The organism is Alkalihalophilus marmarensis DSM 21297 (assembly GCF_000474275.2).
GTDB classification, from domain to species: domain Bacteria; phylum Bacillota; class Bacilli; order Bacillales; family Bacillaceae_D; genus Alkalihalophilus; species Alkalihalophilus marmarensis.
Map to the genome: position 1 here is coordinate 1 of NZ_ATAE01000032.1, position 57671 is coordinate 57671.

Annotated in this window: 56 protein-coding genes and 1 pseudogene (1 of these 57 running past the window's edge); 17 read left to right on the plus strand and 40 right to left on the minus strand. The window is 39.9% G+C overall.

Translation table 11 applies throughout. The annotated features are described in order from the left end of the window. Window positions 1–97: 97 nt before the first annotated feature. From A33I_RS11490 to ctaG, 15 genes and pseudogenes are all read right to left on the minus strand, one after another. Window positions 98–304, minus strand: coding sequence for a hypothetical protein (locus tag A33I_RS11490; RefSeq protein WP_022628569.1), 207 nt, complete (start codon window positions 302–304; stop codon window positions 98–100). 5 nt (window positions 305–309) lie between these two features. Continuing rightward, window positions 310–1059: an NAD-dependent epimerase/dehydratase family protein gene (locus A33I_RS11495; RefSeq protein ID WP_022628570.1), complete on the minus strand. Its 750-nt coding sequence runs from the start codon at window positions 1057–1059 to the stop codon at window positions 310–312. 29 nt (window positions 1060–1088) lie between these two features. Continuing rightward, window positions 1089–1835 (minus strand): alpha/beta fold hydrolase, encoded by a 747-nt coding sequence (locus A33I_RS11500; protein WP_022628571.1) that lies wholly within the window; start codon window positions 1833–1835, stop codon window positions 1089–1091. A 176-nt stretch (window positions 1836–2011) separates the two neighbouring features. Further along, a complete protein-coding gene (locus A33I_RS11505) occupies window positions 2012–2191 on the minus strand; it encodes a YjzC family protein (protein ID WP_022628572.1) in 180 nt (59 codons plus the stop codon). 65 nt (window positions 2192–2256) lie between these two features. Next, entirely contained in the window at window positions 2257–3213 is a 957-nt protein-coding gene (argF, locus tag A33I_RS11510) for an ornithine carbamoyltransferase (protein WP_022628573.1), read from the minus strand. A gap of 24 nt (window positions 3214–3237) precedes the next feature. Continuing rightward, the gene (locus A33I_RS11515; protein WP_022628574.1) at window positions 3238–6384 is read right to left on the minus strand and encodes a carbamoyl phosphate synthase large subunit; all 3147 of its coding nucleotides are present in this window, start codon (window positions 6382–6384) and stop codon (window positions 3238–3240) included. Next, complete coding sequence (locus tag A33I_RS11520) at window positions 6377–7456, minus strand: carbamoyl phosphate synthase small subunit (protein ID WP_022628575.1); 1080 nt, start codon at window positions 7454–7456, stop codon at window positions 6377–6379. Before A33I_RS11520 ends, A33I_RS11515 begins: the two co-directional genes overlap by 8 nt. A gap of 91 nt (window positions 7457–7547) precedes the next feature. Further along, window positions 7548–8705: an acetylornithine transaminase gene (locus tag A33I_RS11525; RefSeq protein ID WP_022628576.1), complete on the minus strand. Its 1158-nt coding sequence runs from the start codon at window positions 8703–8705 to the stop codon at window positions 7548–7550. A 13-nt stretch (window positions 8706–8718) separates the two neighbouring features. Next, complete coding sequence (gene argB / locus A33I_RS11530) at window positions 8719–9504, minus strand: acetylglutamate kinase (RefSeq protein WP_022628577.1); 786 nt, start codon at window positions 9502–9504, stop codon at window positions 8719–8721. A gap of 13 nt (window positions 9505–9517) precedes the next feature. Further along, window positions 9518–10753, minus strand: a complete 1236-nt coding sequence (gene argJ, locus A33I_RS11535) for a bifunctional glutamate N-acetyltransferase/amino-acid acetyltransferase ArgJ (protein WP_022628578.1) — start codon at window positions 10751–10753, stop codon at window positions 9518–9520. A gap of 13 nt (window positions 10754–10766) precedes the next feature. Beyond that, complete coding sequence (gene argC / locus A33I_RS11540) at window positions 10767–11804, minus strand: N-acetyl-gamma-glutamyl-phosphate reductase (RefSeq protein WP_022628579.1); 1038 nt, start codon at window positions 11802–11804, stop codon at window positions 10767–10769. A 156-nt stretch (window positions 11805–11960) separates the two neighbouring features. Next, window positions 11961–12275: pseudogene (locus A33I_RS11545) on the minus strand (redoxin domain-containing protein); the annotation flags it as partial. Window positions 12276–12293: 18 nt separating this feature from the next. Beyond that, window positions 12294–12491, minus strand: coding sequence for a hypothetical protein (locus tag A33I_RS11550; protein WP_012959784.1), 198 nt, complete (start codon window positions 12489–12491; stop codon window positions 12294–12296). Window positions 12492–12616: 125 nt separating this feature from the next. After that, window positions 12617–13207 (minus strand): SCO family protein, encoded by a 591-nt coding sequence (locus A33I_RS11555; RefSeq protein ID WP_022628581.1) that lies wholly within the window; start codon window positions 13205–13207, stop codon window positions 12617–12619. Window positions 13208–13225: 18 nt separating this feature from the next. After that, window positions 13226–14146 (minus strand): cytochrome c oxidase assembly factor CtaG, encoded by a 921-nt coding sequence (gene ctaG, locus A33I_RS11560; RefSeq protein WP_022628582.1) that lies wholly within the window; start codon window positions 14144–14146, stop codon window positions 13226–13228. A gap of 146 nt (window positions 14147–14292) precedes the next feature. Between ctaG and A33I_RS11565 the strand changes: the two genes are divergently transcribed. The 5 genes from A33I_RS11565 to A33I_RS11580 all read left to right on the plus strand — a co-directional run bounded on the left by A33I_RS11565 (window position 14293) and on the right by A33I_RS11580 (window position 16930). Then, a complete protein-coding gene (locus tag A33I_RS11565) occupies window positions 14293–15102 on the plus strand; it encodes a Cof-type HAD-IIB family hydrolase (RefSeq protein ID WP_022628583.1) in 810 nt (269 codons plus the stop codon). 71 nt (window positions 15103–15173) lie between these two features. Further along, the gene (locus A33I_RS20890) at window positions 15174–15311 is read left to right on the plus strand and encodes a hypothetical protein (protein WP_012959788.1); all 138 of its coding nucleotides are present in this window, start codon (window positions 15174–15176) and stop codon (window positions 15309–15311) included. Further along, a complete protein-coding gene (locus A33I_RS11570; protein WP_012959789.1) occupies window positions 15311–15538 on the plus strand; it encodes a DUF3813 domain-containing protein in 228 nt (75 codons plus the stop codon). The genes A33I_RS20890 and A33I_RS11570 overlap by 1 nt, the downstream gene beginning before the upstream one ends. A gap of 178 nt (window positions 15539–15716) precedes the next feature. Continuing rightward, window positions 15717–16172, plus strand: a complete 456-nt coding sequence (locus A33I_RS11575) for a GNAT family N-acetyltransferase (RefSeq protein WP_012959790.1) — start codon at window positions 15717–15719, stop codon at window positions 16170–16172. A 158-nt stretch (window positions 16173–16330) separates the two neighbouring features. After that, complete coding sequence (locus A33I_RS11580; RefSeq protein ID WP_022628585.1) at window positions 16331–16930, plus strand: hypothetical protein; 600 nt, start codon at window positions 16331–16333, stop codon at window positions 16928–16930. 152 nt (window positions 16931–17082) lie between these two features. On the opposite strand, the gene A33I_RS11585 is transcribed toward A33I_RS11580, so the two are convergent. The 4 genes from A33I_RS11585 to A33I_RS11600 all read right to left on the minus strand — a co-directional run bounded on the left by A33I_RS11585 (window position 17083) and on the right by A33I_RS11600 (window position 21768). Beyond that, complete coding sequence (locus A33I_RS11585) at window positions 17083–18531, minus strand: carbon starvation CstA family protein (RefSeq protein ID WP_022628586.1); 1449 nt, start codon at window positions 18529–18531, stop codon at window positions 17083–17085. 158 nt (window positions 18532–18689) lie between these two features. Continuing rightward, window positions 18690–19424 carry a LytR/AlgR family response regulator transcription factor gene (locus A33I_RS11590; protein WP_022628587.1) on the minus strand — a complete coding sequence of 245 codons (735 nt, stop codon included), beginning with the start codon at window positions 19422–19424 and terminating at the stop codon, window positions 18690–18692. Continuing rightward, on the minus strand, window positions 19417–21165 hold the full coding sequence (locus A33I_RS11595; RefSeq protein WP_022628588.1) for a sensor histidine kinase: 1749 nt from the start codon (window positions 21163–21165) through the stop codon (window positions 19417–19419). Before A33I_RS11595 ends, A33I_RS11590 begins: the two co-directional genes overlap by 8 nt. A 36-nt stretch (window positions 21166–21201) precedes the next feature. Continuing rightward, window positions 21202–21768 carry a helix-turn-helix domain-containing protein gene (locus tag A33I_RS11600; protein WP_022628589.1) on the minus strand — a complete coding sequence of 189 codons (567 nt, stop codon included), beginning with the start codon at window positions 21766–21768 and terminating at the stop codon, window positions 21202–21204. A 118-nt stretch (window positions 21769–21886) separates the two neighbouring features. On the opposite strand from A33I_RS11600, the gene A33I_RS11605 reads away from it, so the two are divergent. The 5 genes from A33I_RS11605 to A33I_RS11625 all read left to right on the plus strand — a co-directional run bounded on the left by A33I_RS11605 (window position 21887) and on the right by A33I_RS11625 (window position 27484). Beyond that, window positions 21887–22591, plus strand: a complete 705-nt coding sequence (locus A33I_RS11605) for an AzlC family ABC transporter permease (RefSeq protein WP_022628590.1) — start codon at window positions 21887–21889, stop codon at window positions 22589–22591. Between the two features lies 1 nt (window position 22592). Then, the gene (locus tag A33I_RS11610) at window positions 22593–22898 is read left to right on the plus strand and encodes an AzlD domain-containing protein (protein ID WP_012959797.1); all 306 of its coding nucleotides are present in this window, start codon (window positions 22593–22595) and stop codon (window positions 22896–22898) included. 136 nt (window positions 22899–23034) lie between these two features. Next, window positions 23035–24306 carry a hypothetical protein gene (locus A33I_RS11615; protein ID WP_022628591.1) on the plus strand — a complete coding sequence of 424 codons (1272 nt, stop codon included), beginning with the start codon at window positions 23035–23037 and terminating at the stop codon, window positions 24304–24306. Further along, complete coding sequence (locus A33I_RS11620) at window positions 24299–27295, plus strand: DEAD/DEAH box helicase (RefSeq protein WP_022628592.1); 2997 nt, start codon at window positions 24299–24301, stop codon at window positions 27293–27295. The genes A33I_RS11615 and A33I_RS11620 overlap by 8 nt, the downstream gene beginning before the upstream one ends. 6 nt (window positions 27296–27301) lie before the next feature. Further along, window positions 27302–27484, plus strand: a complete 183-nt coding sequence (locus tag A33I_RS11625; RefSeq protein ID WP_012959800.1) for a hypothetical protein — start codon at window positions 27302–27304, stop codon at window positions 27482–27484. A 95-nt stretch (window positions 27485–27579) separates the two neighbouring features. On the opposite strand, the gene A33I_RS11630 is transcribed toward A33I_RS11625, so the two are convergent. The 4 genes from A33I_RS11630 to A33I_RS11645 all read right to left on the minus strand — a co-directional run bounded on the left by A33I_RS11630 (window position 27580) and on the right by A33I_RS11645 (window position 30156). Next, window positions 27580–28071: a BsuPI-related putative proteinase inhibitor gene (locus A33I_RS11630; protein ID WP_022628593.1), complete on the minus strand. Its 492-nt coding sequence runs from the start codon at window positions 28069–28071 to the stop codon at window positions 27580–27582. A 14-nt stretch (window positions 28072–28085) separates the two neighbouring features. Beyond that, a complete protein-coding gene (locus tag A33I_RS11635) occupies window positions 28086–28907 on the minus strand; it encodes a YitT family protein (RefSeq protein WP_022628594.1) in 822 nt (273 codons plus the stop codon). A 4-nt stretch (window positions 28908–28911) separates the two neighbouring features. Beyond that, window positions 28912–29703 carry an esterase gene (yjfP, locus tag A33I_RS11640; protein WP_022628595.1) on the minus strand — a complete coding sequence of 264 codons (792 nt, stop codon included), beginning with the start codon at window positions 29701–29703 and terminating at the stop codon, window positions 28912–28914. A gap of 171 nt (window positions 29704–29874) precedes the next feature. Beyond that, on the minus strand, window positions 29875–30156 hold the full coding sequence (locus A33I_RS11645; RefSeq protein ID WP_022628596.1) for a hypothetical protein: 282 nt from the start codon (window positions 30154–30156) through the stop codon (window positions 29875–29877). Window positions 30157–30281: 125 nt separating this feature from the next. Between A33I_RS11645 and A33I_RS20590 the strand changes: the two genes are divergently transcribed. Further along, a complete protein-coding gene (locus A33I_RS20590; RefSeq protein ID WP_152976473.1) occupies window positions 30282–30413 on the plus strand; it encodes a DUF3941 domain-containing protein in 132 nt (43 codons plus the stop codon). A 17-nt stretch (window positions 30414–30430) separates the two neighbouring features. Here A33I_RS20590 and A33I_RS11655 read toward each other — a convergent pair whose 3' ends face one another. The 9 genes from A33I_RS11655 to A33I_RS11690 form a co-directional block, all read right to left on the minus strand. Continuing rightward, the gene (locus tag A33I_RS11655; protein WP_022628598.1) at window positions 30431–31426 is read right to left on the minus strand and encodes a hypothetical protein; all 996 of its coding nucleotides are present in this window, start codon (window positions 31424–31426) and stop codon (window positions 30431–30433) included. A gap of 151 nt (window positions 31427–31577) precedes the next feature. Then, a complete protein-coding gene (locus A33I_RS20595) occupies window positions 31578–31718 on the minus strand; it encodes a lmo0937 family membrane protein (RefSeq protein WP_012959807.1) in 141 nt (46 codons plus the stop codon). Window positions 31719–31818: 100 nt separating this feature from the next. Then, window positions 31819–32184 carry a rhodanese-like domain-containing protein gene (locus A33I_RS11660; protein WP_022628599.1) on the minus strand — a complete coding sequence of 122 codons (366 nt, stop codon included), beginning with the start codon at window positions 32182–32184 and terminating at the stop codon, window positions 31819–31821. 61 nt (window positions 32185–32245) lie between these two features. After that, entirely contained in the window at window positions 32246–33331 is a 1086-nt protein-coding gene (locus A33I_RS11665) for an AI-2E family transporter (protein WP_201783212.1), read from the minus strand. Window positions 33332–33467: 136 nt separating this feature from the next. Further along, the gene (locus A33I_RS11670; protein WP_012959810.1) at window positions 33468–34514 is read right to left on the minus strand and encodes a LacI family DNA-binding transcriptional regulator; all 1047 of its coding nucleotides are present in this window, start codon (window positions 34512–34514) and stop codon (window positions 33468–33470) included. A 175-nt stretch (window positions 34515–34689) separates the two neighbouring features. Then, window positions 34690–35559: a sugar ABC transporter permease gene (locus tag A33I_RS11675; protein ID WP_012959811.1), complete on the minus strand. Its 870-nt coding sequence runs from the start codon at window positions 35557–35559 to the stop codon at window positions 34690–34692. Beyond that, complete coding sequence (locus A33I_RS11680) at window positions 35559–36851, minus strand: carbohydrate ABC transporter permease (protein WP_022628601.1); 1293 nt, start codon at window positions 36849–36851, stop codon at window positions 35559–35561. The genes A33I_RS11675 and A33I_RS11680 overlap by 1 nt, the downstream gene beginning before the upstream one ends. Window positions 36852–36933: 82 nt before the next feature. Beyond that, the gene (locus A33I_RS11685) at window positions 36934–38211 is read right to left on the minus strand and encodes an extracellular solute-binding protein (RefSeq protein WP_022628602.1); all 1278 of its coding nucleotides are present in this window, start codon (window positions 38209–38211) and stop codon (window positions 36934–36936) included. Window positions 38212–38344: 133 nt separating this feature from the next. Then, window positions 38345–40030: an alpha,alpha-phosphotrehalase gene (locus tag A33I_RS11690; RefSeq protein WP_022628603.1), complete on the minus strand. Its 1686-nt coding sequence runs from the start codon at window positions 40028–40030 to the stop codon at window positions 38345–38347. Between the two features lie 251 nt (window positions 40031–40281). Between A33I_RS11690 and A33I_RS11695 the strand changes: the two genes are divergently transcribed. The 5 genes from A33I_RS11695 to A33I_RS11715 all read left to right on the plus strand — a co-directional run bounded on the left by A33I_RS11695 (window position 40282) and on the right by A33I_RS11715 (window position 47937). Beyond that, entirely contained in the window at window positions 40282–42054 is a 1773-nt protein-coding gene (locus A33I_RS11695; protein WP_022628604.1) for a glycoside hydrolase family 13 protein, read from the plus strand. Between the two features lie 104 nt (window positions 42055–42158). Continuing rightward, the gene (locus A33I_RS11700) at window positions 42159–43532 is read left to right on the plus strand and encodes an MATE family efflux transporter (RefSeq protein ID WP_022628605.1); all 1374 of its coding nucleotides are present in this window, start codon (window positions 42159–42161) and stop codon (window positions 43530–43532) included. Between the two features lie 146 nt (window positions 43533–43678). Next, window positions 43679–44395 carry a GerMN domain-containing protein gene (locus tag A33I_RS11705; RefSeq protein WP_022628606.1) on the plus strand — a complete coding sequence of 239 codons (717 nt, stop codon included), beginning with the start codon at window positions 43679–43681 and terminating at the stop codon, window positions 44393–44395. Window positions 44396–44576: 181 nt separating this feature from the next. Beyond that, the gene (locus A33I_RS11710; protein WP_012959818.1) at window positions 44577–45563 is read left to right on the plus strand and encodes a TAXI family TRAP transporter solute-binding subunit; all 987 of its coding nucleotides are present in this window, start codon (window positions 44577–44579) and stop codon (window positions 45561–45563) included. A 418-nt stretch (window positions 45564–45981) separates the two neighbouring features. Further along, window positions 45982–47937 (plus strand): TRAP transporter permease, encoded by a 1956-nt coding sequence (locus tag A33I_RS11715; protein ID WP_012959819.1) that lies wholly within the window; start codon window positions 45982–45984, stop codon window positions 47935–47937. Window positions 47938–47995: 58 nt separating this feature from the next. On the opposite strand, the gene A33I_RS11720 is transcribed toward A33I_RS11715, so the two are convergent. Together A33I_RS11720 and A33I_RS11725 are read right to left on the minus strand one after the other, a co-directional pair. Continuing rightward, window positions 47996–48850: a MurR/RpiR family transcriptional regulator gene (locus A33I_RS11720; RefSeq protein ID WP_022628607.1), complete on the minus strand. Its 855-nt coding sequence runs from the start codon at window positions 48848–48850 to the stop codon at window positions 47996–47998. Window positions 48851–48864: 14 nt separating this feature from the next. Beyond that, window positions 48865–50244, minus strand: a complete 1380-nt coding sequence (locus tag A33I_RS11725; RefSeq protein WP_022628608.1) for an aspartate aminotransferase family protein — start codon at window positions 50242–50244, stop codon at window positions 48865–48867. Between the two features lie 206 nt (window positions 50245–50450). Between A33I_RS11725 and A33I_RS11730 the strand changes: the two genes are divergently transcribed. Next, window positions 50451–51218 (plus strand): hypothetical protein, encoded by a 768-nt coding sequence (locus A33I_RS11730; protein ID WP_022628609.1) that lies wholly within the window; start codon window positions 50451–50453, stop codon window positions 51216–51218. A 44-nt stretch (window positions 51219–51262) separates the two neighbouring features. Here the strand turns inward: A33I_RS11730 and A33I_RS11735 are convergent, their stop codons facing one another. The 6 genes from A33I_RS11735 to A33I_RS11760 all read right to left on the minus strand — a co-directional run. After that, window positions 51263–52051 (minus strand): SDR family oxidoreductase, encoded by a 789-nt coding sequence (locus A33I_RS11735; RefSeq protein ID WP_022628610.1) that lies wholly within the window; start codon window positions 52049–52051, stop codon window positions 51263–51265. 17 nt (window positions 52052–52068) lie between these two features. Further along, window positions 52069–54039: a TRAP transporter permease gene (locus tag A33I_RS11740; protein WP_022628611.1), complete on the minus strand. Its 1971-nt coding sequence runs from the start codon at window positions 54037–54039 to the stop codon at window positions 52069–52071. Window positions 54040–54049: 10 nt separating this feature from the next. Further along, window positions 54050–54499, minus strand: a complete 450-nt coding sequence (locus A33I_RS11745; RefSeq protein WP_022628612.1) for a DUF1850 domain-containing protein — start codon at window positions 54497–54499, stop codon at window positions 54050–54052. Window positions 54500–54579: 80 nt separating this feature from the next. After that, window positions 54580–55599 (minus strand): TAXI family TRAP transporter solute-binding subunit, encoded by a 1020-nt coding sequence (locus A33I_RS11750; RefSeq protein WP_022628613.1) that lies wholly within the window; start codon window positions 55597–55599, stop codon window positions 54580–54582. Between the two features lie 156 nt (window positions 55600–55755). Continuing rightward, window positions 55756–57117: a sigma-54-dependent transcriptional regulator gene (locus A33I_RS11755; protein ID WP_022628614.1), complete on the minus strand. Its 1362-nt coding sequence runs from the start codon at window positions 57115–57117 to the stop codon at window positions 55756–55758. Then, window positions 57095–57671, minus strand: partial view of a transporter substrate-binding domain-containing protein gene (locus A33I_RS11760; RefSeq protein WP_022628615.1) — the end only. It continues 1427 nt past the right edge of the window; only the last 577 of its 2004 coding nucleotides appear in the window; the start codon falls outside the window, past its right edge — the gene reads right to left on this strand; its stop codon occupies window positions 57095–57097. Before A33I_RS11760 ends, A33I_RS11755 begins: the two co-directional genes overlap by 23 nt.

Consider the following 57671-nt stretch of genomic DNA (forward strand, 5'->3'; position numbering starts at 1 on the left):
GGCTATGTACTTACCGCTACAGGGTCGTACTCGGGACTTTCACCCGTTAGAGTTCGCCCATGCTGGGCGAACAAAAAAAAGACCCCTATAGAGTCTTCTACGACATTCGCTTATGAGCGGTCCATTTTCGGTAAAGAAACTCTGCTGCAAAGCCTAAGACTAACCCTCCTATAACACTTATTCCATCTGAGAAGCCAACTACATTTGTTCCTATATAAAAAAACATCAAGGTGACCACACCAAAAATGATGATCCCGATTAACGATCGACTCCACTCCGATTTATTCCATTCCGATTTAGCCACTTACTTTAGTCACTTCCTTTTAAAAGATCAAGTTGTTTTTGCCATTGTTTCATATGTTCTTTGCATTTTGCAACTCCCGCCTCAATCTCCACCTCAGGCATATATCCGATCTCCTCTGCCTTTTCAATTCCAGAGGAGGATCGGTTTTCTGTTTGATAAAATGACTTTTTTTGATTGAGTTCATAATAAGTTGGCAAATAAATGACCTCATTTTTTTTAGAGCTTTTAGCAGCCAATACTAACCCTTTTACGGCGTCTTTTATATACAATGAACTCTCATCAACATCTAGAAGCCCTTCGCAATGCCAAGGTCCATATAGATTAGGCAGCTCTACGATTTTATAAGCTGATATCAGCCTCATGTATGGTTTAATTTCAGCTTCAATATTAACCAGCTTCGGTTGATCGTTAATGGCAGTATAAATCGGGTAGATGAACGTACATCGAGGTGAGAGATTGTTCATCAATAAATTTAGGATTCTCTTTTCCTCTTCAAGCGCTGTGCTTTCAAGGGGAGTCATATGAAAACAAACATCAAGATCCTTCCATTTGTCTTTTTCCAAATCCTCTATCGTAGTTTTAAACAGATGAAAAAGCGCATTCCTGCCTATTCTTAATTCCATCTCTTCTTGTTCTAACGCACGCTTCTCATCATGTTGATCTATGCCGATGACTTCAATTCCTTGTTCTAATAATTCATTGCAGAGATGAAAACCGGCAAACCCTAATGCTCCCGTTACACATACTTTTTTCATCAAACCCCTCCTTATCCAATTTATCCACGCTACAAGTTGATTTCATGCTTTTTAAAAAATCGACAAGCAGGGTCTATATAAGATGAAAAGGTCTTCCCACCCCCATGTAAGCTAAGGGTTACCTGCATTTCTTTATCTTGTGCCACAAGAGTGAAAGGCCTGCTATGTTGATCAAAAGGAAAACGCTTGTGCAGAACATCATGAATAATATGGATAGGCGGGTATTGATTAGTTCTATTAAATTCATTTTGATCTATAGATAAGGAAAGAGCTGCCGCGTCTTCTTCCATACTATGTGCTTGTGCAAATTCCCGAATAAATCGTTTATAATATAATTTATTATGTTCTTCTTGTTTAGCAAAAGCAAGAAGATCAAGACAAGGATTAATATATAATACAGACCTTATTAATTCAGGTCTTCTTTTAATAAGTAATTGTGAGACTAAGGCACCGCTTCCCTCTGCAATAAGGTGAATTTTCTTATTTAATAAAGCCCTTTTATATATAAGATGGTATAACTGTTCGCTGTAATCCACAGCGCGCTTGCTCCCCCAATGCCTTCCAAATAGCTGGGAAGTAAAGATGGTATAGCCTTCTTTTATTAAAGCCTGGATAAAAAGGAACCTCTCAGGATGTTGGTGCCATATACTTGATGATTCTTCAACGCTTTTTGGGTGATCTCCTATTATAAATACAGCAAACCCATTGGGCTGCCGAGGAAAAAAGAGGAGGTTCCACTGATTTTCAATTTTAAAGAATGTCTCATCTACTGACATTTTTCGCCTCTCCCCTCCCTAATCATATGATCTAAACACTTTTAAATAAGTGTTCATTACTTATTACCCTATGCATATGTTAGGAAAAACGGAATGAGTCAAATGAGGATATTCTTTTTCAAAAAAAGCAGCAGGCATGAATTCACATCATGCTTGCTGCTTTTTGTAACTTTTTCTTATGGTTTCCTTTTTTGAGTCCATTTGCGGTTATGGTTTGAATTTTCCGGGAATGTGTCTCCCGCTTTAAGCTTTACGGATTTAGGGTTCTGTACCATACTCCCTGTTTCACCAATTTCAACATAAATCCCGTTATTCGGTGCTTTTTGACCGTGATCAAATTGTCTATTCTGCCCCATCATGGATCCCTCCTTTAGGTTTAGAATTTCCATATTGAGAAGAATCATGAGCCAAGAACAATATTTTATGAAAGCAGGGAGGCTAAAATTGCTTTTTGAGCATGCAGTCTATTTTCTGCCTGATCATAAATAACAGAATTCCCGCCATCAATTACTTCACTAGTCACTTCTTCACCGCGATGCGCCGGCAGACAATGCAGAAATAAATAATCTGGTTTTGCATAAGCTGCTAACGCCTCGTTCACTTGAAAAGGAGTAAACACTTCCATTCTTGCCGCTTGCTCAGCTTCATACCCCATGCTCGCCCATACATCTGTGTAAATCACATCAGCATCATTAACAGCATAAGCAGGGTCATTGGTCTGCGATAAGATGGCTCCAGTTTCTTTGGCTGCTTCAACAGCTTGATTAAAAATGTCTTGATTGACCTCATACCCTTCAGGCGTTGCAATGGCTACATCCATCCCCGCTTTTGCACCGGCTGCCAAAAGAGAATGGGCCACATTATTCCCGTCTCCAACATAGGCCATCTTTATTTTCCCTTGATTTGGTTTATGCTCTTTAATGGTTAAAAGATCTGCAAGCGCCTGGCATGGATGAAACGCATCAGTCAGCGCATTGATTACCGGAACATCTGCATGAGCTGCTAGTTCTTCGACCATTTCATGGGAGTTTGTACGAATCATGATCGCATCTACATAGCGTGACAAAACTTTAGCTGTATCCATGATCGGTTCACCACGGCCAATCTGAAGATCTTTTGGGCTCAAAAACAACGCATGCCCTCCTAATTGAGTCATTCCTACTTCAAATGATACCCTTGTTCTTGTAGAAGAATTCTCAAAGATCATTCCTAACGATTTCCCGCTAAGTAATGGCTGAATTGATTTTTCTTTTGCACGAGCTTTAAGCTGCATAGCTGTTTCTAGTAACTGATTGACTTCTTCTGGAGTATAATCCAATAACGTAAGAAAATCTCTTCCTTTGATTGATGTCTTGCTCTCTATTGTTTGGTTGCTCACATCCAACACACCTTCACATGATTATTATACTAATTCTTTCGTTCTTGTTCTCCATTCTTGAATCGACAGTAAATGATCGCAACAAGGTTTATTTCCTTTTAAAAACGCTTCTAATGTCGTTAATTCTGTTATAACATTTACACGCTGCTTCAATGCTTCGATTCGTTTATCCATTCCTGTTTTAAATCCTGGCTTAGGCAGGCTGATTAGAAGAGCTGCCCCGTCAGATTGTATCCATTCACTAAATCCCTCTTCTTCGATCGTGAACCCTTCTGCTTCTAATTGTTGCTTGTAGCGATCAAGCTCACTGCTATACATCTCATCGACCTCAATAAAAACAGAACGGTTTACTGTGTTCGATACTGAAGTTCCCATATCCAATGCTTCAAATGTCTTCTTAAATGCCTCATTTAAATCTGAACTAATGCTGATTAATTCACCTGTCGATTTCATTTCGGCTTCAAGAATAGGGTCAACTCCTGAGAGCTTTTGATAAGAAAACACCGGTGCTTTTACTGTATAAAAGCCTGGAATCTCTCCATAACCATTATGTGAGGTAACCTCAGCTAAGGATTTACCTAATAAGAGATGAATTGTATATTCAATTAAATTTTCACCATTGATTTTGCTTAAAATAGGTACCGTTCTTGATGCTCTCGGATTAATCTCGATAACATAAAGACTTTCCTCAAACAAAACAAACTGAACATTAAATATGCCTCTAAGGTCCATTCCTTTTGCCATTTTACTCGTGTAAGTTAAGATTAATTCTTTGACTTCATCAGACACAGAAAAAGATGGTGTGACAGCTATGCTGTCACCTGAGTGCACTCCTGCTTTTTCGATTTGTTCAAATAAGCCTGCAATATAGATATCGTTTCCGTCTGTTAAAACGTCTACCTCTAGCTCCACTCCAGGATAATAAGCATCAATTAACAGCGGGTAAGTTAGATCATGTTGTTTTGAGTCTAGAACCTCTTCTAACTCTTGTTTTGACGTAGCAATCATCATGCCCTGACCGCCAATAACATACGACGGTCTAACTAAAACAGGGTAACCAATCTCGCTTGCTTTCTCTATCGCATCTGATTTGTGTTCTGCCGTCACACCAGGAATGTGAGGCACATCTACCTGATTCATGAACTCATAAAATTTCCCTCTGTCTTCAAGTTGATCAATCGTTTCTGTTTTCGTGCCATAAATGTGAATACCTGCGTCCTCCAAGCCTTCAACTAATGAGATCGCGGTCTGCCCTCCAAGCCCGACTACCACTCCTTCAGGCTCTTCTATGTCAATTATATTGAGCACATCTTCTACTGTAAGCGGCTCAAAATATAAACGGTCAGCCGTGGCATAATCGGTGCTGACAGTCTCTGGATTATTGTTAATAATAATCGCTTCATACCCTAATTGATGCAGACTTTTTGCCCCGTGAACCGAACAATAATCAAATTCAATCCCTTGACCAATACGGATAGGTCCAGACCCAAGAATGATAATTTTCTTTTTATCCTGTGTGATCTCTACGTCTCCTTCACCGCTCCAGCTAGAGTAATAATAAGAGGTGGAAGCCGTAAATTCTCCAGCACATGTATCAACCATTTTATAAGCAGGAGTGACGCCCAACCCTTTTCTTTTTTGACGAATAGCAAGCTCAGATACTCCCCATTGTTTTGCGAGCCACTGATCTTGGAATCCATTCACTTTATAAACATGCATCTTCTCCTTTGTTACAGCTTCGAGCGTTTGTTTTGAAATGTCTTTTTCTATATCCACGAGATGGAGAAAAGCCCGTAAGAAGAAGTGGTTAATTTGTGTTTCATGATGAATTTCTTCGACTGTAACCCCTTTTCTAAGTAAATCCATAATCGCAAAAAAGCGGCGATCGTCGGCTTTCTTAACTATTTGCCATAACTCTTGATCATTCAAGGATTTCAAGCTTGGCAAACTAAGCCCTTCTACTTTAATTTCAAGCGACCTAACAGCTTTCTGAATACCTGCTTCAAGATTTCTCTCGATTGCCATAACTTCACCAGTGGCCTTCATCTGCGTACCAAGCTGTCGCTCTGCTTGAGTCAGCTTATCAAACGGCCAGCGTGGAAATTTGACGACTACATAATCTAGAGCGGGTTCAAAGCTTGCATACGTATGTCCAGTTACTGGGTTGATTAGTTCATGCAGCTGATAACCAATGCTTAACTTCGCTGCCATTCTTGCAATCGGATAACCGGTTGCCTTAGAAGCCAAAGCAGACGAACGGCTGACTCGAGGGTTCACTTCAATTAAGTAGTATCTTTTACTATACGGATCGAGAGCAAATTGAATGTTACATCCTCCGACAATCCCAAGCGCACGAATGATTTTCACAGATACAGAACGCAGCATTTGATATTCAACATCCGTTAAGGTCTGTGAGGGTGCCACTACCATTGAGTCACCCGTGTGAATCCCAACAGGATCGATATTTTCCATATTACAGATTGTAATGCACGTATCATTTTCATCACGCATGACTTCATATTCAATTTCTTTAAAGCCAGCAATGCTTTTCTCTACTAAGCATTGATTAATCGGGCTAAGAGCGAGCCCTCCTTTAATAATGCGCAGAAGTTCAGCCTCGTTTTCTGCAATTCCACCTCCTGCGCCCCCAAGGGTATAGGCTGGTCTTACAATAATTGGGTAGCCTACGCTTTCGGCGAATTGAAGCGCGCCATCAATAGTTGTTACAATGTCACTTTCTGGGACTGGTTCGTTCAATTCATGCATTAATGCACGAAACTCTTCTCGGTCTTCTCCTTTTTTGATCGATTCAATTGGAGTTCCGAGTAATTGAACGTCTAACTCTTCTAAGATCCCTTTATCATGAAGAGCTAAAGCTAAATTTAGCCCCGTTTGACCTCCTAGTGTGGCTAAAATCCCATCAGGCTGTTCTTTTTGTATAATCTTTTTAATGCTTTCAACCGTCAACGGCTCAAAATAGACGACATCTGCACAAGCTTCATCAGTCATAACTGTTGCTGGATTATTATTAACTAGGATTACTTTTATTCCTTCTTCTTTTAATGCAAGGCATGCTTGTGTACCTGCATAATCAAACTCTGCCGCCTGGCCGATCACAATTGGACCAGAACCAATAACGAGCACAGATTGTATCTGTTCTTGTTTAGGCATACGTCTTCTCTCTCCCTTTCTTATGAACCATCTGCATAAAATCATTGAAATAATGAGCACTGTCACTTGGGCCCGGATGAGCCTCTGGATGAAATTGAAGGGTCATAACAGCCCATTCATTATGGATTAACCCTTCAATTGATGAATCATTTATATTCATGAATTTCGGACTAAAACCTGTCTGAATTAAGGAATCTTCCTTTACTACGTAGCTATGATTTTGCGATGTCATGTACACTTTATTTGTCATGCAGTCAATCACCGGCTGATTTGCTCCCCGATGACCAAAACGCAGCTTCTCTGTGTCAGCGCCAAATGCCAGCGCAAGCAGCTGATGGCCTAAGCAGATTCCCATGGTAGGAAATGTCATAGCCAGCTTTTTTATAGAAGGCAGCAAATGGACTAAACGTTTTGGGTTACCAGGTCCATTAGATAACAGCACTCCATCAGGCTTAAGTGCTTCAACCTCTTCAAACGTTGAGTGAAAAGGCATAATCGTCACTTTACAATCAAGATTAAGAAGGTGATCAATAATTGATTTCTTATACCCATAATCCATCACAACAATATGGGTATCACCGCTTCCTAGCCGCATTGGTTTGGTGACAGATACGTCCGCAACGACATCTTGATCAGCTAAATTAGGGATTAATTCGAAATCAACCTCTTTTAAGTCAGTTGTTAAGATCGCCCTCATATCACCTTTTTCACGAATACGTTTTACAATCGCTCGTGTGTCCACCCCCGTTAAGAGCGGGATTTCTGCTTTGGCGCAGCTTGTAGTAAGGTTATCTTCGGAATCATAGTGATACCCCTCATCACTAAGCTTGTGAACAATGAGGGCAGCTGCCTGAGAGCTTCTGCTTTCATTATCCACAGCATTCACACCATAATTTCCTATTAACGGATACGTAAACACGACCATTTGCCCTTTAAATGACGGATCAGTCATCACTTCCTGATAACCCGTCATCCCTGTAAAAAAGACGATTTCTCCATGTACATGCTTTTGATCTCCTGCAAGCTCTCCTTCAAAAATTTCCCCGGTTTCAAGTACAATGTAGCCTTTCATCAACTAATCCCTCCACATCCATCGAATGAATATTCTTTATATAGTATTTTTATACATTCTTTTTCTAAAAAAAGAGCATTACGCAGCTTACCTATTGAGTCAATAGTGTACTTGATTTAAACACATTTTTTACTGCTTCTAAAGCTTGTTCTAATTGCTCATTTGTTACAACTAATGGCGGTAAAAGACGCAAAACATTCGGTCCAGCTTGCAATACGAGAAGCTTTTGCTCTCTTAATGCAGCAACTAATGGCGCTACTTCATGCTTGCATTCAATCCCTATCATCAGCCCTTTTCCACGTACATCAACGATCTCATCGACTTCCTTGCTGAAATCTTTCAGTTCATTGATGACCCATTTCCCTTTATTCGTAACATCTTCTAATAAGTTCTCTGCCACAACTTCTTTTAATACCGCATTCACTGCTGCCATCGCTAGCGGATTTCCGCCAAACGTTGACCCATGACTGCCGGCTTGAAAGTAAGGCGTTAAATGTTCTTTACCAAGCATTGCTCCAACAGGAAAACCATTTCCGAGTCCTTTTGCAGCAGTAATGATATCTGGTGATAAGCCGTATTGTTCGTAAGCAAACAACGTGCCTGTTCTGCCGATTCCCGTTTGAACTTCATCGATAATAAGCAAGCATCCGTGCATTTCAGTCACTTCTTTTAACTTATCAGCAAAAGCTTGAGTCATTGGAGTAACCCCGCCTTCCCCTTGGATGACTTCAACCATAATCGCAGCCACTTCAGGATTAACGGCATCGCTTAGGGCATTCTCATCATTGTAAGGAAGATACTCAAATTCAGATAGAAGCGGTCCATAGCCTTCATGAACTTTTGATTGGCCCGTAGCTGACATGCTTCCTATTGTCCGGCCATGAAACGACTGATGAAAGCTAAGAATTTTATGTTTGCCTGTTGCTTTCCTGGCGAGCTTGATCGCCGCTTCATTCGCTTCTGCCCCGCTGTTACAAAAGAATACTTTATCTAGAACGCTGTAATCAGTCAGTGTTTTTGCAGCTTGTTCTTGTTGTTTAATTTGAAATAGATTGGACACATGCCATAAACTCTCGACTTGTTCTTTCACTGCTTGATTAACTTTTGGATGACAGTGACCTAGATTACAAACAGCAATACCAGCTACAAAATCGAGATAAGTCACACCAGAGCTATCAACTAATAGAGCTCCCTCTCCACTTACTGGTTCTAGCTGCCACCTAGCATATGTAGGAAATAAAGCACTCATTCTTATCTCTCCTCTACATCACCGGCTGATTGCTTAGTGATTTTGAAATTTTTGTTCCTATTAGATCTCCATTAAATAATGATTGATCTGATTTCCCGTTCATGATTGTTACTGATTGCACATTTCCCGTTAAGCTTTTCATAGCGGCTTTTACTTTAGGAATCATCCCGCCATATACCGTACCTTCTTCAATCAATTGATCAACTTCTTCACAGGTTGCAGATTCTATCAAATCACCATTTTTTAAGATACCGTCCACATCTGTTACAAATACTAGCTCTTCTGCTTGAGTAGCTCTAGCAATCGCCGCCGCTGCACTATCTGCATTTACATTATAGTGGTGACCTTCTTCATTCATTCCAATTGGAGCTATCACAGGAACGAGATGTTGGTCGAGTAATTGATAAATAAGGTCCGTATTAATTTGTACAGGTTCTCCTACAAAACCTAAGTTCTCCTCATCCACTGCCTCAACTTTCATCAGTCCGCCGTCTAAGCCTGATAACCCGACAGCTAATGTATCAGCTAGTTGAACTTTGGTAACCAGCGCTTTATTTACCTTGCCGCAAAGAACCATCTCAACTGCCTGCAAAACATCGAGAGTAGTCTTTCTTAACCCATTTACAAACGTAGATTCGATGTTTAATTGATTCAGAGTTTGATTGATGTGGGGTCCTCCGCCATGAACGATGATCACTTTCTTACCGCTTTTCACTAAATCGGTAATTGTGTTAAAAAATGATGGGGTTAACTGATCAAGTGTACTTCCGCCGCATTTAATGACGATAAGATCTTTCATAACAGCTTCCTCCTTATGTCCGGTATCCAGCATTAATTCTGACGTATTCATACGTTAAATCACAGCCCCAAGCTTTGCCGAACCCTTCTCCGACATGAAGGTCTACTGAAATAATGACTGTATCATTTTCCTTCATATAAGCGGTCGCTTCTTCTTCAGAAAAAGCTAATGGACTGCTTGACTCCAACGTCTTAATCGGGCCAATTCCGATATCAATGGTATCTGGATTAATGTCACATTCACTGTAACCGATCGCGCAAATAATCCGTCCCCAATTGGCATCTGTTCCGTACACCGCTGATTTAACTAAGTCAGAACCGACAATTTGTTTGGCAATTTTCCCAGCTTCCTCATCATTTTTAGCCCCATTTACTTGAACTTCAATTAATTTAGACGCTCCTTCACCGTCACGGGCGATCAATTTTGATAAATCCTCACATGCTGCTTCTAATGCTTGATAGAAAGCATCCCAATCCGGGTGGCTTGGAGTGAGCGGCTGATTGTTTGCAAGGCCCGAAGCCATTACTACGACCATATCATTTGTTGATGTGTCTCCGTCGACAGTGATGCGGTTAAAGGTCTTATTCGTAATGGAAGACAGCGCTGCTTGCAGGATATCATGTTCAATATTGGCATCAGTCGTAATAAAGGAAAGCATCGTTGCCATATTAGGGTGAATCATCCCAGAGCCTTTAGCTACCCCCCCGATTGATATACACTCCCCATCAATCGATGTTTGATAACATGTATGTTTCTGAATCGTATCCGTCGTTAAAATGGCTTGATTAAACGCATAAGCTGCTTCTTTTGTTGAACTTGGTACAAGTTGGGTAATACCCTTTTCAATTTTATCCATTTGTAAAAATTCACCAATGACACCAGTTGAAGTGACAGCTACTAGATGATCTTCAATCCCAAAGTGTACAGCGGATAAATGACGCATTTTATAAGCATCCTCTAACCCTTTCTGACCAGTACAAGCATTTGCATTACCGCTGTTAACAACAAGTGCTTGGATTTTGCCGTCTTTTTGAATACTTTCCTGCGTTACTTTTAACGGTGCTGCCTGCATTTTATTCAATGTATATACAGCAGCTGCACTGCAAGGAACGTCGCTGAAAATCGCACCCAGGTCATTTCTTTTTCTCTTAACCCCAGTGTGAACTCCAACAGCACTAAAGCCTTTTGGCGTTGTAATACCGCCTTCATCTATTTTTGATATGTGAACCTCTTTACTTAGTACACTCACTTCATCCACCCCTTTATGGATAGGTTGGCACCACATTAAGACCTGTTGCTTCATCCCATCCGTTCATAATGTTCCAGTTTTGAATCGCTTGCCCTGAAGCCCCTTTTACCACATTATCAATCACGGAAATGACTGTTATTCTATTTGTTCGTTCGTCATAACCGATCCCGATATCACAAAAGTTGCTTCCATATACTTCTTTTGTTGCTGGGTATGACCCAGCTGGCCTTATTCGAACAAAACGGCTCTCTTTATACGTTTCTTCGTATAATCCTCTGAGCTCTGCTTCTGACGTAGGTTTGATGGAGACTCCATACATCGTTGCCATAATTCCTCTAACCATAGGAACAAGATGAGGCTGGAATGTAATAGCGCCTGCCTTATCATTCCAAGACTTCAATACTTGCTCGATTTCAGGAATATGCTTGTGGGTATTCACTTGATAAGCTTTAAAATTCTCATTCATCTCACTAAAATGGGTCATTAGGCTTGGCGTACGGCCAGCACCAGATGTCCCTGACTTCGCATCAATAATAATTGAGTTTGGATCGATCAACCCTTCTTTAATAAGCGGAGCAAGCCCTAATAAAATCGCAGTAGGGTAACAGCCTGGGTTAGCAATGATATCAGCTTCTTTTATCTGGGCCTGATTCCATTCCGATAGTCCGTATACCGCTTGATTTAAGAGATTACTAGATGCAGAAGGGCGCTTATACCAAGCGGTGTAAGTATCAGGATCTTCTAATCGCAAGTCTCCTGACAAGTCGATGACTTGAGCGCCGTATTGAGCTAATAATGCAGTCAATTCACTTGATACCCCAGGAGGAGTAGCTAGAAAAACAATATCTACTTCACTTGCGATCTTTTGTGCATCAAGTTCTTCTAATTTTTGTTCATACATTGCTGTTAAATGAGGATAAGATTCATGAATATGCAAATCCTGTTTTGAAGATGTATACGTGATGATTTCTTCTGCCTCGGGATGCTGCCATAACAGGCGCAGCAGATCGGCTCCACCATAACCTGTAGCACCAATAATTCCAACCTTCACAATTCAACTCTCCATTTCCGCTTCTCGCATTTATCTTGTTTCCCATTATAAGTATGAATAAAAATAAATTCAACTGTATTTTTATTTTATTTTTCATTTATCTAAATTTTCTTCTTTAGACAACAAAAAAACGCGGCATCTAACCGCGCTTCTCTGTTAATTATTTAATTCTTCCAGCTGTTCGTGAATACGTTCAGCTGTCTCTTCAATTTGTTCGCCCCATAAATCATTGATTTCATGATAAACATAAGCACCATTTTCATCAAGGATACTTACCCCGCGATAAGACATTTCATCATTTTTCATGTTGACTTCTTCAAGCACTTCAAATGATTGGTCTGTTAAAAACGAGTACGTAAAAGCACCAGCTTCTTTTAATCGGTTATGATTATCAGGGCTGTCTACGCTAATAGCATATAGATCTGCATCAATATCATCAAATAAATGAATATTCTCCTGCAACTGAACTAGTTGCTGCTGACAGAGTCCTCAACCAACTTCAGTGAAGTGAAATAGCACAGTAGCACGATCTTTATTAGTTAGAGAAACTTCTTGATTATCCTCATTAATAAGAGAAAGTTCACCGCTTGGCTCTCCATCTTCCTCTGTACCGCAAGCTTGCAGCATAAGGGCAATCGCAGCCACAATAAGTAATAAAAGTGAACGGCGTTTTATCCAGTTTTTCATTTTTTCACCTCCACTTACAATCAATTTGAGTTACTCACTAGTAGAAGCTTATGAAAAAGGCTTTGATGAGTCAACTAATCTGTTTGCCAAACACTTTATTTAGTTAACCGTCTTACTTAACCGTTTTAGTTAACCGTCGCCTTTAAATCTTTTACAATTTCAGTTTGGTCGCTTTGCAGTCCATCATATTTTCTAATCACATTTCCTTCTGGGTCTACTAAGTAAAAGCTTGTACTATGCATAATCTCATCACTATCTTCTACATCTTGTACAATCGCAGCGAACGCTTCCTTTGAAAGCTCAGCTATTTCCTCTTGCGAATAGCCAGTTAAAAAATTCCAGTAGTTAAAGTCAGCTCCGACATTCGTTCCGTACTTATGAAGAACCTCTGGGGTATCTTGTTTAGGATCTACTGTAAATGAAATGAATTTCATTTCTTTCCCTTCTGCAATCATCGCATCTTGAAGGCGCTGCATATTAGGAGTCATTGTCGGACAAACAGACGGACATTGGGTGAAAATCATCGTAGCAAGCCAGTAGTCACCTTCAAGATCGCTATTACCAAACGGTTCTCCATCTTGATTTGTAAATTCAAATTCAGGCATTTCCAGATTACCGCCTGAAATATCATATTCGGAGTTTCCTCCCATACCATAAATCCAGCCGCAGCCAGATAAAAAGAACATGCTTATTAAAACGACGATCCATTTCTTCATTTTTTATCCTCTTTCACATTATGATTTTGGAACAGGAATATCACTGATTGTTAATGCTCCGTCTTGCTGCTTCTCTTTTTTCAGCCATTGCTTAAATACGTACCCAATCGTGAAGCCATACGTAATTTCTTGCATGATCTTCATTAGAACCCCTGCAAGCTGCTGGTCCATTCTCGTTTCTAAAAAGGCAAATGAGTTCGGCCCGCTAAACACCGACATCGGCACATCTGCACCGGCCGGCAGACAATAAGCCATCACAGAAGCCCAGACGCTAGGGTCTGTATAGGTTTGATAAAGCGGTTCTGGGGCAAAAATAATTAATGCACACGCTGGTGTAATGAGAATACCATTTGCAAAAATATAGCCAATTCTTCTTAGGTCTGATAACTGTGATGTAGAAGGAACCGGCGCTAACATATGCCACCACATTAACGTTGCTGCAATAAATAGAACTTGCTGATACAAACTATGAAGGATCTCTGATTGCATCAACGTGTCAAACATAAATGGGACATGATACAATGAAAAAAGTCCGTTAAATAAGAATAAAGCCATGATTGGGCTCCATATGATTTTAAAGACCGGCCCTAGAGCTGTGTGCTTAAATTTATTAATAAGAGCTGTAAACATCCATTGAGGCGTGCCAAGCAGCATTAGAGGTACAGCTACAAAATAGGCAAAAACCATTTGCGTCATATGGAAAGTAATCATAATATGCCCAGCTACATACAGTGGACTTCCCCATCCAACATATAAAGCAATCAAACCAAGGGAAAAGTATATTTTCTTTCTCAAAGGAACAACTTCTGCATCCTTAAAACGGACACGCCCTTTGGTTACAATATAAAAATAAATCGCACCAACTATTAAAAGTACAACAATTAACTCTGGAGTCCATAATGCACGCGCTCCAAAGTTAGTAAATAATGTCTCCATCATGCGCTTCCTCCTTTATGGAGAGTAATGTAATTCATACAGCATGTACTGTATACATAAATACTATATCATATAATGCAACGAGATTTTTTGGAGGAATAAGGACATTTTGTTACCTAATTTAGTAATAGATAAAAGGAGAGATAACTTTGTCTAATCAACATCTAATTGCCCTAGACCTTGACGGAACACTGCTTACTGATCAAAAAACCATTTCTTCCCGATCAAAGGAAGTAATAAACAAAGCAAGAGATGCAGGTCATATCGTAGTCATTTCAACCGGACGCCCTTACCGTGCGAGCATGCAGTATTATCATGAACTGCAGCTAGATACAGCCATTGTTAACTTTAACGGCGCTTTTACGCATCATCCGAAAGATTCAAGCTTTGGCACCTATCATTCACCTCTTGACCTAAACACGGCTAAGACAGTAATTGAAACATGCGAAGCATTTGATGTCAGCAATATCATGGTAGAAGTGATTGATGACTTTTATCTTCGTTACTTTGATAAAGTTTTTGTTGATACGTTTACAGCAGGGTCAAGTCCTGTTGATCATGGTAATTTACTTCATATCTTGCGGGATGATCCTACAGCTATTCTCATCCATCCAAATGAACGTAATGAAAAACAATTGCGTGATCTAATTAAAGATGCGCATGCAGAAGTGATTGATCAACGAACATGGGGAGCACCTTGGAATGTAATTGAGATTGTTAAGGCTGGTATGAACAAAGCGGTCGGCCTGAAGAAAGTGTCTGACTTTTACGGTATTCCACGTGATCGAATTATTGCCTTTGGTGATGAAGATAATGACTTTGAGATGATTGAATTTGCAGGTCAAGGAGTCGCTATGGAAAATGGGATTGATGCGTTAAAAAACCTGGCAAATGCGACAACTAAGTCAAATGAGGAAGATGGCATTGCCTTATATTTAGAAGAAGCACTAAATCTCTAAAACCACTGCATGTTCACCTTTACGTTTGGACAACTTATTAGTGAATCCCATTGTCCAAAGGAGAGATGAACATGAGCAAACATTCTAGATCAAAGCGTGCAATCCAGCAAGGTAAGGATGCGGTACAGCCTGCAAATGAAACAGAAGGTTTACCAAGTATGAAGCAAAGAGAACAATCCAACCAGCGTAATCAGCGAGGTGAGCAGTAATGGGAAATATGCTGTATCAAGAAGCTCGCGAAGCTGTTGCACGTGCAGAGTTATTAGCTCTTGCAGCTGAAACAGATATTCAAAGGGAAGCTGTTCAAAAAGAAATTCAACGTGCTAAAAATGCACTGAATTCCGCGTTTCATAATTCCTCAATGGCAGAACAAGAGCAGCTTGGCCACATGCAAACTCAACTGCAAAACATTACGTCTATGGGGCAGTTTGAATAACAAATAACAGATCGCTTTATGAATGAAGGCCATTCGAAGGTTTAAACTTTGAATGGCCGTTTTTATTTAACACAATCAACCAGCTAGGTATCTACTATTCTCCTACCTTCTTTTATGTTACGCTATAATGGATAATGTATATGGTCAAACACGTATAATTGTGCAGGGGGAGCAAAACATGGTTAAGGTTTATGAAATACCCAAGAGTGCAGATAGTGAAACGCAGCACAGAATAGCGGACCTTTTAATGGGTCAAGTAGATTCTATGTGGGCTGAAGATCCGTATAAGCAGCTTCTATCTTCCATTCATTTAACGTTACAAGAAGGGTCTAAGGCTCATATTTTTGTAGCTGAAAAGGATGATACACTGGTTGGAGCGGCATTTTTTAATGTTGGAATCAGTATGGATAAGGGCGGCCACTATATTTGGCTGAATGATCTTTATGTTCATAAGGAACATCGTAATCAAGGAATCGCAAAAAAACTGCTTTTAAAGATTATTTACTGGGCTGAAAATGAGAATATTAAAGGGATTGAGCTAGAAACAGGAATTAATAACGAAGCTACCAAAGCCCTTTATAATTCATTAGGCTTTTATGATATTGTCTCTAAACGATATGGATTTAGATTTTAAACTGATGGGATACACTCCCATCAGTTTTTTTGTTTCTGTGCCCATGCCCATTTATTTGAGAAACTAGGCGAATTGCTTCTTTTTTCTGACTATTAAACATATGATGTAGCAACCTTACAAATTGGTTATCGTAAGCCCGCAAAGGAGTGTGGACGATAATGAGAGAAGCGTTTGTTGATGTTGAATTTTCAGATGTATACATTGAACTAACTAAGCCAGCACTCCATCAATTTATCAAGAGAATGATGAGTCACCATTATTCGCTGTTTTGGCGATACGACTCTAAGACGATTTATTTAATGATCGAACTTGAGGACTCCGTTCACGAACTTCCCTTCATACGTAACACTGAATTTTTAACCCTATCCGCTGAGTGTCTTCACATTTATGATGACGTCCTTGCCAGTGCCCTTGAAAAACTACTTCAACGCGAACGCGGAAATGCGATTGTCAAACGTGTTACAGAAGGTCCCCTCTACATTACGTCGTATCAAGCCGGTGACATTGAATCTATGATAGAAATTGATGGGAGTGAAAAAGTGATGATGAACAGAAATGGATCTATGATTCAATACAAAGATGATGGTAAATCCCTAGAGCCCAAAACTATTTTTAATATGATGAACTTAGAGATTGATTATGTCCTAATGGAACTGCATGAAGCCCTGCTCGATGCTGATGAATCGCAAATTGAATCGCATAAAAGAAGACTAAAGAAGCTTTTGCAAAGACGTGAACAAGTAGAACAGCTGCTCTAGACTCTTACTAAGCTGCTTTGACAAAGCCTGACAACTTTATCCGCTGTTTTTGACAGCGAAAAAAGCAAGCACATCTAAACATGGTGCTTGCATTTTTTCGGGACCTACCGGGACCACTAATCGGGACCTAATAGGAACATCTGCTCAAGATATTATGCCGCTGCTCTTTTCTCCTCGGCTGGCTCATCAATTTCAATATTCATCCCAAGACGCTTTTTGGCTGCCTTTGTGAATAAGGTTATAACAACAGCTGTGCCTGCCGCCGCAACCATATAAGAAACCTCAATTGATAATCCGAATCCAATTTGCGCATTGGCAATATACGTGAACGTGACCATCGTCATAAACGCTGCTGGAATACTTGCAATCCAATGTAATTTACGAGCTAAAATAAGATACATTGCACCAACCCACAGAGCAATCATTGCCGTTGACTGATTGGCCCAAGAGAAATAACGCCATAAAATATCAAAGTTAATGGTTGTTAAATACATAGAGATCGCAAACATCGGAATAGCGATATAAAAACGATTCATCACTTTCTTTTGTCCAATTTTAAAGTAGTCTGCAATAATCATACGTGCACTACGGAAAGCTGTATCACCTGAAGTGATAGGAAGAACAATGACACCAATGATAGCAAGTGTTCCTCCAATTGCCCCAAGCATCGTAATAGAGATTTCAGTTACCACTGCACCAGGACCTCCTGCTGCAAGAAGAGCACTTAAATCTGTGCCATGGAACAAACTCATTGCAGCCGCTGCCCAAATCATTGCAATGATGGCTTCTGTAATCATCATCCCATAAAAAATGCTGCGGCCGTTTTTCTCACGCATCGTGGTACGTGAGATAATAGGTGACTGAGTCGCATGGAAACCAGATAAAGCCCCACATGAAATCGTTAAGAACAATAAAGGAAAAATCATTAAGCCCTCAGGATGCATGTTTGTTAATGTTAATTCAGGAATCGGTGCCCCTGTTACGATCAAGCTTCCCCCAATACCTAAAGCACTAATTAATAGTAACGCTCCTAAAATCGGGTAAACACGTCCAATAACTTTATCAATTGGAAGCATTGTCGCAATAATATAGTAAACAAAAATGGCAGCTACAATCATCCCTAAAGTGACCCATCCTGGTGTGATATTATCAATTAATGAAGCTGGAGCACTAACAAATACCGTTCCAACCAGCAATAATAATAAAACCGAGAAGGCGTTTACAATATGTTTCATTGCTTTCCCTAAAAATTTACCAGCAAGCTCAGGTAAGTGAGCTCCTTTATTACGAATCGAAATCATTCCTGTTAAATAATCATGTACAGCCCCGGCAAAGATCGCCCCTAGTACAATCCATAAAAAAGCTACCGGTCCATACAACGCTCCCATAATAGGACCAAAGATTGGACCTACTCCAGCGATATTCAAAAGCTGAATAAGAGAATTACGTTTTGTACCCATCGGAACATAGTCTACACCGTCCTGCTCTGAGTAAGCTGGTGTAGGGCGATCAGGCTTCACTCCAAAGATCCGCTCCACAAACTTGCCATATGTGAAATAACCTATAATTAGAAGAATAATTGATATTGCAAACGTTATCATTTTTGCTCACCTCTTTAGGTTTTCTTGAAGCTATTGTATCAGCTTGTATCCCTATAGAGCATGTAAGCGGTTTAAAATGTCGAATATTGTGAGTGAGATGTATATTTTTAAGGGTAAAACGCATCTCACTCCGATAACTTTGTAACTTTCCGAATGATTTATAACTCAAATTTCTCCCTTAATGCCCTCACATATGTTCTGCTTGCAGGAATCTCTTCTTTCACTCCCTTAAGCTTAATTTGATAAGCTCCATTGAACCAAGGAATGAGACCGGCAATCTCTGCGGCGTTTACGAGATAACTTTTATGTGTTTGAACAAATGGATACCCGGCTAACTTTTGCTTTAAGTCCTTTAAAGGGGTTCTCAGCCTGTACTCTTTTTCTATGGTTCTAATGACCGTGTCTCTTTCTTCTCTTGCCATGTATATAATCGTGTTCGGGTCGATATAGCTGATCTCTTCATTATCCTCTACAGCAAGCCTAGTAAGCCTGCTCTCTATAGTCCGCTCATCAGACTCTTTATCATCCGTTTGGTCTCTATACCTGCTTAACGCCTCTCTTAGTTCCTCCTCATCGAACGGTTTTAATAAGTAGTCAAAAGCTTGTACTCGGAATGCTTTTGCTGCATATTGTTCATGAGCCGTAGCAAAAATCACTTTCGGTTTCTTTTTTAATTTAGTTAAAGAGGAAGCAAGCTCCAGACCATTTATTTTAGGCATGTCTATATCCAGAAAAACAAGGTCAGGCTCTTTGTTCATTATGGAGACTAATCCAGATTGAGCATCAGTGCAGCGATCAATAACCTCAATATCTTTATGCTCACTCAAAAGATGACTGAGCTCATCCCTGCTGTGCGGTTCATCATCTATAATCATCGTTTTAATTTTAGTCATTAGGCTCGTCCCTCTCTTGATTTATACATAAAGTAAACGTGGCTCCCTGCTCTACCTCACTCTTAACCTTAATCTCAAAATCGCTTCCATACATCATTTCAAGTCTTCTTTTCATATTGTATAAACCAATTCCTGTCCCAACTTCAGATTGAACAGGCCGAGTAAAGAGTTCTTTCTGCCTCTGTGCAGATATTCCGACCCCGCTATCTTCAACATCTATGCACACAAAGTGCTCATGTTGATACACACGGATGAAAAGCGTGCAATGTCCCACTTTATCCTTCAACCCATGTTTCATCGCATTTTCCACTAAAGGCTGCAAGGTCATTGGAGGGACTGTAACATGCATAAGAGAGTCTGATACTTCGTAATAGACCTCCAATCGATCACTGAACCTTGCCTGTTCAATCTGTAAATAAGCCTTCACATGGTTTAATTCCTCTTTTATCGTTGCCTCTTTGGCATGGATTCCAGTTAAGTTCTGCCTAAAAAACTTAGATAAGGATATAAGCAGCTTTCTTGCCTTGTTTGGATCCGTTCTTATTAATGCGACAATCGTATTAAGAGCATTAAATAAAAAATGAGGATTGACTTGTGCTTCTAGTGCATTAATTTCTGCTTGTTTTGCGAATTTTAACTGATCATCTGCATAAGCCAACTGTAATTGCTGACTTAATAATTCAGCTAATCCCTTTGCCAGCTCGATCGTAGTAGGAGTTCTTTCTTTTTCTGATTTAAAATACAGCTTTAACGTACCAACCGGCTTCTCATTTTGGATCAGCGGGGCAATAATGGCTGAATGATGTGGTTCTCGTACATTTAAACCTTCCATATCCCTTGCATCAGCAAGCTTCCATTCCCCAGTTTTTAATACTTCTTTTGTGGCTTTCGTTTTAATTTCTTGTTTTTCATTCCCATTTTCCTCGCCTACATAAGCGAGCACCGTTTGGTGGTTTGTGATCGAAACTGCTGCAACCTTAATCTCTTTAAATAAAATATGACATGCTGCTTTAGCAGAGCTCTCATTGAGCCCCTTGCGCATATACTTTAACGTTTGATTAGCCAGCTTAAACGAACGTTCTGCTTGAAGCTTCCCCATTCTTTCTTCTTCGTTTATCACATTTCTAATAATTAAGATGAAAATAGCCGTACCGATTCCATTTGCAATAATCATTGGTATGCCAATGCTTGAGACCAGCGCCCAAGCAGCCGAGAAAGGCTTTGCAATAAGCAGTATAATCAACATTTGAACAGCTTCAGCTAGCATTCCTATTAATAAGGCATTCTTCCACGTGACCATCCGATGATTACGGTATTTTTTATAGAAATATCCCGCAATTAAACCTGCTAAGACTGTAGAAATCGCACAAGCCAAAGCAGAGAATCCTCCAAGGGTGTAACGATGAATACCGGCAATCAACCCCGCGCCGATACCTACCTTCCACCCACCTAAGAGTCCAGCAACAACAATGCCGATCACCCTCGCATTGGCAATGGCTTCATCATCAGTTAAAGAAAGCGTCCACCTCGTGTAGACCCCTTCCTCAGCATTGATGGTTAAACCTGTATAAGTGCCGATGATGCCAAACAAACCGAACATCAAAATAAAGTGAAGGCGTTGAATCGACGAAACATTTTTTTCTTCAATAATATTACGGACAAAACGGAAGCGAGTAACTAAGAAGGCAACTGTTACAATGATTCCGAGCCGCTCTAGCATGACTAATAACAATTCCCACATAACACTCACTTCCTTTCATCTGCTTAACCTATCAACTTATTTTGGCGGGTAGTAGATCAGCATCGTTACGATACACTCATCCTCCACATCTGTATTTTTATAGGCATGAACTTCATCTGCTTTAAAATGAATCGCTTGTCCCTTTTTTAACTGATAAAGCTGACTCCCTACCGTTAACTCTAAATTCCCCTCTTCTACCACTAAATACTCTTCTACTCCTTTTTGATGAGGTTCTGATACATATGAACTGTCCTTAGCTAATGAGAATGAGAATAATTCAAATGGCTTATGTAGAGGTTTTGGAAACAGAGGATACACTTTAAACGCTTCATCGTGGCCTGTAAGTGGTTCTATCTCTTCTTTTTTCACCACGGTCACTGTGTCCTGTTCTTCCTCAAGAAAAGATGTAAATGAAACATTCAACCCTTTAGCAATTTTCCATAAAGTCCCTACCGTAGGATTCGATTCACCTCTTTCGATTTGACCTAGCATCGGTTTACTAACAGTTGTAACTTGCGCCAATTGATCGAGGCTGTATCCTTGCTCTACTCTTAAAGCCTTTAAACGAACTCCAATTAATTTCGATAACTGTTCCTTCTCCATCAAAAATCTCCTTGTGCAAATGTATTTTATAACATACAATCATATAACATAACATACATTTTGAGAGTAACTTTTGTAATAAGTGTACCATGATCATTTAATAGTAGGGGAGATCAATATGAGTTCAACTGTACTCACACAAGAAAAAACTGAATTTTCACGCGGACTTTTAGCCGGCACAAGCATCGCGATCGGATATTTACCTGCTGCGATCACATTCGGGTTATTAGCGAAAGGCACTGGATTAAGCTTTTTTGAATCAATGGCTATGAGTATGTTCGTCTTTGCAGGGGCGGCACAATATATGGCTCTAAATTTAATAGCGATTGGAACAGGTGCGTTTGAAATTATTTTTACGACCTTTATTGTTAACATCCGTCATTTACTTATGAGCGCCTCAGTCAATGAAAAAGTAGAAAATGCCCACCCTCTTACTAAAGCCATTTATTCCTTCGGGCTGACAGATGAGGTGTTCGCTGTTACCTCGACGCAGGAAGGAAAGGTGAAGACAGGATTTATTATCGGTGTGGCTGTCATGGCCTATACCAGCTGGGTTTTAAACACAGGAGTTGGTTATCTCATGGGGTCTGCGCTGCCTCAGTCCCTCCAAGAAAGCATGGCGATTGCACTTTATGCCATGTTCATCGCCCTTTTAATCCCTTCCCTTAAAAAGCAAAGAAAAATAGTGTGGCTTGCAATCAGTGCTGCAATACTGAACAGTTTCCTTTCTTTATTTATACCAAGCGGTTGGTCGATTATCTTAGCTACATTAATCGCTTCAACAGCCATCGAATACATACGTCCAAAGAAAGGAGTATCTTAATATGAATATGACTATGCTTGTTATTATAGCTGGGATGGCAATCGTAACCTATATACCAAGAATGCTCCCATTGACGTTCATGGATTCCCTGCCGATTCCACCTTGGCTTCAAGCTATTTTAAAAAATGTCCCATATGCCGCCTTAGGAGCACTCATATTTCCTGGTATTTTAACCGCTCATGAAAATGTGTTATTCAGTTTAATTGGGGCACTAACAGCTATTACAGCCGCCTATCTTGGAGCTAATTTAATTATTGTTGTATTAAGCAGCATCCTCATGCTAATGACCTTGACCCTGATTTTTTAGATCTTTTCCTAAGTCTATTCCTAAACTATTTTTTTGAAGTATGCAACGCCCCTCCTCACCGCCTCTCCCCTTTCATTCTTAGAGCGAAAACGATACAATAAAAGAATGCACTTAGAATGAAACGGGGTGAAGGTAATTGGACCACCTTTCAATTGACAAAGATTTTCCAGAAGATAACCTTTTAGAACAAGAATTAGAGCAAGACATCATAAAAACGTATAAATCACTTATTACCTCACGCTACTTCACCAAAAGTCAAATTGAACAAATTGTTATCCAAACACAAAAAAGTATGGAGACAGATCATTTTCTAATGCAAGCAGAGAAAATGTTAATTTATATTAAAGGTGTTTTCTCCTTAGCTAACAGTTTCCAAACATATGAGGAGTATGATCGCCGTTTTTCCCATTACTTCACTTCCTTAATGAGCGACATTCTCCTATTATTAAAGGAAGATACAGAAGATTTACAAGAAGTTGACAAGGTGATTCAGCGTATCCTGTTTTACTTCGTATATGATGCCGAGTTAAGTAAATCCCCTTGGCCATATTTAGTACAAAATCTTGCTGATCTCGTTCCACCTAGACAGCTTGAAGCGATAGAGAGTTTCTTACAAGAAACTTTACATGAAGCTGAGTGTGCAAGGTCTACCTTAGTGGCCTACAGCTACATTCTCTTATTAGTCGGCAAGGAGTCTAAATCATTATCCTTGTTACGCAAAGAACAGCATCTAAGTCAACAGGAAGTAACACCACATTTTACTTGTCTAAAAAAACGAGAGCGCTTTAAGACCATTCAGTTATGGTTTAATCAATTATTTCCTAATAGAGGCGACAGAGGTTACGGTTCTCTCCAAGGAATCGCTGATGAGATGAATGCTTCCCTCCATAAATCAGCAAACGAAATGTCAACGGTTTGGAGAAGGTGGTTATTATCACCAAGTTTCACACGATTTCAGTCTTTATTTGTCCATGTACCAGAAGAAGACCAGGAAACGTTACTCTACGAATTGTTAGCTGAGCTCAAAAAGTCCTTGCACCAGACAGAAACAACTCTAACTTATTTACGAATATTAAGGGAATACAAGATGTTTAATGAAGCTGCCTCTTATTTTTTGATTTTTGAACATGATCCGCTCAGGCTGCATCAGGAGAAAAAAGATTTGCTTAAAGATATAGAGCTTTCTTATCCACAGCTCGCAAAGCCGATACATCATCAATTTATTGTCAGGCTGGTGGAGAAAAAATCACGTGTACATTATGAAGCAGCGGTCTCATCAATTAAGTTATTGCAGAAAATTTATGAGAGACTAGAGGAAAATGAGCAATTCTATCATTATATAGCTAAAATGAGGAAGCAGTATCGAACGTATCGGGCGTTTGTTGAGGAGTTGAAAAAGATTGAATAAACAAATCATGGTACATTGCGGATGGTTAGAAGGGAACTTTTTTCTTTGGGCAGAAAAACTGAATCGATCGAAATTCGATCAAATCGTTAGTTTTCAATACCCTTTTTTAGTTCCTGCATTTGAACTCAAATTAGCGCTTTACCGCCATGATCAAAATAGTTTCTATGGGACGTTTGTTGAAACAGAAAAAGCGGTTATTGATGTACCGTTAAAAAACAGGGAGTTTGTTTCTCCTGCAGGACAAATGACGATTTATCAAGCACAAGAACAAATGAAATCTTACTCTTTTCCTATTGAAGGTATTCGTTTATCAATTAATGAGCTTCTAGATCAATGGGAGCTCATCGACCATTGGGATGAGCAAGAAGACCTTATCCTTTCACCAGATTTAAAGTATTGGATGAGTCTTTTTTCTGAAGTTAAATCCTTGATCGCACGTGGAGATATCGAGCCTAAAGCAAGCGGAGAATGGAATCTATCATCATTTCGCTTTAATGAGTGGTCAGAAGCTCTGCCTAAAGTAAGCTTTTCGTTAAGGCCGACAACAGCATATATTCAATCCAAATCAAGCCAGACTACCTTGTTAGAAGACTTTAAGGACGTTCTACGGCGCTTTACTGATTCGGCGATCCGCTCTCTTCTTAATGATCCTAATTGTCAAGCTGCCTATCAAGAGTGGATTCATGCAGCAGACGAGGAGCTAAAACCTTCACTAGAAGCATTAGCCACAAGCAATCAAGCGCATGTCCATTTATCTGAACAAGCTTTTGGAGAGCGACTTGGTACAGTTAAGGTAGAACCTTTCAAAACAGCACTTGCCCTCGTTGAACCGAATGACCAAGATGACGATTGGAGCATTTCTCTTTGTGTAATTGACCGTGAATATCCGAGCCAAGTCATTGAGATGAGTGAGTTAGAGCGCGGGGAACATCCGTGGAGAAGCAATCCTATCAGCCAACTAAAAAAGGACGTTACAGAGCTGCAATCAAAGATTCCCATCCTTGATGCATTATCTGTTTCTGCTCCTACCTTAAAACTTAGCGCTGATCAAGCGTATGAGCTTTTTACGATCCATCACTCATTACTTAAATCAATGGGCATTCACCTTATTGTGCCTAAATGGTTAAAAGAGGGTAAAAAAGTAAAAGTCGAGCTCACAGTAGAAGGCATTCATCAACCAGCAACAAGTGAACCTTTACTCGACTGGCAAAGCCTGGCTTCATTTACTTATCAGGTTGCTATTGGAGACAGCACCTTAACAGCCGAACAATTTGATCAATTTGTTAAAGGCAGCAAACCATTTATATATGCGAACGGGGAATGGATCAGCTGGGACCCAAAGCTTGCCGCAAAGCTTCAATCCTACCTTAACAGTACATTAAATGAGACGACGTATTTTGAGGCCCTTAAAAAGGATCAAGATGCAGAAGAATGGATAGATGAACTAGACGTAGAATGGGATTTTAACTGGGGAGAGACGCTTGAGAAATCTTTAGAATTATTATATAAACAAGCCCCCCCTTTAATTGAGCTTCCTGACAGCCTTCAAGGGGAGCTACGTCCTTACCAGCATCAAGGTGTCTCTTGGATCGCTCAATTACGACACACAGGATTTGGCGGCTGCTTAGCTGATGACATGGGTCTTGGAAAATCGATTCAAACGATTGCTTATATCCTATATACGTTAGAAAATCAAACAAAAGAGCAACGAAAACCATTCCTGCTCATTTGTCCAACTTCACTTATTTATAACTGGTTAAAAGAGTGTGAAAAATTCGCTCCTAGTGCGCGAATTTTTGTTCATCACGGGCAGTCACGCCTGACAGAACAAGAAGTTGATTCGTTGGAAGAATGGGATATCATTTTAACTTCCTATCAATTAGCAGTCAGAGATACAGACTTGTTAAAGAACACTCATTGGAACGGGCTCATTTTAGATGAGGCTCAGCACATTAAAAATGTGGATACAAAGCAGCGGCGCGCTATTAAGCAAATTAAAGCCGCTCATCGGTTAGCCCTGACTGGAACACCTATTGAAAACCGATTAAAAGAATTATGGTCGTTAATTGATGTGATCAACCCATCATTCCTCGGCTCTTTCAAGTCGTTTCAAGATACCTATATCAAGCCGATTGAAAAAGATCAGGATCAGGATAAGCTTAAGACACTGCAGCAGCTTATTTATCCATTTATTTTAAGGCGGAAGAAATCGGATGAACTATTGCAGTTAGGGTTGCCGGAGAAGCTAGAGCAGGTTCATAAGGTGACATTATCAGTCGAACAAGCTGCCCTGTATCAGGCAGTAGTGGATGATATTTTATCCCGGCTGAATCAAGTATCACAGCTCGAGAGACGCGCTTTAATCTTAAAAAGTCTAACAAAATTAAAGCAAATTTGTAATCATCCTGCCCAATTTCTTAAAACCGATGAAGTAAGCAGGCATGACTCAAGAAAGTGGGATGAATTATTTGCTTTAGTTGAAGACATTCACAATCGAAACGAGAAGGTATTAATTTTTTCTCAATATAAAGAAATGGGCCGGTTAATAGCCGAGGAGCTAGAGCGTCGCTATCAAAAAGACGTCCCTTTTCTACACGGCAGTCTAACAAGACCGAAGCGGCAAGAGGCTATTGAGAGATTTCAAGAAGACCCGGAAGTCACTGCTTTTGTTCTTTCTCTTAAAGCAGGAGGAGTTGGCCTAAACTTAACAGCGGCAAATCATGTGATCCATTATGACAGATGGTGGAATCCTGCAGTCGAAAATCAAGCAACGGACCGTGCCTTTAGGATCGGTCAGACAAAAGATGTGACAGTTCATAAATTAATGACTTCAGGTACACTCGAAGAGAGAATTGATAAGATGTTAACTCAAAAGCAATCTTTGGCAGATCAAGTGCTGCAAGCAGGAGAACAGCAGGTAACGGAATTGACCAATGAAGAGATTCATCATTTAATACGTTTGACTACGAGTCCAGAAAGGAGTTTATAAAATAAGATGAAAGCAGAATATGAAGAGCCGTATAAAAGCTATTGGATCGGCTCAAAAAATATGCCTACCACCGAAAACTCCCCTAACTCAACAACTCCAACGCCGGCCCATCACTCTGAGATGTGGAGTAAAATGAAGCAGTCTATTCAAGAAGCCGCAAAGAAAAAATGGAATATTGTAGATGAATAATACACCCCAAAAAAGACTAAGCGATATAAACTCGCTTAGTCTTTTCTCTACATTTATTCGATCCCAATTATTTAAACTCAATTACTCTAATTCAATTACTCTATTTCAATGGAACTTTCTGCTTTAAATTGTTCCTTATTCTCTACTTCTTCTCCGTCAACTGCAGCAGCAACCACTTCAATATAAATGGTATGAGTGCTTGATGACCATTGATCAGTTGAAAGAGTTTCTTGATAAGACTTTGTTTCACCCGGCTCAAAGGTCTCAGAGGTTAACGCCATGGTAAACATCATCTCATTGGAGTAACGGTATACTTCATTTCCTTCTTCATCTACAACAACCAATTCATATTTTTGACCCGATGTAAAGTCCAATGTAGCTGCTTCATCCATCTGATTTGTTATTTCGATATCTACAACGACCTCGCCCTCACCATTTTGTTCAGTAGTAACATTAACAGCCCAATCTGAATTCATAGCCGCATCGTTCCCTTCTGCTTGGTCTCCTCCTGGACTGGTAGCTGTTTGTCCACATGCTGTCATAAAGATCAACCCAAGCGCCATAAGAATAGAAAATACATGTTTCATGTACATCCTCCTTTTTACTCTTTGCGAAACAAACCATATATTCCTGTTGTTTCGATTATATTTGTAAATGCTTCAGGATCGACAGAATCGATGATATGCTTAAGATCATATAATTCATATCTAGTAATCACGGTCATTAGAACTTCTTTTTCATCCGCCATATACCCGCCTTTAGCAGGCAGTCTCGTTATTCCTCTAGTAATGCGTTCGTGTATTGCCTGTCTTAATTCTTCTGGTTTCTTCGTCACAATCATTGCTGTTAGCTTCACATGACGTGTATGAATGGCATCAATAACACGTGATGTCACATAAAGAGTAACCAGTGTATATAATGCTTTTTCAGGATCAAACAAAAAGCCGGAAGCTAGAACAATCACTCCATTTAGTAAAAAGAAATAAATTCCTACGGGGCGGTCACTTAACCTTGATAAGATTAACACGATGATATCAATACCGCCTGTGGATGCACCTACTTTCAAAGTGATGCCTGCTCCTATTGCGGCAATCACACCTCCAAATACGGCATTTAATAAAATATCGCTTGAATAGTTTGTGATAGGTACAATTTCAAGAAATAACGTAGTAAAAGCGACGTTTAAAAAACTATAAACGGTGAAGCTCTTTCCAATTTTCAACCATCCGATAATTGCTACAGGAATATTCAGCAAGAATAACATTATACCAGTTGACAGGGGTAAAATTGTTGCCAATAATTGGGACACCCCTGTAAAACCACTTGCAAACACATTAGCTGGTATTAGAAAAAAGTTCAAAGATATTGCTAATAAAAACGCTGAAAAGATAATGACCAACAGTTTCTTTAATTCGTTTACCATACGATCACCATACAGATGCTTTCACTTTTTCATTTAAGAGGTGAGTACAAAACCAATCTACACCTTGCAACGTTGCGTGTCTCGTTACCTTATGAGATGTATTCGGTTCTTGAATAAACTGAATTCGATCTGTTTGATCATATTGATCATAAAGCTGTTCATACAGAGCTTTTGAATAATCAAAAGGTACAACTTGATCTTGTTCCCCGTGCCAAATCAAAAGCGGTCTCTCATTTAATGCTTCTAGATTTTGTGATAAGTCCACTGCTTTTAACTGACTTAACATCGCTTGCTTCATTTTCTCTTCAAGCGTATGCCCAGAGTCTTCAATCATTTTAATTTGGGCATTAGCAAATGACTGGAAATAGGCAGTACCCATAAACGAAACAGCCGAATGAATCCAAGAATATTGACTGAGTGCCCCATACATTGTGATCGCGCCCATTGAGGTTCCTGCAACGCCGATGCGATCATTATCGATCAATTCTCGTTGCTGCAGATTATCTTTAATCAGGCTGATTTCTTTAATTGATTGTAAGACAATATTCCAAAAAAGAATATCACGATCTTTTCCGCGCACATCCCCCTCACGTTCCCCGTGATGGAGGGCATCAGGCAGGATCACCCGAAATCCTTTCTTTGCTAATAAATAGGCTATCGCTAAATTATGTTCTTTAGCACTTGTATACCCATGAAGGAAAAAGACTGTAGGAAGTTGTTTGGTATGATCATTTTCTGCTTTCACTACATGTAACGTAGGGATGTTATGGATCGTTTCATTTTTTATTGTAATCAATTTGTCTGCTCCTTCCAATAATTAGATTCCATTTGTAATACGGATTATTATAGCACCGGAATTTAATTATTTCATTAAAATAATTCTTACGATAAGAGCCCAAGTTACCTTTACTACACAACCTGCCCTGATTTATCAAAAAACAAACAAAAAGCCACCCGCATTGGTGACTTAATATTGATTCTGCTGTTGTTTTTCATTATATCTTTGAACACTGTAGAGGGCACCTTCATTCACCATTTTATTATCATCTACATCATACGGGTCAGGGTGTCCTGCTTTAATCTCGGTTTGACCATTTTGATTTTCTGCTCTTTGCTTGGTCACTTTTGTGTACATTTGCTTTAATTGACGTTTTGCTTTTTCTCTTCTTTCTTCATCTTTTAGAAGGATAGTTGTAGCACTTGCTACTCCTGCGACAACAGATGCAACTAGAGTTCGCTTCATATTCATAAATGATCTCCCACCTTTTCAAATTGTTACAATATGTTTTCCCTAAATAAATCAAAGTAAACATTTATCATGATTTCCGGTGAGAATGCACACACTATACTATCATTTATGAAAGCAGGTGAATTATGTCACACACTGGCGATTCAAACAAAAAAAAGAAAGATAATAATGCAATCAATGCTAAGAAAAATCAACAAGCAATGGAAAATGCCCGCCGCGGCAAGTATACTGACTCAAAAGAACCAGACCACCTATAAAAGAGCAAAGCAGAGGATTAGTTAAAGATCTCCTCTGCTCCCTCTATTTCTTCTTGCTGACTGTCTCCAAAGCCTCTTAGTTGGTGATCCCAATAACCGATACGTTCAATCGATTGATCACTACCTGCTATAAACCAAATGGAACCAAACTCCACATCATAAATGATCACTTGTTTTCCATCAATCGATTCTCTCACATACTGATTACCATACGCACGAACGGCATCATTTAATCGGTCTCCTACAGAAATTCCTTTTGACGTTTCGTAACCAGCATCTGAAACGATCAAATGTGATAGAGCATTATCTGTGATTTCAATTTGAACATCAAAGGCGTTTTCTTTTCTTTCATACCCGTACCGATCTCTATATGTAAACTCATTTTCTGATCCATAAAAACCAACATAATCAGCAGTCATTCCATACCCTGTATTCCAGTGAATGGCTCCTAATACACCGTTTACTTGTTCTTTATTTAATCCGATAGACAGGCCTGCCATATCCATCAGACCTGGCGAATTAAGGTGAATGATCCCCGTGTCTTGATACATGTAATAATCAAAGCCTAATTTTCCTACATCTGCCAGCCGAATCATATCTCGATTTTGAATATAGTCAAGAGAAAAACTAGATAAAAAAGAAAGGATCTCTTCATGTTCTTTCTCTTCTTCTGTTATTTCTCTGTTTTCAATGCTTTCAATGCTCCCAACCCTTGTATCCTCATCTGCCAGAGACATTTTATGACGCTCTTCATTCAGCACTCGGATAATTTTTTGAACATATCCATATCCATCCTTAAGCTCTCCATTAAAATGAGCTGCCTCCATTAACACCGGTCTCAAAGGAAGCCACCATTCACCGTCTATCTTTACCGGTTCTCCTACGTACCTTTGTTCTTGACCATCTATATAAAACCAAGTCTTTGCTGTTTCTGATGCGTAAGAATGAGAAGGTGAAACGAAAAACAAACAACTTAAGACCAAAGACAAAATACCTATTTTTATTATATTCAATCTTTCCAACCCCTATTAATATTCTCTATTGTCAATAGTTTACTAGAATTTAACCTTTTTTCCTACAACAATCTACATTATTTTTGGGGTTAATGTCATTTTATTGATCAAAAAAAGAACTCAGATACCTGAGCTCTTAGCGTGAATTCAACTATGCTTTTCTTCCCGTGATTAGACGGAATATAAACAAGACTAATGCGATCACCAGAAGGATATGGATTAAGTTCCCTGCAATTTCAAAACTAAAGCCTAACAGCCATAAAATGAGCAAGATGATTAAGATTGTCCACATTTATACACTCCTCCTTTCTGCATTCAGTATGTTTAGCATCACCCATCTCGTTAAAATTACTCAAAAGAAAGCACAGTGCCTTTTGACACTGTGCAGCTTTTTAACGATATAACTCTTCGGTATTTTCAACCATCCATTCAAGACCTTCCTGACGATCCCCATCCCAGCTCAACATACCGCCGTAGAAATTTCTAACATCATTAAATCCGTTATTTTTTAAATAAAGAGCTACATTTTGACTTCGCGCCCCGCTGCGACAAATAAATACGTAGCTTTTTGACTTATCAAGCTTCTCAAGATGAGCAGGGATTGTTTGCATAGGGATTAAAGGAACGCCAGGGATATGACTTTCTTCGTATTCATCTATTTCACGAACATCAATTAGTATAGGTGAGGCTGAATCGTTCACCATTCCTTTTAATTCATTCGTATCGACTTGGATAATACCATCTAATTCATTGCTCATTTATCTCTCTCCTTACTCTGCTTCATTTATTCGTTTAATCATTAATCATCATTAATCATCATTAATCAATAGGACGTCTGCGCAGCATAATTAATCGATAAGTGTGCAGAACAATTACTTTTCCGACTGCATATGTCGGGACGGCTAATAATAAGCCTAACAGACCAGCAAATCTGCTCGCAACAAGCAATAATAAAATAATCGTTAACGGATGAATATCTAATTTTCTTCCCATAACTTGTGGAGAGATTAAATTACTTTCAATTTGTTGGACAACAACTACCACTATTATTACGAGTAACGCCATAAACGGGGAATCAAGGAACCCGACGATCACACCAGGAAACGTCCCGATCCACGGACCTACAAATGGAATCACATTTGTAAACATGGCAACTAGGGCTAAAACAAGCGGATACTCGATCCCGATGATAAGGTAGCCTATGTATACAAGAACACCCACACAAATACTAACAATAATTTGCCCTTGAATATAAGAGCTCAATGCATAATCCATATCAGATAGGATTCGTTGACCTTCCTTCTGATGTTTTCTAGGCAGCAGCCTGAGAACTTGGTTAGGAGCTTTCTCTCCTTCTTTCAACATGTAATATAAAACAAATGGAATAATAATCAAAACAATGACTACATTTGCGATAAATCCAATAAAGCTAGCGACATTCGAACCAATGCTAGACATTATATTGGTCATATATTCTTCTAAGTTTGATGTGATCTCTTCTAGTGAGAAGTTTTCACTTTCTTGGAACCTTGAAATATATTCATTTTCTTGAATAGCTATAATCATGTTTCTAATTTCATTCATAAAAGTCGGCCAGTTACGTGTTAAGCTGGTAAACTGACGCTGTAATTCAGGTCCTACAAGTAAGATCAGCGACGTTATTAATCCTATTGCCATTAAGTAAAGGATTAATATTGATATACTTCTCGGCAGTTTTTTTGATAATAAATTCACAAATGGCCTTAATAAATAAAACAACACTCCTGCAAGAACAATAGGAGCAAAAAGAGTTTGAACAAGAACCACGATCGGCTTAAAGATCCAATCAACTAGAGATCCTAAATAAATAATTAAGAAAACAAGAGCAAGGCCTACTCCAAATCGAAATGCTTTATTTTGTGGCAGCATAGATTTCTAATTCCTTCCTTTATACTTTTTCGTTATTATATCACAGCACTTCTTAACTGATCGAAACAAAAGAATGTACCTTGTATCTATACCTTAGAAATGTAACTCTAAACATAAAAAAAGAAGGAAAAGCCTATGAGCTGATTTCCTTCTCTGGTATACGCTTTCTACAAGTTTGACGCTTAATGAATTTATGCGGAACGATTATTTTTTTTGTCGGCTGCTTTGGATCATGAATTTTCTTTATCAGGCAATCAGTCGCTTGAAATCCCAATTCATAAATATGAATATCAACCGTTGTCAAAGGCGGAGATGATAGTTCAGATAGCATTACATTATTAAAGCTTACAACCGACATCTCTTCTGGCACAGAGATCTCCATTTCATCAAGCATTCTCAACACTCCAAGAGCCATTAGATCATCTGCAACGACAAGTGCGGTCGGAGGTGTTTTCAATGACATCAACTCAATAACCGCTTCCTGTCCGCCTTCTTGTATTTCATCGTAATAAACGATGTACTCTTCTTTAGACTCTACGCCCGCTTTCTTTAATGCTTGCTGATACCCTTCTTTATGATCACGTGTTACAACGTAATCTAAATTACCGCCGATAAATCCAATATTCTCATGACCTAATAATAGTAGATATTCTGTGACTGTTTTTGCAGCTTTAAGATTGTCATTGTTCACATAACTCACATTCATAGCTTCCGCTTCATAAGGTCTGCCGATTAAAACAAACGGAAAATCTTCTTCAATTAAATAATTAATGACCTTATCATCCACTTTAGAATAAAGTAATAAAATTCCATCGACTCGGCGGCTTTGGACCATCTGTCGAACTTCCTCTAGTATTTCATTCTCAGTTTGCCCTGTTGATAGATAAAGACCGAACTTCTCTAGATATGCTTTAGAGGTGATCCCTCGAATGACCTCAGGAAAGAATGGGTTTTGAAAGGCTATCTTTGCTGAGCTTGGAATAATCACGCCTAATGTATTTGTCTGTTGATTAACCAGGCTTCTCGCATTAAAGTTTGGATGATAGCCAAGCTCTTCCATCGCTTCCCTCACGCGTTCTTTCGTGCGTTCACTAATTCTTGAACTGTTTGCAATTACTCTTGAAACGGTTGAAGGAGCTACATTAGCTAGCTTTGCAACATCCTTGATCGTAACCGCCATAACAAATCCCACCTTTAATTTCCTGTCATCTCATATTCTTATATTGTAGCGAGCTTCTCACCCAAGAACAATGCCTTCTTTTAGATTAGGCCGCTTGTTATGATTCTGATCTCCAAATCCCTACATAGAGAATGCGGTGGAGCCCCCACCGCATTTGATCGTTACAGCATTATGTTTACCCTTTTGTCGCTCCTGATGTAAGGCCTGTTACAAGATAACGCTGCAGAAGCAAGAATACTGTTGCAATTGGAATCGCAATTAAGATGGCCCCTGCTGCAAATCGTGTGAAGTTATTAGCAAATTGATCGTTAACAAAATTGAATAACCCTAGAGCTAATGTGAAGTTTTCAGGACTTCTTAAAATGATCCGCGGTAATATGAAATCCATAAATGGAGTCATAAAGTTAAATAAAGCAACAACCGCTAAGATCGGTTTAGCAAGCGGAAGCATAATCGTAAAGAAAATACGGAAATGTCCTGCCCCGTCAAGTTTAGCCGATTCATCAAGTTCATTAGGAATGGTATCAAAATACCCTTTTACTAAAAAGGCATTCATCGGAATAGATGTACCGACATAAATGATAATTAATCCTGTTAACGTATCTAGCAGGTTCACTGTGTTTAATAAGATATAAAGAGCCACCATCGCCATTAACACAGGGAACATTTGCAGCATTAGGAAAGCATACAATCCATACGTACGCCCTTTAAAACGATAGCGTGAAAATGCATAGGCAACAAGTGCTACAGTAAATGTAGATAACACAGACGTACATACAGCAACAATCAATGTATTTTTATACCAAGTTAAATAGTTACTGCGCGGGTTTGTAAATAACCACTCATAATGCGTAAATGACCAGTTTTGAGGAAACATTTTTGCCCCGTATAAGCTTGTTCCGGGATTTAAAGATAAGCCGATCGTCCACAATAACGGGTAACCGATAATAATGAACATAACCAAAAGAACGGCATAGATTCCAGCTACCTCAAGATTTGATTTTAATTTCCGGTTATTTTTCCGGCTGTTTGATTTACGATCCATTATACGCTTCCCTCCTCTTTAAAGGAACGACTTCGACGGAATTGGAAGAAGGCAAAGCCAGCCACCATGATACCAATGATAATTGAAATTGCTGCAGCCATACCGTACTGTTTTGTCTCAAACGTCAGGCCATACACCCATGAAATAAGAATGTCGGTTCCTCCGGCATTTTGTCCTCTTACCGCTGGGCCGCCTTGGTTAAATAAGTAAATAATATTAAAGTTATTGAAGTTAAACGAATATTGCATAATAAGCAGCGGTGCTGTAGCAAACAAGACATGCGGTAATGTGATGAAGCGGAACTTTTGCAGACGATTTGCCCCGTCCATATCCGCAGCCTCGTACCAATCACTTGAAATACTTGTTAACACCCCTGTAAATAGGGCAAATACAAAAGGAAAGCCTAACCATACTTGGATCATAATTAAAGCTGTTTTTGCCCAGAATGGATCACTCATCCAAGGGACCCCGTCTCCACCAAAGAGAGGAATAATAATATCACGGTTAATCGTTCCAAAATTATCATTAAACATTGCTGAGAAAATAAGAATTGTTACAAACCCCGGTACAGCCCAAGGCAGAATTAAAATCGTACGAATAAACTTTTTCCCTTTAACACGGGGATCGTTAACAAGCAGTGCTAAAAACAATGCTAGAGCGATTTGTAAAGTAGTAGCTACAAACGTCCACACGAGCGTCCATGATAAAACAGAAAAGAAGGTGTCACGCCAAATCGGCACAGTCACTAAATCGATAAAGTTTTTAAAACCAATCCATTCAAGCAGATTTCTTGGAGGCGCATTATACAATCCGTAGTTTGTAAAAGCGAGCCCTACCATGTACATTAATGGAAAAACGACAGTGAAAATTAAAAGCAATAGTCCTGGTGCTGTTAATAAATAAGGAAAGCTCTTGTCATATGCATGGCGAAACCCTTCACGGACACTTGGGGCAGCCCAGCCTTGTTGAATTCTCTTTGCATCCTTACGTGCATCAACTAAATTGATCACATAAAATAAAATGGCAAATGTAGTGAGAATTAAAGACATAATTCCTTGAGCTAATAAAAGTCTAGAATCATCAACTCGGGGAATGGTTCCTAATGTGAATAATCCCCAAAAGCCTATATTCAAAAAGTTATAAAATACGCCAAAGAAGGCTGCAAAGAGAATAAAGAAGGCCGATCCTTTTGCATAACGGCGGTTATAAAATTGCCCTAAACCAGGCACAACAGATAGGAGCGTGGCAAGATTTGGGTTATGCGAACGTGGTTCACGATTCGAATTTTTCATGTTATGTGTCCTCCTCTAATGCTAGGATAAGGAGGAGGGTCCACTATAGACCCTCCAGCCTCCCTATTAGGGCAGTCAGAGATTAATTAGCACCTTCAGAAAGTTGAATTTGCTCCTTAATTTGATCCACTGCTTCTTCTAGAACTTCTTGTGCATCTTGACCTTGAGAAATAAATTCAAACGCATCTCCCATTGGATCCCACACTTGAGACATTGCAGGGATGTTTGGCATAGGAACTGCATATTCAGCTTGCTCCACTAAACCAGCACGAAGCTCGTCATCTATTTCAACATCTGTACGAGCAGGAAGCTCACCAGCAACTTCAAAATATGTTAATGCATTTTCAGGGTTTGTGATAAATAAAGCAAGTTCAGTAGCCCATTCAATGTTTTCACTGTACTCATTTACAAGCCAGCCCTTAACACCTGAGAATGAAGCCATATTTTCACCATCAATTGAAGGAAGCGGAGCTACTGCTAAATTGTCACCAAGTGCAGCAGAGTAGTTTGGAATATTCCAAGGACCTGTAACTACTGCCCCTACTTTTCCATCTTCAAACAGACCATTCATAATATCGCCAGTGATTCCTTGTGGAAGATATCCCGCTTCAAACCAAGATTGGATAAGCTCTGCACCTTCTTGTGCACCTTCGTTTGCAAGACCAATATCTTCAATATCATACACACCATTATCATCTTGGTTAAATACATAACCGCCGTATGCCTCTAGGAAAGGATAAAGGTAGTAGAAGTTCGTTCCTTCCATTAAAAACCCGTATTCATCAGCTGATGCATTTGTCAGTTCTTCTGCAATTTGCTCTAACTCTTCGATTGTTGCAGGAGCTTCTTCAACAAGCTCTGTGTTATACATTAAGCCATATGTTTCGATAACAGCTGGAATTCCAAGTTGAGCACCCTCGTAGCTAAGAGCTGTGATTGCGCCTTCTGGGTAACCTTCTAATTGCTCTTCTGTTAATTCAAGCTCTGCAGCTAAACCTTGCAAGTAAATATCACCCATACGATCGTTTGGCTGGAAGAATAAGTCCGGTCCGCCGCCTGATGCAGCATCAAGAGATAATGCATCTGTTTGGTCAAGCATAGAGAATGGAGTAATGTCTACATTAATTCCCGTTTCTTCTGTGAAGCGTTCTGTAATTTCTTCATATGCATCAAGTTGTGCATCTTCATCATTTACCCACATTGTTAATGTATCAGGCTTTTCTGCCTCTGTTACCTCACCTTCAGTTTCACCTTCTGATGGCGCAGGTGCAGCTTCTTCTTCGCGATCTGGACCACATGCAGCTAAAACAGCTAACACAAGACCCATTACTAGCAATAGTAAAAATGAACGCATTTTCATTGATTCTTTCCCCCTTAACCTTTTCATTGTTTGTGTCATACCTGGAATCATTCGTTAAATCCATCTAGCAGTCCATTCATTTGCTATCTCTTTCATCACTCCCTTCATGTAGTAAAAGAAAAAGTGCATTGATTCAGCCTTTCATAACATACACACGAGCTTCATAAGGTGAGAGCTCTATTGTTCCATCTTCTAACGATGGATGGATGGCCTCATTACTAATCAACAACTCACAGCCGCTTTTTATCCATTTTGGTGGTACCTTATATGCTTGGGGTATGGCAGTGAAGTTTAGCATGACTAAAAGCTTCTTGCCTTCCCATTCTCTTTCATAACTGTATACAGCCTCTTTATTTTCATTTAATGTCCTATACGCACCATAAATCATGATTGGATTCTCTTTTCTTAGTGCGATCAGTTTTTTGTAATAATGAAGGACTGAGTTTTTGTCTGTCTGAGCTTCCTCTACATTAATTTCTTCATAATTCTGATTGACAGCCAGCCAAGGCTCCCCCGTTGTGAAGCCTGCATGTTTTGTTGGGTTCCACTGCATAGGTGTTCTCGCATTGTCACGACCCTTAATATAGATCCGTCTCATGACCTCATCATGTGATATTCCTCTTTCTTCTGTTGCTTCTTTGTACATGTTAAGAGTCTCAATATCGCGATAATCATCGATCGAATCAAATTCCACGTTCGTCATACCGATTTCTTCGCCTTGGTAGATGTAAGGAGTGCCTTGCAGGGTGTGCAGCAGGGTCGCTAACATTTTGGCAGAGTTCACACGGTACTCTTTATCATCTCCGAACCTTGAAACCATTCTTGGTTGATCATGATTATTCAAATACAAGCTGTTCCAGCCACGCCCTTCAAGTCCCAGCTGCCAGCCGTCTAAAATTCTTCTAAGTTCACTTAAGGTCCATGGTTGAATATCCCATTTCCCTCCAGGTCCTGAATCCACATCCATGTGATCAAATTGAAAAACCATATTTAATTCATTGCGATCTTCTCCGGTAAATAATGCTGCATCGTCTGGCGTGACTCCCGGTGTCTCACCGACCGTCATGACATCATATTTCGATAACACTTGTTCATTCATTTCCTTTATATATTCATGAACACGCGGACCATTTAGAAATAGATCGCCTGCCGGCTGATACGGCGTGTCTCTTACTTCAGAAGCATCAGGGAGCCCCTCTGCTTTAGAGATCATATTGATGACATCCATCCTAAAGCCATCAATCCCTTTATCGAGCCACCAAGTCATCATCTTGTATAGTTCACTGCGTAACGCTTCATTCTCCCAATTGAAATCAGGCTGTTTTTTTGAAAATAGGTGCAAGAAATACTCATCCGTTTCTTCGTGATACTTCCATGCAGAACCGCCGAAATGAGATTCCCAATTATTGGGTTCTTGACCACCATTACCTGGGCGCCATATGTAGTAATCCCGATACGGGCTTGTTTTTGATGAAGCTGACTTTACAAACCACTCACATTCGTCACTCGAGTGATTTATGACTAAGTCCATAATTAACTTCATCCCGCGTTTATGGACTTCACTTAGCATTAATTCCCAGTCGTCCATTGTCCCAAATTCCTTCATAATTCCGTAATAATCACGGATATCGTACCCATTATCATCATTAGGAGAATCATAGACAGGACTTAGCCAGATCACATCAATCCCTAACCATTCTAGATAATCAAGCTTACTGATTATTCCTTTTAAGTCACCAATCCCATCACCATTGCTGTCAGCAAAGCTGCGGGGGTATATTTGGTAAATCACACTTTCTTTCCACCATTGTTTGCTCATCACTTCATCACAACCTTTATGCCATAATTAGAGCAATCGTTTGCACAATCCGACAAAAAAATATGCAATCGCTTTCATCTATCTTTATAGGCAATTATACATAGAGTCATAGATTTAAGCAACCGTTTTCACATATTTTTTATTTCGTAAAAAATCACAATGACAAACGTTTGCATTCTTAACGTGACAGTATACAATTATATACATAGGCTTAGATTAGTTAGAGGTTTAAATTATTAAGGAGGGGTTGGATGCAAAAGGAAGCCATTTATCACCGTCCAAAAAACGAATTCGCTTATGCTTATAATGAAAAAGATTTACATATTCGTTTAAAGACAAAAAAAGATGATGTAGAAGATGTCGAACTCCTATACGGAGATCCATATGAATGGGATAACGAAACAGGTTGGCTGTTTCAAGCCGAAAAGATGATAAAAACAGGAAGTGATGACCTTTTTGATTATTGGTTTAAAGAAGTCTCTCCCCCTTTTCGCCGCTTAAGATATGGATTTCGCCTTCGTTCAAAGAATGAGTGTTTAACATATACAGAACGAGGGTTTTATGAGGATTCACCAGCTGATGCTGGATTTTACTTTTGTTTTCCATTTTTAAATGAGGTTGACGTTTTCGCGCCTCCAGAATGGGTAAAGGACACAGTCTGGTATCAGATCTTCCCTGAAAGATTTGCTAATGGTGATAAGTCTCTTAATCCTGATGGCACCTTGCCTTGGGGAAGCACGTCTCCTACACCGACAAATTTCTTTGGCGGCGATCTTGTAGGAATTGAGAATCATCTAGATTATCTATCCCAATTAGGAATTAGCGGCATCTACCTCACTCCGATTTTCAAAGCCCATTCCAATCATAAGTATGACACGATTGACTACATGGAAATTGATCCGCAATTCGGTACTAAGGACACGTTTAAACACTTTGTCAAAGCTTGTCATGCTAGAGGAATTCGAGTCATGTTAGATGCTGTATTTAATCACTCAGGCTACTATTTTGAACCTTTTCAAGATGTCTTAAAAAATGGGAAGGCTTCGAACTACCGTGAATGGTTTCATATTCATGAGTTTCCAATCACTACAATAGAAGAAGCTGCCGGTGACGTGCGTCCAAATTATGATGCGTTTGCTTTTGTTCCAACAATGCCTAAGTTAAACACAGAACATCCTGAGGTGAAAGAATACCTGCTAAACGTAGCTGCTTATTGGATTCGTGAATTTGATATTGACGGCTGGCGTTTAGACGTTGCAAATGAAATTGATCATTCCTTTTGGAGAGAGTTCAGGAAAGTAGTAAAAGATATAAAACCTGATGCGTATATATTAGGAGAGATTTGGCATGATTCAATGCCTTGGCTTCTAGGAGATCAATTTGACGCAGTAATGAACTATCCTGTGACTAACGCCATTATTGACTTTGCAGGAAAACATTCAATTAACAGTAAAGCGTTCATTGAACAATTAACAAAATTACTGCATATGTACCCTCGTTCTGTTCAAGAAGTTGCTTTTAATTTATTGGGAAGTCATGATACACCAAGGATATTAACGCTCTCAGCCAACGATGAAGATCTGGTTAAGCTTCAGTTGTTACTCCAATTTTCTCTGCCTGGAACTCCTTGTATTTACTACGGAGATGAGATCGGTATGACTGGCGGTGCTGACCCTGGGTGCAGAGAATGTATGGTTTGGGATGAAGAAAAGCAAAACCAACCATTATTCAAATATGTACAACAGCTCATTCAACTTCGTACTCAGTCTGAAGCCTTTGGCACGAGAGGTGATTTAACGTTTGTTCCAACAAACCTTGCCTCCCCCCTCCTCTCTTATATAAAGGTCACAAAGAATGAGCAGCTGTTATTTGTCATAAATGCAGAAAGAGAATCTCATGAATTCGAGTTGCCTGATGAGTTTATTAACCTGCCAACGAAGGAATTATTTTCTGAGCAGGTTATGGAGCCATCTGCTAAAATCAGGATAGGTCCTAAACAAGCCATTGTTTTAAAGAAGCTTTAAAAGGAATGAGGCAGCAGCAAGAAGAACGGTTTCATCCCGTCCCGTTCTTCTTGCTTTGTTATTTCATTCCAAAAATAACATAGTCCATATAGGTGGGATGTCATATGACCAAGAAAGCAAAAACAGCACGTAATGCCACCCTCTTCGCTCTCACATGGCCGATCTTCATTGAAATTCTTCTACATATGCTGATGGGTAACGCCGATACGTTAATGCTTAGCCAGTACTCTGATGATGCGGTTGCAGCGGTTGGGGTTTCAAACCAGCTTCTGATGGTGATCATCGTCATGTTCGGCTTTATAGCTACAGGAACAAGCGTACTCGTCGCTCAGCATTTAGGGGCAAATCAAGACGAAGATGCCGGCAGAGTAGCAACCGTTTCGATTATAGGAAACTTTATCTTCGGCTTATTTTTAAGTCTGCTATTATTCGCTGCAGGGCCCGCCATCCTTCTTATGATGGGGCTTCCAGAGGAACTTTTAAAAGAAGCAACTCTCTATTTACAAATTGTCGGCGGCTTTTCATTTATTCAATCAGTTCTTATGACGATTGGAGCAGTTCTGAGAAGTCATCAGTTCACTAAAGATGTGATGTACATTACGATTGGTATGAATATTTTAAACGTAATAGGAAATTATTTATTTATTTTCGGACCGTTCGGGATTCCGGTTCTAGGGGTTACAGGGGTAGCGATTTCAACTACCATTAGTCGAACTTTGGGGTTAATCGTTATTGCATTTGTCCTGTTTTACCGACTAAAAGGGCGTCTGCCTTTTTCTTTTATGCGTCGTTCTTTCCCTTCATACGAATTAAGAAGTTTGCTTAAGATCGGAATTCCGTCAGCAGGTGAACATCTTTCTTATAATGGCTCACAACTTGTGATTACCTTTTTTATCGTCATGATGGGTACAGAAGCCCTGACAACAAAAGTGTATACACAAAACATTATGATGTTTATTTTGTTATTTGCGATTGCTATAGGACAAGGAACTCAAATAATCATCGGCCATCAAGTAGGGGCAAAAAAGTTAGACGAGGCATACGAGCGATGTATTAGAAGCTTAAAGATAGCGATTGCCGTTTCAACCTCGATGGCTGTGATCGTTTACTTTTCAAGCCGCCCTCTTCTCTCAATATTCACAAATAACGAACAGATTATCACAGCGGGTGCAACCCTCTTACTTCTAACGATCATTTTAGAGCCAGGAAGAGCCTTCAATCTCGTTGTCATCAATTGTTTACGAGCGGCTGGAGATGTTAAGTTTCCTGTGTACCTTGGGATTTTATCCATGTGGGGAGTAAGTATCCCTGTTGCTTACTTTTTTGGTGTACACATGGGTCTTGGACTTGTTGGAGTGTGGATAGGTTTTATTGCGGATGAATGGCTGAGGGGCCTGTTAATGTTATGGCGCTGGCGTCAAGGTCATTGGAGAGAAATGTCCTTTGTGCGTCGTTCTAAAGAAAATCAACTTGCATAGGTCTAAAGTTTGAGTCTTAATTAATGATTTGAAAATGAACGGCGATGTTGTAAACTTTAATTACAGGGTTGTCTTACCAAATGAGGAAGCTTTCTCTATTAACCTTGTAAGATATTAATTGATTGGCTTGAATAGGAGGACCTACAATGAAAAAAGTCACACTAATGCTAGCTGCATTACTACTTGTTATCTTTTTAGCAGCATGCGGCCAAGGGGAGAACGCCATCGATTCAAATGAATCGACTGGAAATATCGAAACTGAGGAAAATGCAGATGCTGTTGAAGAAGAAACTGAAGTAGAAGAAGAGCTTGCTGCTGATGAAAGTACGGAGGAAGAATCAACTGAAGAACCAGTCGAAGAGGAACATGGTGTAGAAGAGGAAACAGCCGCTGAAGATTCAGAGTCTGTTGAGACGGAAGAAACACCTGCTGTTGAAGAAGCAACTGCTACTCCAGTATATCTATTCTTTGCAGATGATCAGGTAATGGATATTTATAAAGAAGAACGTTCTATTGAAGCATCTGATGAAGAGCTTTTTAAAGCGACATTCGAAGCTTGGGTAGAAGGACCAGAACATGCTAATCTTGTTTCTCTCATCCCGAGCAACGTAGAAGTCCAATCTGTTGAAGAGCATGAAGGTACAGCTCATGTCTCTTTCTCTTCTGAACTATTAGATGCTCAGCTTGGCTCTGGTACAGAAGCTATGCTTATGCAACAAATTGCTCTTACAATGAAACAATTCGGCTTTAATCAAACGAAGGTATTAATTGATGGTGAAGAACATCCTGAAATGTTCGGCCACATTGATACAGGCGCTGCCATTGAAGCTGAAAATACAGAAGATATTCCAACAATGGAATAAATCATCTTGAGGCTGTCTATGAAGGCAGCTTCTTTTTATCTCCTTTATTTTCACATTGTTAGTTTACATGACAAAGAGATTTCGCGTTACACTTTGACATTCTTTTAGATTTTTGATTAAATGATAATGTGGTATGAACACGCCTTCATACTGATAACTACATATATAAGGGGGAAATTCGATGAAAAAGAAATTTGCTTTTTTATCAGCTGCATTGCTTTCTGTAGGAATGCTTCTTGGTGCCTGTGGCGGCTCTGATAATGCTGGCGGGGACGAAGATTTCAAAACAGACTTGCAAATGGGAACAGGTAGTACAGGTGGTACGTACTATCCATTAGGTCAAGAGATGGCTAATGTCATGAATGACAATGTTGATTTCGAAGACTTTAATGTTAGTGCAGTAGCATCTGGTGCATCTGTTGAAAACCTTGGAGGAATTTATCAAGGAACGATGCAGCTTGGTATGACTGTACACATCCCTGCTCTAGAAGCTCTTAACGGTGAAGCTGATTTTGAAGGTGCTGCTGTTGAGAACTTTGGATTTATGGGTCATATCTACCCAGAGGTTATGCAAGTTGTTACGACTGAAAACACTGGAATCACTTCAATTGCTGACCTTGAAGGTAAGCGTGTAGCGATTGGACCTGCAGGTAGTGGTACACAAGCTGCGGCGAAATTAATTCTTAGTGCTTACGGTTTAGAAGATGGTGATTATCAAGCTTTTGAAGAAGGTTTTGGTGACGCTGCTGCTCGTCTTCAAGATGGTCAGTTAGATGCTTCATTCGGTTTACTTGGTCTGCCTGCAAGTAACATTGAAGAACTTGCTTTCCAACGTGATGTAGTATTACTTCCTGTTGAAGGTGAAGCGCTTCAAACAATTCTTGATAACAGTGACTACGGACACTTAGAAATTCCTGCTGATACGTATGAATTTTTAGATGGTCCAGTTGATGCGATTACAGCTTATGCGATTCTTGTTGGTTCTACAAACCAAATCAGCGAAGACCTTGGTTATGAGATTGTAAAAGGTCTTTACGAGAACGTTGACAGCATTTCTCACCCACAAGGTGTGCACTTAGATCCTGAGAACATCTTAAATGGTTCTGATGGTCTTCCATTCCACCCTGGTGCAGAAAAGTACTTCAAAGAACAAGGCATTATTAACTAATAAGATGGATAACATAGGGACTGGGCATCCAATCTGTTCAGTCCCTTTTTAGGTACAAATCTTTTTTTGAAAATAATGGAACGAACGGATTTTCGGCGTTATCAGCACTGACCTCACAGCCTGCTCACGACACGTGGACGTTGCTTTTAATTTAATTAAACCCAACTTCACATAAAGAAGGCTCGACTTCTAGAATGAAGCCCGAAGAAAGGGTAAGCACGATACGATGCTCTAGAGAAACGACTGGTCTGTTTAAAGTAAAAAGAATATGTAAACAGATAATTGATTTTACCGAAATACGTGAATGCCGTGTTGTACGTTTTGTCAAAAATCAAGTCAACCATGAAGTCAACTGTCGACTTGATTGACGCGTACTTTTTCTTCGAGATTTCAATTTTTTCTAGGTGGTGAAAGATATATGACAGAAACAACTGATAAAAATCAAGACCTGCTCGCTAAGTACGATAAAGAATCAGCCTATCGTACCGACTTACAAAAGTGGGCGTGGATTGTTACGATTCTAGCCATCTCCTTAACAATCTTTCAGCTCTACACGTCTTTTCGCGGTCCTTATGTAACATTAATTCAAGGCGCAATCCATTTAGCTGGGGGACTTTCTCTTATTTTCATCCTTTATCCGGCTAAACGATCATTCTTAAAAAAGCGTGGAGTACCTTGGTATGATGGAATTTTGGCCTTGCTTGCACTTGCGGTCAATTTCTATATCGTCTTTGAATACAGCCGTTTAACAAGTAATCAGGTAACGATCTTAGGCTATTCTGACCTAGATATTATTGTCGCCACACTCGGTGTTGCCTTAGTGCTTGAAGCAACTAGACGAGCTGTAGGTCTGCCAATTGTCATTATTGCATTAATCGCCCTGTTATATGGGTATTTAGGAAATGTCTTTCCAATTAGAGCCTTTCAGCACTCAGGCTTTACCTTCGATCGATTAATGACGAGTATGTTCTTTAACACTGAAGCCATTTTTGGTACACCGATACGAATTTCATCTACATTTATTTTCCTCTTCCTCTTCTTTGGAGTCATGTTAACGAAAACAGGAATCGGAAAATTTTTTAATGACCTTGCATTTGGTGCAACTGGACGAATGACTGGTGGTACAGCAAAAGCTGCCGTTACAGCTAGTGGATTGCAAGGTATGGTAACAGGATCATCGGTTGCCAATACAGTTAGTTCGGGATCATTTACGATCCCTATGATGAAACGCGCCGGCTTTAAACCAGAATTCTCAGCTGCCGCGGAAGCTTCTGCTTCAACAGGTGGTCAAATCATGCCGCCGATTATGGGAGCTGCTGCCTTCATCATGGCAAGTAATACAGGCGTTCCTTACCGCGAAATTATCTTAATAGCTATTATCCCTGCATTACTTTATTTCGCTGGTGTGTTTATGGGTACACATTTCGAAGCCAAAAAACAAGGGATTCTAGGTCTTCCTAAAGATCAGCTTCCTACGTTTGGAGGCATTGCTAAGCGATTAGATTTACTTGCACCGCTTATTACGATTATCGTTATGCTTTATCTGGGCTTCACAGCAACCACAGCTGCCCTTTGGGGAATTGGGGCTGCATTCTTTGTAAGTTTGTTCCGTAAAGATACAAGAATGGGACCTCGTGACATTCTAGATGCTCTGGAGCAAGGGGCGCGTGTCGCCCTGCCGGTTATTGCTGCCTGTGCGTCAGCTGGTATTATTGCTGGTATCGTGACGATGACTGGTCTTGGTGGAAAGATTGCCGGTGGAATTATTGATCTTGCCGGCGGTGTATTCTTCCTAGTTCTATTCTTTACAATGATTGCTTGTATTTTATTAGGTATGGGACTTCCAACAACAGCGAACTACGTAGTTACAGCTTCAATGGCTGCACCTGCTCTTGTCGCTTTTGATGTTCCAATTATTGCAGCTCACTTCTTTGTATTCTACTTTGGAATTGTAGCTGATATTACGCCGCCTGTTTGTCTGGCCGCCTATGCCGGAGCCGGTATAGCGAAGGCCAATCCAATGAAAGCCGGTGTGACCGCCTTTAAGCTTGCAATCGCAGCATTTATCATTCCTTATGCCTTTGTTTCCAATCCTGTTTTATTACTTCAGGATTGGACATTTGCAACGTTAGTACCGGCGCTTATTACTGCGCTGTTAGGAATGGCTGCTGTGAGTGCTTCATTAATGAACTACTTTGTTGCAAAACCATATATGATCGAGCGTATTTTATTATTTGCATCTGGTCTTGCACTGATTTATCCAAATAACTTAGTCATTTCTCTATCTGGTTTAGGAGTTTTTGTAGTGATTGCTGCTCTTCACATCTTACGCAATCGTAAAAACGACTCAGATAAAGGATTAGCTACTTCTTAATATCTTAATGGAGGCTTGCCATGAGCAAGCCTCTTTTTTATATTTAGGTCTGGCCTTCTTACTCGTAAAATACATCAAATGCTTCCCATAGTTCTTCAAGCTCTTGAAGCCTCTTTTCAACTTTGACATGCTCACTTCTTGTTACCGCCGTAAGCAGGGCATTAATCACACTCATCGGAGCTGTAAACGAATCAATAAAGGAATTGATTTCTGTAGATGTATGAAGGGTTATGGTCCCATAAGGAGCAAGCGGTGACAGCGGATGGTCCGTTATCACAATTGTCTTCACATCTTTTTCCTTTACATACTTCAACGCATCTACTGTTCTCTTTGTATATCTGGCAAACCCAAAAGCAATGACTAAATCCCCTTCTTTAATATCAAGTAAATGTTCACTCATCCCGTCAGCATGCTCAATTAATTCCGTATTCTGTAAAACGAGATCAAGGTAGAAGCTTAAGAATTTGCCTAGACTAACAGCACTCCTATAGGCAAGGATATAGATGCGATTCGCTTTTACAATTTCTTCTGCCGCCTTATTGAAAGCTGTGTGATCTATTTGATTGAGTGTTAATTGAAGATTGGTGATATCATCTTTAAGCATATCGGTGAGCAAGTTCTGTTTTTCATTATGGTCTGGAATCGTTTGAGCAAACATTTCAGCAGATGTCATCTTCATTTGCAAGGCATTCTGCATCTCTTTTTGTAATTCAGGATAGCCGCTAAAGCCTAGTGATACAGCAAACCTTACAACTGTCGCCTCTCCTACTTCCGTTAATTTAGCTAGTTTAGAAGCTGTTAGAAAAGGGGCTGTTTCTGTATGTTTTAATAAATAGGCTGCAATCTTTTTTTGAGACTTGCTCATCTCCCCTTGCTTGTCAACCATGCGTTGATATACTTCATTTTTTATCATTATGAACTCCTTAGTTATAAATCGTTTAGCACCCTCCTAAACGCTTCAATCGTCTTTTCCACTTCAACAGCTGTATGTGCTGTTGATACGCTGTAACGATTCAGGGGCTTTGTATAGATACCTTCAAGCAGAAGGCGCAGATCAATTTTCTTACGAAGTTTAAAATCACTCGCCTGTAGATCACGGTAATGATAAATGTTCTTTTTATCTGTTATCACAATATTGAATATAGACCCTTCGCCTACTGCAAGCATTGGGATCGAATACTGTTTAAATAAATGCTCTAGCTCCATTTTCAGCTCATTTGTCAGGTTGCATACATCAGCCGTTTCTTTTTTTAACACTTCTAATGTAGCAAGCCCGCAAGCTAAAATGGTCGGATGCCCATTATAGGTTCCGCTGTGGAATAACACGTCTGAAGCATTAGAAGTTTGACTTTGACTAATATCAAAAACGTCAGCTGAATGAGATGGTGAAGTGATATTCATGATTTCTTTTCGGCCTCCCACAATACCTACCGGAAATCCACCGCCAATGACTTTTCCAAGGGTTGTAAGGTCTGGCTGCACCTCATATAATTCCTGCGCACCGCCTAAAGCTACCCTGAATCCTGTTTTCACTTCATCAAAAATGAACAATATTTCGAGCTCTTTCGTTAATTGACGCATACCTTCAATAAACGATTGGCTGGCTCTAATAAACCCGCCTTGCAGAGGTTCAATAATGACCGCTCCTATTTCCTTATGCTTCTTTCTTAAGATTGCCTCGCAGCTTGCAAGGTCATTAAAAGGCAGTGTAATCGTTGTGTTTTTGTGGCGTTCACTCATCCCTTTTGATTCTAACACGGAGTTTGGTTCCTGCTCTGGACCGGCTTGTTCTAGGGATGGATTTACACTGACCAGCACTTCATCAAATCCACCATGATAATGCCCTTCAAACTTTGCAATTCCCTCTTTGCCTGTATAAGCTCTCGCTAAACGGAGTGCTAAAAGAGTCGCTTCTGTACCTGAATTTGTATAGCGAATGTTCTCCATACTGGGATATAGCTGTTTAATTTGCTTAGCCATCTCAACCTCGTAATGATGAGGTGTGCCAAACAAGCATGTACCCTGCTCTTCTAATTGATCACCTATTGCTTTTTTAATAGCTTCATGACCATGACCAAGTTTGAGAGCTCCGTAAGATAGCAGATAATCTACATATTCATTCCCATCTACATCGTACACATAAGCTCCTTTTGCTTTATTCATCACGATTGGATGAGGCGTGAAATATTTGATGTTCGCTGTCACTCCGCCCGGCATATATTCCGAGGCATCATTCATAAACGATTGAGACTTCCGGGTTCTTTCCCTATACCGATATCCTTCATCAACAGAAGATGTCATACTCATCTTTTGTCACTCTCCTAAAAAGAAGTATATATTTCATGAATTATTAAAATGAAATATATATTTCATTATAGTTATATCTTTTCAAAATTAATACTCTTTTTTTCTAAAAAATAATGAAATTTTCATTTAAGCAGAAAACTGCATCATGCTAGAATAGAACGAGTTAGTATGATCTAAAGGGTATAGATAATAGAGGTGTAGTTTGTATGAGACGTCAAAGTTTATTGGTAAACTATTTCTTAATGCTCCTGATAGTTATCGCCGGCTGCGAAAGCAATAAAGAAGAAGATCTCTCTTTTGAAGCCACCGTAGAAAATAGCCATTTAAAAGTAGAATTAGTGGATATTGAACCAGCTGTGCAAGACAATCAAACTGGCTTCTTTGTAGATGTGCTCGTCACTTCTCTTCATCCTTCCTATGATGTTAGAACAGATTTCAACTATGCGATGGATAAGGTTATCGCGACATCACTAGATAAAAAGCATGAAGCAGCAGCGATTTACACCTACGATTCCACAGCTTCTGCGACCTCCCTTGAACCTGATCAAATACTTATTAGGCAGTTTTATACTCCCGGACTAGAAGAAACTGCACACGTATTACATGTTCCCTTTTATGCAAAGCCTCTTTATCACAAAAGAAATATTACATTTAAAGAGTTAAGCCACCAATCAAACCATATTGAGCATAATGATTTTAAGATTATCTCACTTGATGTCGAGCAGCATACACTGAGTTTGATTGCTTCTGATGTGCATGAAATGAAGGGCTTAGAAGTGACGCTGCTTATTGATGATGAAACGATTTATCCAGCCTTTCAAACAACAAATGTTGAGGAAACGACTAATCTATTGCATGGCACGTATGAGTTTACTCAACCTATAAGCGAGCCATTCACTCTAAAGCTTCAACGTCCTAGATTAGACGACCTTATCTGGACTTTTGACTTAAGTACACCTATTCCATCCCCATAATAAAAAAGCTTGAGAATAATAAATTCTCAAGCTTTTCGCGTTATTTAATACGCTTTTGTTGCTCCCCCGTCCACTACAATGGACTGGCCTGTTACATAGGTGTTGGCAAAAGATCCTAAAAAGACAATCGTCCGTGCAAACTCGTCTGGTGTTCCGTACCTTCCCATCGGAATTGCATCCATTAATTGCTCTTTAGCCTCATCATAACTAAGACCAAGCTTAGCTGCTCTGATATGGTCTAAGGCCTCAACGCGATCTGTTGCAATTCTTCCTGGTCCTACGGTATTAATCAAAATATTTTCCCCGCCAAGTTCTTTTGCTAACGTTTTTGACATGCCTACAATGGCCGTTCTAAACGTATTCGATAAGATCAACCCTTCTACAGGCTCTTTGATCGATGAAGAAGCTATGTTTACAATACGACCTGCTCCGCGTTCTCGCATCGAAGGAAGCACTGCACGTATCGCTCGCACAAAGCTTAACAGGTTAAGTTCAAACGCTCCTTGCCACTCCTCATCACCAAACGCATCAAATCCACCTGCAGGAGGGCCGCCAGCATTATTCACTAACACATCAACCCCGCCATGAAGAGCCGTCGCTTTCTCGACCAATTTCTTAATTTCATCAGCATTTCTAATATCACAGACAACATAAGCAGGCTTTGTCCCTGTCTCTTCTTCTATTTCAAGGGCCGCATTCTCAAGCTCGCTTTCACTTCTGCTAGAAAGTAAGACCTGTGCCCCCTCTTCTACATACAGTTGCGCAGCGGCTTTTCCTAAACCTTTACTAGAGGCGAGTACAATAACAGACTTACCTATTAGATCAGTATTCATTTCTTCATATCCTCCCTTTATGCAGATAGGCCAGGTGCAGTCTCTGGTGTGTTCTTTGATTTTCTCCACTGCCATAATACGACGACTAAGATGATTCCAAGTCCGATGATATCTTGCACCATATTCGGATTCATGAACAGAATCGCACCGGCAAATAAAACAATACGCAGCACCCAGTGTATCGACCTGAACAAGTATCCTTCAGCAGCAGTACCAAGCATTACGACACCTAAAATGGCTGTAACCGTCACCGCAGCTCCTTCAGCAAAGGTCGTATTAATTAACAATAGTGAGTCATTGTAGACAAACATAAACGGAACAATAAACCCGGCGATAGCAAGTTTCATTGAGACAAAACCAGTCCGCATCTGATCGCCGCCTGATATACCCGCGGCCGCAAAGGCAGCAAGCGCAACAGGAGGGGTAATATTTGCAAATAACCCAAAGTAGAACACAAATAAATGAGCAACAAGCGGCTCGATTCCATATGAGATAAGCGCAGGAGCTGCCATTGTCGCTGTAATAATATATGTTGGAATACTAGGCAGACCCATCCCAAGAACAATACATGCAATCATCGTGAATATGAGGGTTAGCAATAAACTGTCGCCCCCAAGTGTTACAATTCCATTAGCTAGCTTTAGACCAAATCCAGTCATCGTCGCTACCCCTACGACAATACCAACAGTCGCACAGGCTACAGCCACACCAACCGCTGTTCTTGCCCCTGACTCAAGTGCATCAACAATATCTTTTACACTCATTCTTGTTGTTTTTCTAAGCATTGCTACGACAATCGTTACAAGAATCGTTAAGAATGCAGAATAAATAATCGTACGTCCGCTAAAGAACAACATATATAAAAGGAAAAATAACGGAATTAATAAATGTCCTCTTTCTTTTAAAACAGCCATTACTTGAGGAAGGTTTTCTTTTGAGATTCCTCTTAAGCCTTCTTTTGTAGCACGTAAATGGATCTGTACAATGATGCCTAAATAGAATAATAGCGCCGGCAGCAAAGCTGCAAGGGCGATTTGACTATATGGAATACCAAGCATCTCTGCCATAATGAACGCAGCAGCACCCATAATCGGAGGCAGAATCTGACCCCCTACAGAGGCCGCAGCCTCTACAGCTCCAGCAAAGTTACGATGGTAACCGATTTTTTTCATTAACGGGATCGTAAATGATCCTGTTGTTACCACGTTTGCTACCGCAGCACCATTAATACTTCCAAGGAATCCACTGGCAATAACCGCTACTTTTGCCGGGCCTCCTCTGGTCTGACCGGCAATAGCAAGCGCCATATCATTAAAAAACTGTCCCATCCCTGATTTTGATAAAAATGCACCGAATAAAATAAACAAGAAAATATACGTAGCTGACACACCAATTGCTGTGCCGTAAATTCCTTCTGTCGTAACGTACATGAAATTAACGAGTTCATCCCATGTGTACCCTCTATGACGGAAAATACCTGAGAGCTCTCTTCCAAATAGTCCATAAAGAAAGAATAGAATAGCAAGTACTGGAAGCCCCCATCCAGTTACACGTCTTGCTGCTTCAAGAACTAGAACGACTAGAATCCCACCAAACAGGAGGTCTAGGTTGTTAGGCAGTCCGCCACGGTTTACAATCCCGGTGTAATCGATAAAAATATAAATCGTCGTTGAGAATGCCATCAGCGCGAAGAGAAAATCATACCAAGGCAACGTTTTGCGGCTTGATTTTTTAAATGGCGGATAAAGCAGGAAAACTAAAGCTAGAATCGCCGCCACATGCAAAGAGCGATGCTGAAGCGTTACAGGTGTACCAAAGTAAGAAGTATACATATGATAAACGGATAATGATATCGCTAAAAGTGAAACAATGATAGCAATCGACTTACTTTTAAATGTACGGAATCTTGATTCAGCATCATATTTTTCAAGCAGTTCTGCTTGTTCTTTTGTTAATTCTTCTGGTTGTGGATTTTGTTTTTGATCCATTTCAATCACCTCACTTAAAGATTAACTCTAACGCTTCGTGATGAGGCAGTTCCTCTGCCGCAATTGATAACTCGTCATTGATATACACCTCAAAGTTTGCATCATGCGAGTGTATCCAGCGAAACGCTTCGATCGTTTCTTCTTCCATATCCCGACTGACAACTTTTCCTTCTTCTACGCTCATACTTCCTTTTTCGTGCGGTACTCCTGCTCCAAAAGAATAAAAAATGGCTTCGATTAAACGTAGGGTACCATCTTCCTGCAACTCATACGTTTCTTCCCATGGTGTTTTCTCCACCGAATGAATCCACTTCACTGTCACTTTATCTCCAGGCTCAATGTCTGGAATGGTCATTAAGACATTATCCGTACGCTGGATTTTCACTAACCCCGCATACCCTTGATAAGAACAGGCCGTTAACAAAAAAACAAGTATGATTGCCAGAACGAGGTTTTTCATCTTATCACCTAACAAATGATCTAAGCGCACTGCTCTCTTTTAATTGAACAGGCGCTTAGACTACTTTATCTCACCCTTGCTTACTCAATAGCACCAACTTCTTTAAGATAGCGCTCCGCTCCTGGGTGGAATGGAATCGGCATACCCACATCTACTGTTTCTAATGTGATTTCTTGTGCTGCATTATGAGACCCTTGAATTTGGTCTAAGTTCTCAAATAGAGTTTTTGTAATTTCATAACCAGCCTCTTCAGAGATTTCAGTGGACATAATTAACAAGTTTGTAATCGCTGCTGTAGGAATATCTTCTTCGTTATCATAAGACCCTGCAGGAATGGATTCAGCAGAGAAGAACGGGTAGTTCTCTTCTAAATATTCCATTGCTTCGCCTTCAATTGGAATAATCTTCGCATTATGAGTTGTATCTAAGTCAATAACAGTTGCGTTCGGTACACCACTTGTAACAAACGCTGCATCGATCATTCCATTTTTAATTTGATCAATCGCCTCGCTGTATGAAAGGTAGTCTTCGTTAATATCGTCATAGCTCATCCCATGTGCCTCAAGCACCATGCGTGCGTTCAGCTCAACTCCAGAGTTGGGTGCCCCTACTCCAACACTCTTCCCGCGAAGATCTTCGACACTTTCAATACCAGAATCTTCTGTTGTGACCACTTGAACAAAGTTTGGATATAGAGCAGCTAATCCAGCCATTGATTCAATCGGATCTTTCCCTTCAAACTCGCCGCTGCCTTCATATGCTTGTAAGACCGAATCAGCCATTGTAATAGCAAGTTCAGCACGGCCCGTATCAATTAAGTTAATGTTCTCTACAGAAGCTCCCGTTGCTTGTACAGAAGAATCAATTCCAAGCTCTGACTCAAGGATTGTTGAGATTGCTCCTCCAATCGGATAATACACACCAGATGTACCGCCAGTAGCAACCGTTACGAATAAATCGCTAAGGTCTGCTCCTTCTGCCTGCTCACCAGCATCTGCCCCATTATCTTCAGCTCCGTTATCTGTATTTGCATCGTCTCCCCCGCATGCGGCAAGAACTAGTAAAGATGCCAATGATAAGCTCGCTATAAATTTCTTCATAAGAAATCCCCCCATTTTGTTTTGTACGCTTAACTATAATGCAATTAGTGTGCCAATTTTTAAAATAGACAATTTGTTAGCGCTTTCAGTGTTTCGGTGTTTTCCAACGCATAAAAAACCGGCAAAAAATGCCGATGGAGCATTTTTTGCCGGTTTTTATGTCTCAGTTAATGTATATTGTTTAAGTTTATCTCTTAGGCTTCTTTCACTTATTTGCAGCATTTCAGCCGTTTTTTTGCGGTGCCCGTCATTGTATTCTAACGTCTCAAGGATAAATTGCCGTTCTAGTTCTTTTAAAGTCAGTCCAACAAATGCAGAAAGGTCACTATCACCTGATTTAACTTGTGGTTTAGCAGATCTTAAATGGAGCGGCAAATCCTCGACTTCGATTGTTGCTCCGCTTGCAAATACCATTGAAGACTCTAAAATGTTGGCAAGCTCCCGAATGTTCCCAGGATAAGAATAAGAAGAGAGAATTCGGTATGCTTCTTTTGAGATCCCGCTTACTTCTGTGTTCATCTCTTTATTAAAGGATTTAATTAAATGAGAGATAAGCAGCTTGAGATCTTCCTTTCTTTCTCTGAGGGGCGGCAGATGAATCGGGATGACATGGAGCCTGAAATAAAGATCTTCTCTAAATTCACCCTCCCTCACTGCTCCCTCTAAGTCTTTATTCGTAGCAGCAATCACTCGTACATCTAATGATTGAGTAGAATTTGAACCAAGCTTTGTTACCTCCCTGCGCTGTAAAACTCGAAGCAGCTTTGCTTGCAGAGCAAGGGGCATGTCCCCAATTTCATCTAGAAAGATCGTCCCGCCATTCGCCAGTTGAAATTTCCCATCCTTGCTCGAGACAGCTCCTGTGAATGCCCCTTTCTCATAACCAAACAGTTCACTTTCTAAGAGATGCTCTGGAATAGCTGCACAGTTTACCGTTTCTAAGTGCTGCTGCTTGCGCTTCCCTGAATAATGAATCGCACGGGCTACGAGCTCTTTTCCTGTCCCGCTCTCTCCTGTTATCAGCACATTAGAATCCACATTTCTTACCTTATCAATCAATTTGAACACTTGCTGCATACCATCACTTTGGCCGATTAACTCCTCATATCGATACTTCTTTTCAAGCTCATTGCTTAATTGCTCCACTTGCTCATGTAAATATTTAAAATGAAGCGCTTGCTTTATGACCGTTTGTAATTCATCCATATTGATTGGCTTCGTTAGATACGAATATGCTCCCTTTTGAAGCGCTTCAACAGAAGAGGAAATGGTACCGTATGCTGTAATCATGATCACTACTAACGATGGATGCAAGCCTTTGATGTCTTCTAAAACTCTCAACCCGTCTACTGCCCCGATTTTCAAATCGAGCAAAACTAAATCGGGTTGGACGGAGGCTATTCTCCTTTTTCCCTCTTCCGGGTCGGTTGTAGCCTCTACGTGATAATCATCTTCAAGGGCAAATGTCAGTGACGAACAAATCGATGCTTCATCATCAATGATTACGATTTTTTTCATGATTATCGCTCCTAAACTGTAATGTTACCTTTGTTCCAATACCTTCTTTGCTCTCAATTAATAAACTGCCTTCATTCTCATGCACATACTGGTGTGCAATGGCTAAGCCAAGTCCTGTTCCTTTTGATTTAGTTGTATAAAAAGGCTCTAAAACTTTCTGTGTCTCCTCCTCTGTCATCCCTACTCCGTTATCTTCTATTACAAAGACTACATCACACCCTTTAGCAAACAAACGTAAGCCCAGCTCTCCGTCTCTTTCTTCTTCTCTTTTTTCGACTACCTCTTCTATCGCATCAATTCCGTTTATCATTAAATTCATGATTACTTGCTTTACTTGGTTCGCGTTGGCATAAATAAATTGCTCTTCTTGTAAGTCTAAACGTAACTTGATTCCTTTATTAAGCAACGTCCGCTCAAAAAGAATGGTGCAATCACTTACTAGGTCTGTCAGCTGGACAGACTCTTTTTCATGTTCTCTTGGGCGGGCATAGTCAATTAATCCTTCAATTAACTGATTGACTCGATCGATTTCTTTAGGAACATACGTCGAGATC

Coding starts and splice junctions, on each gene's coding strand:
- A33I_RS11495 (WP_022628570.1), bottom strand. CDS start 1,059: ATGAAAAAAGTATGTGTAACGGGAGCATTAGGGTTTGCCGGTTTTCAT.
- A33I_RS11500 (WP_022628571.1), bottom strand. CDS start 1,835: ATGTCAGTAGATGAGACATTCTTTAAAATTGAAAATCAGTGGAACCTC.
- A33I_RS11505 (WP_022628572.1), bottom strand. CDS start 2,191: ATGGGGCAGAATAGACAATTTGATCACGGTCAAAAAGCACCGAATAAC.
- A33I_RS11515 (WP_022628574.1), bottom strand. CDS start 6,384: ATGCCTAAACAAGAACAGATACAATCTGTGCTCGTTATTGGTTCTGGT.
- A33I_RS11520 (WP_022628575.1), bottom strand. CDS start 7,456: ATGAAAGGCTACATTGTACTTGAAACCGGGGAAATTTTTGAAGGAGAG.
- A33I_RS11525 (WP_022628576.1), bottom strand. CDS start 8,705: ATGAGTGCTTTATTTCCTACATATGCTAGGTGGCAGCTAGAACCAGTA.
- argB (WP_022628577.1), bottom strand. CDS start 9,504: ATGAAAGATCTTATCGTCATTAAATGCGGCGGAAGTACACTTGATCAG.
- A33I_RS11550 (WP_012959784.1), bottom strand. CDS start 12,491: ATGAAAAACTGGATAAAACGCCGTTCACTTTTATTACTTATTGTGGCT.
- A33I_RS11555 (WP_022628581.1), bottom strand. CDS start 13,207: ATGAAGAAATGGATCGTCGTTTTAATAAGCATGTTCTTTTTATCTGGC.
- ctaG (WP_022628582.1), bottom strand. CDS start 14,146: ATGATGGAGACATTATTTACTAACTTTGGAGCGCGTGCATTATGGACT.
- A33I_RS20890 (WP_012959788.1), top strand. CDS start 15,174: ATGAGCAAACATTCTAGATCAAAGCGTGCAATCCAGCAAGGTAAGGAT.
- A33I_RS11570 (WP_012959789.1), top strand. CDS start 15,311: ATGGGAAATATGCTGTATCAAGAAGCTCGCGAAGCTGTTGCACGTGCA.
- A33I_RS11575 (WP_012959790.1), top strand. CDS start 15,717: ATGGTTAAGGTTTATGAAATACCCAAGAGTGCAGATAGTGAAACGCAG.
- A33I_RS11580 (WP_022628585.1), top strand. CDS start 16,331: ATGAGAGAAGCGTTTGTTGATGTTGAATTTTCAGATGTATACATTGAA.
- A33I_RS11585 (WP_022628586.1), bottom strand. CDS start 18,531: ATGATAACGTTTGCAATATCAATTATTCTTCTAATTATAGGTTATTTC.
- A33I_RS11590 (WP_022628587.1), bottom strand. CDS start 19,424: ATGACTAAAATTAAAACGATGATTATAGATGATGAACCGCACAGCAGG.
- A33I_RS11595 (WP_022628588.1), bottom strand. CDS start 21,165: ATGTGGGAATTGTTATTAGTCATGCTAGAGCGGCTCGGAATCATTGTA.
- A33I_RS11600 (WP_022628589.1), bottom strand. CDS start 21,768: ATGGAGAAGGAACAGTTATCGAAATTAATTGGAGTTCGTTTAAAGGCT.
- A33I_RS11605 (WP_022628590.1), top strand. CDS start 21,887: ATGAGTTCAACTGTACTCACACAAGAAAAAACTGAATTTTCACGCGGA.
- A33I_RS11610 (WP_012959797.1), top strand. CDS start 22,593: ATGAATATGACTATGCTTGTTATTATAGCTGGGATGGCAATCGTAACC.
- A33I_RS11625 (WP_012959800.1), top strand. CDS start 27,302: ATGAAAGCAGAATATGAAGAGCCGTATAAAAGCTATTGGATCGGCTCA.
- A33I_RS11630 (WP_022628593.1), bottom strand. CDS start 28,071: ATGAAACATGTATTTTCTATTCTTATGGCGCTTGGGTTGATCTTTATG.
- A33I_RS11635 (WP_022628594.1), bottom strand. CDS start 28,907: ATGGTAAACGAATTAAAGAAACTGTTGGTCATTATCTTTTCAGCGTTT.
- A33I_RS11645 (WP_022628596.1), bottom strand. CDS start 30,156: ATGAATATGAAGCGAACTCTAGTTGCATCTGTTGTCGCAGGAGTAGCA.
- A33I_RS20590 (WP_152976473.1), top strand. CDS start 30,282: ATGTCACACACTGGCGATTCAAACAAAAAAAAGAAAGATAATAATGCA.
- A33I_RS20595 (WP_012959807.1), bottom strand. CDS start 31,718: ATGTGGACAATCTTAATCATCTTGCTCATTTTATGGCTGTTAGGCTTT.
- A33I_RS11660 (WP_022628599.1), bottom strand. CDS start 32,184: ATGAGCAATGAATTAGATGGTATTATCCAAGTCGATACGAATGAATTA.
- A33I_RS11670 (WP_012959810.1), bottom strand. CDS start 34,514: ATGGCGGTTACGATCAAGGATGTTGCAAAGCTAGCTAATGTAGCTCCT.
- A33I_RS11675 (WP_012959811.1), bottom strand. CDS start 35,559: ATGGATCGTAAATCAAACAGCCGGAAAAATAACCGGAAATTAAAATCA.
- A33I_RS11680 (WP_022628601.1), bottom strand. CDS start 36,851: ATGAAAAATTCGAATCGTGAACCACGTTCGCATAACCCAAATCTTGCC.
- A33I_RS11685 (WP_022628602.1), bottom strand. CDS start 38,211: ATGAAAATGCGTTCATTTTTACTATTGCTAGTAATGGGTCTTGTGTTA.
- A33I_RS11690 (WP_022628603.1), bottom strand. CDS start 40,030: ATGAGCAAACAATGGTGGAAAGAAAGTGTGATTTACCAAATATACCCC.
- A33I_RS11695 (WP_022628604.1), top strand. CDS start 40,282: ATGCAAAAGGAAGCCATTTATCACCGTCCAAAAAACGAATTCGCTTAT.
- A33I_RS11700 (WP_022628605.1), top strand. CDS start 42,159: ATGACCAAGAAAGCAAAAACAGCACGTAATGCCACCCTCTTCGCTCTC.
- A33I_RS11705 (WP_022628606.1), top strand. CDS start 43,679: ATGAAAAAAGTCACACTAATGCTAGCTGCATTACTACTTGTTATCTTT.
- A33I_RS11710 (WP_012959818.1), top strand. CDS start 44,577: ATGAAAAAGAAATTTGCTTTTTTATCAGCTGCATTGCTTTCTGTAGGA.
- A33I_RS11715 (WP_012959819.1), top strand. CDS start 45,982: ATGACAGAAACAACTGATAAAAATCAAGACCTGCTCGCTAAGTACGAT.
- A33I_RS11720 (WP_022628607.1), bottom strand. CDS start 48,850: ATGATAAAAAATGAAGTATATCAACGCATGGTTGACAAGCAAGGGGAG.
- A33I_RS11725 (WP_022628608.1), bottom strand. CDS start 50,244: ATGAGTATGACATCTTCTGTTGATGAAGGATATCGGTATAGGGAAAGA.
- A33I_RS11730 (WP_022628609.1), top strand. CDS start 50,451: ATGAGACGTCAAAGTTTATTGGTAAACTATTTCTTAATGCTCCTGATA.
- A33I_RS11735 (WP_022628610.1), bottom strand. CDS start 52,051: ATGAATACTGATCTAATAGGTAAGTCTGTTATTGTACTCGCCTCTAGT.
- A33I_RS11740 (WP_022628611.1), bottom strand. CDS start 54,039: ATGGATCAAAAACAAAATCCACAACCAGAAGAATTAACAAAAGAACAA.
- A33I_RS11745 (WP_022628612.1), bottom strand. CDS start 54,499: ATGAAAAACCTCGTTCTGGCAATCATACTTGTTTTTTTGTTAACGGCC.
- A33I_RS11750 (WP_022628613.1), bottom strand. CDS start 55,599: ATGAAGAAATTTATAGCGAGCTTATCATTGGCATCTTTACTAGTTCTT.
- A33I_RS11755 (WP_022628614.1), bottom strand. CDS start 57,117: ATGAAAAAAATCGTAATCATTGATGATGAAGCATCGATTTGTTCGTCA.